The sequence below is a fragment of the Roseicyclus mahoneyensis genome (genome assembly GCF_003148775.1).
Taxonomy (GTDB): Bacteria; Pseudomonadota; Alphaproteobacteria; order Rhodobacterales; family Rhodobacteraceae; genus Roseicyclus; species Roseicyclus mahoneyensis.
Genome location: NZ_QGGW01000006.1, coordinates 1 through 54,608, shown reverse-complemented (window position 1 = coordinate 54,608; position 54,608 = coordinate 1). Strand labels below are relative to the sequence as shown.

Below are 54,608 nucleotides of genomic sequence, written 5' to 3'. Positions count from 1 at the left end.
GAGACCGAACGCCTTGGCCGCGTCACGATGAACGGCCCCGCCTCGGGTCTCGAGATCGACCTGACGCTTGATGCCGACGGTCGCACCATCCGCTGCCCGGTCGATCTCTGACCGGGCGGTGCCCCCGCAACCCCTTTTGACCGATCCCGTTCCCATAACCCTGATTTGCAAAGGATCACTGCCATGTTCCGCAAAACCCTTACCGCCGCCGCCCTCGTCGCCACCACCGTCTTCGCCGGATTGCCGGCTGCCGCCAACGGCATGTTCAGCTTTACGGTGAATGCCTCCAACGCCCGGGAAGCCAACGCGATCCGCGCCGGTCTGACCCTCTACCAGATCCACCGCGGCGTGGAGAGCGGGGCCTTTGTCCATCAGGACGGCTCGCTCAACGGCGCGGCCATCCGGCAGGTAGCCGGGGGCGGCTCGATCGGTGTCATTCACCAAGACGGCAACGGCCATTCCGCCATGCTCGACCAGCAAGGGCACGGCCAGAGCCACGGCATCTTTCAGTATGGCAACGGCGCGAACGCCAATGTCGTGCAGTCCAGCAACGGTCAGTCAGGTCTGACCTTCCAGTTCGGCTTCGACTGAGCGTTGAAGCCGGAAAGGGCGCCCGGCCAAAGTCACAGGTCCCAAACCGGCCGGGCGCCCGACCCTATCTGTCCCCTCCCGAAAACTTGCCCCCCGGATGTCCCGCCGGGGGGTCTTTTTGTCTGTCGGTGACGGGTGCAAGCGGCTTGCGCTTCAGCCCAGCCCGTCCGGCCCGTCGCGCAAGATGACCGGCACGATCAGGTCTTCCTCGTCGGTCAGGTGTCGGTCGATCAGCCGTTCCAGATCCGTCAAACCGGTCAGAAGCCGTCCGGCGGCCACCCGCGGGTCAGGCCCGGCCGCGCCCCGGATCGCGGCATTTGCCTGATCGACAAAGCGCGCAAGTATGCCGTCCAGCGCATGATGATCCGTGTCCAGCAGGTCGAAGCCGCGTTCGATCCGTGCCTCACGGCTGCGCAGGATCGGGAAATAATGATGGTCTTCGATCTGGTGATGGCCGTGCAACTGGTTGACGAACAGTCCGCCGAACCGCCCGATCCCTTGCGCAAAAACGCGCGGGTCTTGTGTGCCGTCAAGGAAGCCCTGTGTGTCCGACGTCATGCGTGCCATCAATTGCCGGAACATCATGTGCCGCTCCAGCCAGAAGCTGACCAGTCCGTGAAAGCCGGGATCGGTCTGCCAGCCCTCGCGCGGATAGTCGCGCAACAGAACCCTCAGCGCCTCGGGCAGGCCGGACCTTGTGTCGAGCAAAAGATCGGTCACGCGGGCTGCGCCGGTCAGCCCATGCCGCGCAGCGTCTGGATCGTCGCGTCGACCGAGCCGCCGTTACGATCAAGGATCGCGCCGATTTCCGCGCGTTCCGAGATGACCAGCGATACGCCTTCGATCAGCATGTCGATGAAAAGTGCGCTTCCCGACCTGTCCCAGACCCGGAAACGGACCTCGAACGGGGCTGTTCCGCGCAGGTTCACGGTCGAGATGACCTCGACGAAACGCCCTTGGTCCTGTGCACCGCCGACGTTCACCGTGCCGCCGATGAATTCGCGGAAACGACGCCCGTATTTGCGGGCCATATAGCCTCGGAAGGCATCGCCGAAGGCGGAAATCTGTCCCGGGCTGGCCGAACGCGCGGCCGGGCCAAGCACGGATTGCGCGATCGTGGGCATGTCGGCGTAACGGCCCATCATGGTGTCAAAGTCGCTGATCATGGCCGATTCCGACCGGCCCGAATTGATGATCCGCGTGATCTCGGTGGCGACCTGTTCCACAAGCCCCGTCGCCAATGCGGGCGTCAGCGCGACAGCACCGCGCGGCACGAAAAGCGCCGTCAGTGCGACAGTGCCGGCGGTCAGGAAAGTTCTGCGGGAAGGACGAGGATCAAGGAGCATAGGCATTAATATAGGGGTCCGAGTAGGGATCTGAATAGGGGTCGCCGATATTGTTGCCTGCTGCCGCACCCGGATCAAAGCTCAACACCGGGCCGCCAAGCTCGAACCGGCGGTTCTGCAGATAAAGAGAGCGCAGCTGTGCATAGCTGTCGGCGCTTTCGTACAGAATGCTCTCGAACGTGCCATCAAGCTCGTAGCGGTCGCCGAAGCGGTCAAGCACCTCTGCCACGGTGACATAGCGGCTTTCCGGGGCGGGCAGGAGGTGGCGCACAGGATTGGTGGCTATATCGACAACGAGGCCAACGGTGTCGCGGGTGGTAGACGGGCCAAAGACCGGCAACATCACGAAATCGCCCTCGGGCGCGCCATAGATATGCAGCGTCTCGCCGAAATCGGTTTCGCGCGCGTCAAGGCCGATGGCGGTGGCGGGATCTAGGATGCCGCCCAGCCCAATGGTGGAATTCACCACGAAGCGCAGGGTATTGTGCGTGGCCTGACCCAGCCGGAACTGCAAGATGTTGTTCAGCACGTAGGAGGGCTGCGCAAGGTTCGAGGCGACATTGTCCACCCCTTGACGCACGGGGTCCGGCACGGTCGACCCGTAGCCCCGCGATGCAGGTCCGACCAAAGACTGATCGAGCGCAAGGTTGAACCGGTGCACGGCTCTGTTTTGCGCCTCATCCGCGTCGACGATGCTGTCGCCGGGCGGCAGGGCTGCCGGCCCGCACGCGGCCAGCCCGACGCACAGCGCAAGTCCGGTCAAGCCTGCCGCGAGGCGATTGAATAGGGCGCTGGGCAAGGGCAGTATCCCGGTCGGTCAAAGATGTATTAGCGTATAGCTAGCTGCCCGGGCCCCAAATGAAAGGGAGTGAATCACAACCTAGGCAGAGGGGTGTGGCTTTTGTTAAACGGTCAGGGATAGGGACGTGTCAAGGGCACCGCCCCCGGAAATCCCCGAACGAGGATGGCAGGCGACATGACGCGCAAGACAACAGCCCCTGACGACCTGACCCGGTTCAGGCGGCGCAATGCGTGGCTATTATGGTCGATTGCGGGGTTCAGCATGGTGGTGAACCTGCTGATGTTGACCGGGCCGATCTACATGCTGCAGGTCTACGACCGCGTTTTGGGGTCGGGGTCCGAGGAAACCTTGGTCGCTCTGACTGTGCTGATTGCGTTCTTGTTCCTGATGATGGGCGTCATCGATTTTGCCCGCGCTCGTGTCGCCGCCCGCTACGGGGCCCGGCTGCAAGAGGGTCTGGACGCACGCGTCTTCCGCGCCGCATTGGCCCGGGCGCAGCACAGCGGCCAGCAACAAGGCGGCTTGCAGGATCTGGCGGCTGTGCAGCGGCTGACCGCTTCGCCGGTGTTCATGGCGATCTTCGACGTGCCCTGGACGCCTCTGTTTCTGGGTGCGATCTTTCTGTTTCACCCTTGGCTGGGATGGCTTGCCACGGCTGGCGCTGTGGTCTTGATCCTCATCACGATGGCCAACCGTATCCTCAGCCGTGCGCCCATAGAACGGACCGGCGCTGCCTCGCAACGAGCTGATCACATGGCCGGTGAAATGCAGTCGGAGGCTGAGTTGATCCGCGCGCTTGGCATGGGCGATGCCGCCTTTGCGCGGTGGCGACGTCAACGCGCCATCGCCCTGGGCGAGGGGATGCGCGCCTCGGATCTGGTTGGCGGTTTCACCACTGTGACCAAGACGCTGCGGCTGTTCTTGCAATCGGCGATCCTGGGCCTTGGGGCCTATCTGGTGTTGCAGGCTCAAATGACGGCGGGCGCGATGATTGCCGCCTCGATCCTGATGGGCCGGGCGCTGGCACCGGTTGAACTGGCGATCGGCCAATGGAGCACCATCGCCGAGGCGGGCCAGGCCTGGACGCGGCTGCGGATGCTTCTGACCGAGGTGCCCGAGGCCGCGCCGCGCATGCCTCTGCCGCGCCCCCGCGCCCGGTTGGAGGTAAGCCAGCTGGCCGTCGCCCCGCCCGGTGCGCGTGTGCCGACCCTGCGCGGTGTCAGTTTCCGGATCGAGCCGGGACAGGCCGTGGGTGTCATCGGTCCCTCCGGCTCGGGCAAGTCGACGCTGGCGCGCGCCATCACCTCGGTCTGGCTGCCTGCGGCGGGGCAGATCCGGCTGGATGGGGCGACGCTCGATCAATACGAGCCCGATGCGCTTGGCCGGGTGATCGGATACCTGCCGCAATCGGTGACCCTGTTCGATGGCACCATTGCCGAGAACATCGCCCGGCTGGATCCCGCGCCTAATACCGACAAGGTCGTGGCGGCCGCCCGCGCGGCGGCGGCCCATGATATGATCCTCGATCTGCCCGACGGCTACGAGACCCGCGTCTCCGGGCTTGGTGCGCGGCTGTCGGGTGGCCAGATCCAGCGCATCGGTCTGGCCCGGGCGCTGTATGACGATCCGGTCCTTCTGGTGTTGGACGAGCCGAATTCCGCGCTGGACAACGACGGCTCCATCGCACTGAACGCTGCGATCAAGGCAATCAAGGCCGATGGGCGCGCGGTGCTGATCATGGCGCACAGGCCCGCCGCGATCCGCGAATGCGAACAGCTTCTGGTGCTGTCGGGCGGGCTGCCGTCGATGTTCGGACCCACGGCCGAGGTTCTGGCAAAGACCGTGACCAACTACACCGACATCAAAAGCGCCGGCGTGGCGCAGGGCGGTGTGGCATGAGCGATCCGTCGCGCGCTTGGTCCGTCCGGGCCCCGCTGCTGATCGGATCTCTCGCGCTTGCCATCTTGATCGCGGGTTTCGGCGTCTGGTCCGTGACCAGCCAGCTGGCGGGGGCTGTCGTAGCCTCGGGCCGCATCGAGGTGGAGCGGAACAGGCAGGCGATCCAGCATCCCGACGGCGGGCGCGTCGCCGAGGTCATGGTCGGCGAAGGCGACCGGATCATGGCGGGCGACATTGTCTTGCGTCTGGAACCCGGGCTCTTGACGCGCGATCTGGCCGTCGCGCGCGGCCAGTTCTTCGAGGTGCGCGTGCGCCGCGCAAGGCTGGAGGCCGAGCGCGATGGCGCGGCGGAGATCGCCTTTCCCGCCGATGTGATCGCGGAGGCCGCGATTGACGCCGATCTGGCCGATCTCCTGGCAGGGCAGACCAACCTCTTCGAGGCGCGCGCCGAAAGCCTGTCGGCCGAGGCGGCGCGGCTCGAGGGGCGCGTGACCCAGATCGAGGCGCAGATCGACGCGCTCGAGGCGCAAGAACGCGCGCTGACCGAACAGCTGGAGCTGGTCGAGGCCGATCTGGCGCGCCAGCAGGACCTGCTGGATCGGGGCCTGATCCAGGTCGATCCAATCTTGCGTCTGCGGCGCGACGCGGCGCAGCTGCGCGGATCTTTGGGCGAACTGGAGGCGCGCAAGGCCGAGGCGGCCGAGCGCGTGATCGAGACCGAGCTTACGATCCTGCAGCTTTTCAGCATGCGCCGCGAGGAGGCCATCGCCGAATTGCGCGAGATCCGCGTGAACGAAGAGGAGTTGCGCCAGCGCGTCGCCGATTTGGAACGGCGCTTTGCCGATCTGGACCTTCGCGCGCCGGTCGCGGGGCGCATCATCGGGCTTGCGGTGTTCGGCCCGCAGGCGGTCGTGCGCGCGGCAGATCCCGTGGCCTTTCTGGTACCCGAGGGGCGGCCGCTGATCATAACCGCGCGGGTGCCCGCGATTTCGGTGGACGAAGTCTTCGTGGGGCAGGTGGTGACGCTGCGCTTTCCCGCCTTCGACCTGCGCAACATTCCCGACCTCACCGGAACGGTCGCGCAAGTCTCGGCCGATGCCTTCACCGACGAGGCGACCGGCGTCAGCTTCTACCGCGCCGAGATCGTTCTTGGCGAAGGCCAGATTGCGTTGTTGGGCGACCGTCAACTGGTGCCCGGCATGCCGGTGGAGGCCTTCATCCGCACGCAAGACCGCACACCGCTGGCCTATCTGGTCGAGCCACTGCGCGTCTATTTCGCCCGCGCCTTCCGCGAAAGTTAGGCCGGGCGACACCGCTGCCCCTTTCCCTCCGCCAAGAGCCCCGTTAGCGTCGCGACAAATCGGACAACGGGTGGGAGACCAAAAATCATGGCTGGACAGATCGAGGCGCGGCTGGCGGAACTGGGCATTGAACTGGCGGGACCACCGCCTGCGCCTGCGGCGAATTACGTGCCCTATGTGATCGCGGGCGACATGGTCTTTGTCTCGGGCCAGATCCCGATGACCGCGGCAGGCCTTGAGACCCTGATCAAGGGCAAGGTCGGCGCCGATATCGACATTCCCGCCGCAGCCGCAGCCGCGCGTCAATGTGCGCTGAACCTTCTGGCGCAGGTCAAAGCGGCCTGTGGCGGCGATCTGGACCGGCTGGTGCGGGTGGTCAAGCTGACCGGCTTCGTCAACTCTACCCCCGAATTCGGCGACCAGCCCAAGGTGGTCAATGGCGCCTCCGACCTGCTGGTCGAGGTTCTGGGCGACAAGGGGCGGCACAGCCGGTCGGCGGTCAGCGCGGGCTCGCTGCCTTTTGGCTGCGCGGTCGAGGTCGAGGGCATCTTTCAGATCACCCCGGCCTGAGGTCTTCCCATGCCTGCCTTGCCCGCAGCGTTCACCACGCACCCCGTCGCGCACCGTGCCCTGCATGACGCGGGTGCGGGCGTGATCGAGAACAGTCCGGCTGCGATAGACCGCGCGGTACGGGCGGGCTACGGCATCGAGATCGACCTGCAGCTCAGCGCCGATGGCGTGCCGATGGTGTTTCATGACGGCACGCTTGACCGGCTGACGGCGGCGCGCGGCCCGGTTCGCGACCGGACGGCGCGCGAGTTGGGCGACATCCGCCTGAACGGCTCCGAGGACCGCATCCCGACGCTGGCGCAGGTGCTCGACCGGATCGGTGGTTCGGTGCCGTTGCTGATCGAGCTGAAAGACCAGTCGGGCGGCATGAGCGAGGCCGATACCGCGCTGGAGGAAGCGACGGCAAAGGTTCTGGCGGATTACACCGGCGATGTCGCGGTCATGTCCTTCAACCCTCACATGATGGCCGCGATGCAACGGCTGGCCCCTGATCTGCCGCGCGGGCTGACGACCTGCGGCTATGTCCCGTCGCAATGGCCAAGGCTCTTGCCCGAGGCCTGCGCCGCGCTGCGCGCGATCAGCGCCTTCGACGCGGTGGGCGCGGGTTTCATCAGCCATGACTGGACCGATCTGGCCAACCCGCGCGTGGCCGAGCTCAAGGCGCAGGGTGTCCCCGTCTTGTGCTGGACGGTGAAATCCCACGAAGTCGATGCCGAGGCCCGCAAGATCGCCGACAACGTCACTTTCGAAGGTTACCTGCCGCAGGTCCGCCCCGCGCACGATTGACGCAGGCCGCGCTGGCCCCATGTCACGCCAGAGGCACGCATACGTCGGAGAGCGGGAGATGGACGGCAGCATTCCCATCGAGATCGAGGTTTTGTCCAGCCTGACGCAGGTCGAGGCCGTCGATTGGGATGCCTGCGCCTGCCCCGAGGCGGGGGATGGCGGGCGGCCGTTTGATCCCTTCACCACGCACCGCTTCCTGTCGGCGCTGGAACGCTCCCGGTCGGTCGGCACCGGCACCGGCTGGTCGCCGCGCCATCTGGTCGCCCGCGCCGAGGGGCAGGTGATCGCCGTGGCGCCCCTTTATGCCAAGGGGCACAGCCAAGGCGAATATATCTTCGATCACAACTGGGCGCAGGCCTATGAACGCGCCGGCGGACAATATTACCCCAAGCTGCAGATGGCGGTGCCCTTTACCCCCGCCACCGGGCGGCGGTTCCTGACCCGTCCCGGTTGGCGCGAGACGGGGATGGCGGCGCTGGTGCAGGGCGCTGTGCAACTGGCCGAGACCAATGACCTGAGTTCGCTCCACATCACCTTTTGCACCGAGGATGAGGCCGAGGCGGGCGAGCGCATGGGCCTGATGCCTCGCGCAAGCCAACAGTTCCATTGGGAAAACGACGGCTATACCGATTTCGACGGTTTCCTTGACACACTCAGTTCCCGCAAGCGCAAGAACATCCGCAAGGAACGCGCCGAGGCGCAGGGGTTCGGCGGCGAGATCGTCGCGTTGACCGGCGATCAGATCCGGCCCGAGCATTGGGATGCCTTTTGGGTGTTCTATCAGGATACCGGGGCGCGCAAATGGGGCCAGCCCTATCTGACACGGTCCTTCTTCGATCTGGCGCAGGATCGGCTGCGCGACGACATGCTTCTGGTGTTGGCGATCCGCGACGGGCGGCCCGTCGCGGGCGCGCTGAATTTCATCGGGCGCGACGTGCTTTATGGCCGCTACTGGGGCTGCACCGAACATCATCCCTGCCTGCACTTTGAATTGTGCTACTATCAGGCCATCGATTTCGCCATCGCCCATGGTCTTTCGCGTGTCGAGGCTGGCGCGCAGGGCATGCACAAGCTGGCGCGCGGCTACATGCCGGTGCAGACCCACTCGCTGCACTGGGTGCGGGACGGTGGCTTTGCGCGCGCGATCGAACATTATCTCGCGGCTGAACGTGCGGCGGTCGATGAAGAGATCGAGGTGATGACGGGTTACGGCCCATTCAAACGCACCCAGATGGAGGAACAGGATTGATGGACGCGCACAAGCTGGAGGGGACGGACCGCGATCAGGCGCTCGAGGCGCTGACGGGTCACGGATGGACACTGGTCGAGGGGCGCGACGCGATCACCAAACGCTTCGTCTTTGGCGATTTCAACGAAGCCTTCGGCTGGATGACGCGGGTGGCGCTGGTGGCCGAGCACATGAACCACCATCCCGAATGGTTCAACGTCTACAAAACGGTTGAGGTGACGCTGACCACGCATGACATGGGCGGGATCAGCAATCTCGACGTGGCGCTGGCGTCCAAGATGGACCGTTTCGCCGGATAGTGTGGGCGGAAAACCCGGGTTTTCCGCCCTGAAAAACGCGCGTTTTTCGCCCGCCTCAGATCTGCGACAGCAGCGTTTCGCCCGACGACAGGTCGCACACGCCCGGCCCGGCTTCGATGTTGAGCGACTTGACCACGCCATCCTCGGCATAAAGCGCGTAGCGGCGCGAGCGGTCGAAAAAGCCCGCAGGCTCGGCCGTCCAGTTCATGCCGATGGCCTTGGTGAATTCCGCGCCCGCGTCGCCAAGGAAGGTCAGCCCTGCCGCAGCCGCCCCGGTATCTTTGCCCCAAGCCGCCATCACGAAGGGATCGTTGACGGACACGCAGATGATCTCGTCCACGCCCTTGGCGTCGAATTCGCCCTTGGTGCGGATGAAGCTGGGCACATGGGCCGAGGTGCAGGTGCCGGTATAGGCGCCCGGCAGTCCGAAGATCACGACCTTGCGGCCCTTGAGCTTGTCGGCCATCTTGACCGGCTCGGGGCCTTTCTCGCCGAAGATCAACAGGGTGGCATCAGGCAGCGTGTCGCCAACGGAAATGGTCATGGGTGCGGTCCCTCTCGCTTGTTCAACCGTTCGTCCCGCATATAGGGTCCCCGCGACGGGCGGCCAACGCGAAAGGTGACGGGCATGGAAAAGATCGTGGTGGTTGGGGCCGGGCAGGCCGGTGCATCTTGCGTGGCCAAGCTGCGGTCAGAAGGGTTCACCGGGTCCATCACGTTGATCGGCGCGGAACACGCGCCGCCCTACCAGCGGCCACCGCTGTCCAAGGCGTATCTCATGGGCGAGATGGCGTTGGAACGGCTCTATCTGCGCCCCGAAAGCTATTACGCTGAAAATGGCGTCACCTTGATGCTGGACACGGCCGTCAGCGCAATCGACCGCGCGGCCTGCGTGGTGACCGCAGGGGGCAAGGCCGTGCCCTATGACCATCTGGTGCTGGCCACAGGATCGGTGCCGCGCAGTCTGCCCGCTGCCATCGGAGGCGAGTTGGCCGGTGTGCATGTGGTGCGGACGTTGCGCGATGTGGATGCGATGGGGCCGGGGATGCAGCCGGGCCGCCGCGCGCTGATCGTGGGGGGCGGCTATATCGGGCTGGAGGCTGCCGCCGTCGCGGCCAAACGTGGCATGGCGGTGACGCTGATCGAAATGGCCGACCGCATCTTGCAACGTGTCGCCGCCCCCGAAACCTCGGACTGGTTTCGCGCGCTGCATCGCGCGCATGGTGTCGTCATCCGGGAAGGCATCGGCCTGACGCGGCTGACCGGTGAAGGTCATGTGACCGGCGCGATCCTGTCGGACGGCTCGGAGCATGCCGTCGACATGGTGATCGCGGGCATCGGCATCACACCCGCGACCGCGCTGGCCGAGGCGGCGGGGCTGGAGGTGGCCAATGGCATCACACTCGACGATCGTGGCCGCACCAGCGACCCGGCGATCTGGGCCGCGGGCGATTGCGCGGTCTTTCCCTTTCGCGGCGCGATGATCCGGTTGGAATCCGTGCAGAACGCCATCGATCAGGCCGAGGCGGTGGCACGCAATATCATGGGGGCGGATGCCCCTTACGTGCCGCAGCCCTGGTTCTGGTCCGACCAGTACGATGTCAAGCTGCAGATCGCGGGGCTCAACACGGGGTATGATCGCGTTGTCATACGTGACGGCGGCACAGCGCGGTCGCATTGGTATTACGCGGGCGCTACGCTGCTGGCGGTGGATGCGATGAACGACCCGCGCGCCTACATGGTCGGCAAACGCCTGATCGAGATGGCCAGGTCGCCCGCGCCGGACGTGGTGGCGGATGCGGGGCAGGACCTCAAACCCCTGCTCAAGGCCTGAGCGGATGCGGATCATCGCCGGGCGGCTCCGGGGCAAGAAACTGGCCGAGGTGGGCGCGGGCGATGGGGCAGCCCATCTGCGCCCGACCACGGACCGGGTGCGCGAAAGCCTGTTCAACCTGCTGACCAGCGGCAAGCATGGCGACCCGGTCACGGGCAAGCGGGTGCTGGATCTGTTCGCGGGCACCGGCGCGCTGGGGCTTGAGGCGTTCAGCCGGGGTGCGGCCCATGTCACTTTCGTCGATGACGGGACCGCTGCGCGCGCGCTGTTGCGCGAGAATGTCGCGCTGTGTTCGGCGCAGGGCGCGACCAAGCTCTTTCATCGGGACGCCACCGCTATGGGCGCGGTGACGGGCGCGCCCTTCGACCTCGTGTTTCTCGACCCGCCCTATGGGCAGGGGCTGGGCGAACGGGCGCTTGTGTCGGCCATGGCCGGGGGCTGGCTTGCCCCCGGCGCGCTGGTCGTCTGGGAAGACAATGCACAGCCCCTTCCGCCCGCGGGCTTGGACCTGCTTGACCAGCGGCGTTACGGCGGCACGGTCATCACCGTTTTGCGCGCGGCGGAGCGTCAGTCCCGGTAGGCCCCCGGCGCGCTGCCCGCCTCGGCTGCAACAGCGGCGCGTGCGGCGGCGACAAGGGCGGCACCGGCAAGCCCCCGGCCATCGGCCTCGGCGATCCAGTCGTCGATGACGCCCGCGCCCAAGACTTCGATCTCTGCGGTCAACTCGGGCGACATCTCGGCGATGATGTTGCCGGCATCTTCCATTGCATTGCGCCCGTCGGCATCGCCGATGTCATGCGCGCGACCCGCCCAGGCGGAAGCCATGAGACCCGAGTTCGCATCGATCACGGCGCGCAGGTCATCGGGCAACCCCTCGTAGACATCGCGGTTCATCGCCCAGAGGAAATAGAGATTGTAGAGCGAATAATCGCCCGCCACGTCGGTGTGGCTGTCGGTCAGCTCGTCCAGACGGAGTGAGGGCGCCTGTTCCCATGTGATCACGCCGCCATCGACCACGCCGCGCGACAGCGCCTCGGGAAAGGCGGGAACGGGCATGCCGATGGGCGTCGCGCCAAGCCGTTCAAGCAGCAAGGTCGCCGCGCGCGATGGGCCGCGCAGGCGCAAGCCGTCGAAATCGGACAGCGTTTCGATCGGATCGCCCCGCAGGTGGACCAGGCCGCGCCCGTGCATGTGGACCGCGATCAGGTGCACATCGGCGAAATCGTCAAGCAGGTGGTCTTGGGTAAAGGCCCAGGCGGCGCGGCTGGCTTCCTCGGCGGATTTGGTGGTGATGAAGGGCAGTTCCAGCGCCTCGGCCTCGGGGAAGCGGCCGGGCTGGTATCCGGGGATGACCCAGCCGCCGTCGATCACGCCATCGCGGATCAGGTCGTATTGGTCGGTCGCTGACCCGCCCAGTTGCATGAAGGGGTAAATCTCGACTGCGATGCGGCCGCCCGATTGCTCCTCGATCGCGTCGGCCCAAGGCTGCATGAAATGCGTGGGGTTGGCCGAGGCGGGCGAGACGAAATGCTGGAACCGCAACGTCACCTCGGGCGCTTGCGCAAAGGCGGGAGCCATGCCGGAAAACGACAGCCCCAAAAGGGCGGCGGTCAGGGTCTTGCCAAAGGTCATTTTGGGGGCCTCCTCGGCTATGCAACGGTTGCCCGGGCTCATACCGGACCCGGACCGTTCATGTAAGGGCGCGACCTGACGCGGGCCAAGCGTCAGGGACAGGGGAATATGTTGTGGATGTCCCCGCGGGCCCCCCTCGATCTGGCGCTCGGGGCCTTGTTTACGGTTCCTCAACATGGGACAGTCCATAAAAATCGAGCAAAACACGAGAGATCCCGCAGGCCGCCATGCCCGACCAAGACGCAATCGCCCTTCTGTCCACGGTATTCGGGTTTTCGGAGTTTCGCCCCGGGCAGGCCGAAATCGTGGATGCCGTGGCGGCCGGGCGCAACGTTCTGGCGATCATGCCCACGGGGGGCGGCAAGAGCTTGTGTTTCCAGCTTCCCGCGCTAATGCGGCCGGGCGTCACCGTCGTCATCTCCCCGCTCATCGCCTTGATGCGCGATCAGGTGCGCGGCCTGCGCGAGGCGGGCGTGGTCGCGGGCGCACTGACCAGCGGCAACACGCCTGAGGAAACCGATGCGGTCTGGGCAGCGCTGGAGGATGGCAGCCTCAAGCTGCTCTATATCGCGCCGGAACGGCTGGCTTCCTCGGGCGCGGAACGGATGCTCCGGCGCGCGGGCGTGTCGCTGATCGCGGTCGACGAGGCGCATTGCGTCAGCCAATGGGGCCATGATTTCCGCCCCGACTACCTGCGGATCGGGGAATTGCGGCGCTCGCTGAACGTGCCGCTTGCGGCCTTCACCGCGACGGCTGATGCCGAGACGCAGACCGAAATCGTCGCGCGCCTGTTCGACGGCGTGCCGCCCGAAAGCTTTCTGCGCGGGTTCGACCGGCCGAACCTCGCCCTCGCCTTCGAGGTCAAGCAAAACCCGCGTGCGCAGATCCTGGGCTTTGCGAGCGCTCGCAAGGGGCAATCGGGCATCGTCTATTGCGGCACGCGGGCCAAGACCGAGGTGTTGGCGCAAGCCCTGCGCGAGGCGGGGCACAGCGCCTGCCACTACCACGGCGGGATGGAAGCCGAGGATCGTCGCATCGTCGAGGGGCGTTTCGCCACCGAGGACGGGCTGATCGTGGTGGCCACCATCGCGTTCGGCATGGGTGTCGACAAACCCGATATCCGCTGGGTCGCGCATGCCGATCTGCCCAAATCAATCGAGGGATATTATCAGGAAATCGGCCGCGCGGGCCGGGACGGCGCGCCCGCCGATACGATAACTTTGTATGGTCCCGACGATATCCGGTTTCGTCGGTCCCAGATTGATGAAGGCCTCGCGCCGCCCGAGCGGAAAGAGGCCGATCATGCGCGTCTGAACGCGCTTCTGGGGCTGGCCGAGGCGCTGGGCTGTCGGCGGCAGGTGCTGCTGGGCTATTTTGGGGAAACCGCCGCGCCGTGTGGCAATTGCGATCTGTGCGCCACCCCTCCTGATGTGTTCGACGCCACGACCCCGGTGCGCAAGGCGCTGTCGGCCATGTTGCGCACGGGCGAATGGTTCGGCGCGGGGCATCTGATCGACGTGCTGATGGGCGCACAGACCGACAAGATCCGGGAACGCGGTCATGATCAGTTGCCGACCTACGGGATCGGCACCGAGTTCGACAAGCGCGGTTGGCAGGCCGTGTTCCGGCAGATGGCGGCCCATGACCTCGTGCGGCCCGACCCCGCCCGCCACGGCGCGCTGCGCATGACCGAGGCCGCGCGGCCCATCTTGCGCGGTGAGGCGGGCATCACCTTGCGCCGCGACACGATCGCCAAGGCCCCGCGCAGCCCGCAGGTCAAGATGCTGGTGAGCGAGGAGGACGCGCCGCTGCGGTCCGCACTCAAGGCCAAGCGCCGCGCGCTGGCCGAGGGGGCGCGCGTGCCCGCCTATGTCATCTTCACCGACAAGACGCTGATCGAGATGGCGGAAACCCGGCCCGTAACGCTGGATGCGATGGCGCGGATCGGCGGCGTGGGCGCAACCAAGCTGGAGAAATACGGCGCGGCCTTCCTGTCGGTCATCACCGGCGAAACGCCCGAGGATCTGCACCCGGCCCGGCGCAAGCTGGCCGGGCGCGATGCGGGCACCCTTTACGACCGACTGCTCGCCGTGCAGGCGGATCTGGCGCGCGGCGCGGATGGGACCGACAAGCCGATGACCTGTTCTTCGTCACAACTGGCGAAACTGGCCGAGGTCAAGCCGTCGGACCTGTCGGGCCTTGCCCGCCTGCTGGGCGAGCGGCACGCCGAACGCTTCGGCGATGCGTTTCTCGAGGTACTGCGCGAAGCCTCGTGACCGTTGCAGTCATTCGGCGGCGCGTATCTGGGCGGGCGGTTCTTCGCCGTCGGGCAGCCCTTCGCGCGAGAGCAGGACAGCGACCGGTCTCAGGCCCGGCACATGGCTGGATACGATCATCACCGCGACCATGATCGGCACCGACAGGAACATCCCCGCGATGCCCCAGACCGCTCCCCAGAACGCCAGCGACACGATGATGCCAAAGGTCGACAGCCGCAGTGTGCGCCCCATAAGCCAAGGGTCGATGATGTTGCCGTTCACGAACTGGATCAGGCTGACCGCGACGAAAAACGCCATGGTCGGTCCCGGTTCGCCGATCTGCACATAGGCCACCAGCGTCGCAAGAACCGTCGCCACGATCGAGCCGACATTGGGAATATAGTTCAGGATGAAGGTCAGAACCCCGATCGCCACTGCCAGTTCGAGGTTGAAGGCATAGGCGACGGCATAGACCATGGCCCCGGTGACAGCGCTGACCACGGTCTTGACCAGCAGGTAATAATTCACCCGGTGCATGATCGTGCCGATAATCCGCTGCGCCTGCGCCGCCCGCGCCGTATCGCCGCCCATCAGGCTGGTCAGCTTGACCTCGAACCACAGCCGTTCGGCAAAGAGAAAGCCCACGAACAAGATCACCAGCACGGTGCCCTGCATCAGCCCCCCGGCCTGCCCGGCGACCGTGCGCAGGTAGCCCGACACATTGACGCTGCCCATCGCGTTCTGGATCGCGCTTTCCACATCGGGCCCCATCCACGCGAAAAGATCGGCCACGGCCGCGGGAACCCGTTCCGTATAGAGCAGGGTCGTCGACAGCACTGTGTTCACCTGCGACAGCACCAACGAGCTGAGCATGAACAGACCGGTGGAAATCAGCACCAGCGCCACAAGGCTGGCCAACCAGTTGGGGATGCGCAGCGGGCCGATCTTGAGCCGCGAGATATAGGCGATGGCATCGCTCGTCAGGCTGAACAAGATGATGGCGACCGCCAGCGACGTGAGCATGAACCGCGCCTGCACCAGCATGAACAGCAAAACGGCGCCCGCAATGATGATCAGCGCACCGGTCTGGATGCGCTGGGGCGTGCCGGCATCCGTCATGGTTTCAGCCGTCTTGCCGATCTGGTGTCTGTCTGCCACGGGCGTGTCGCATCCTGTTTCGTTGGCGCAGTGTGGGTCGGCTGGCCGGTAATCTCAAGATGTCGAGTTGCACCCTTGGCGGTTGCCCCTGTGCTTGGGGCGCGCTACCTGACGCGCATCTAGCAGCGTATAGGACATTGCCCATGCTGAGCGTCATTTCTCCCGCCAAACGCCTCGATTGGGCCGACCGCGCCGTGGAGATGACCGAACCGGCGTTCACGGCCGATGCCGCTGCGCTGGCCCGTGTCGCGCGCAGGCTGAGCGCGGCGGAGCTTGGAAAGCTGATGGATATCTCGCCCGCGCTTGCCAAGCTCAATGCCGAGCGGTTCCGTGACTTCGAGACGGATGGCGCCGAGGCGCGCCCTGCCGCGTTTGCCTTTGCCGGTGACACCTATCTGGGGCTTGAGGCCGCAAGCCTTGACGCGGAGGATCTGCGTTTTGCGCAAGACCGGCTGCGCATCCTGTCCGGGCTTTATGGCCTGCTGCGACCGCTTGACGCGATCAAGGCCTACAGGTTGGAAATGGGCAGCCGCCTCAGGACCGCCAAAGGCGAGACGCTCTATGCATGGTGGGGCGACCGGCTGGCGCGCGCCCTGAACGACGAGGCGGCGCGGCTTGGCACCGGCACGTTGATCAACTGCGCATCGGTCGAATACTTCTCTGCGGTGGATCTGGGCGCGCTGGAACTCGAGGTCATCACCCCGCAGTTCCTGGAGGACAAGCCGGGCGGTCCCAAGATCGTCAGCTTCTTCGCCAAGCGCGCGCGCGGCGCCATGGCGCGCTTCATCATCGAACGGCGGCTGACCGATCCCGCGGCGATCCTTGACTTCGACGCGGGCGGCTACGCCCATGCGCCAGAGCTGAGCGCACCGGGCAAACCCGCTTTTCTGCGCCGCGCAGAGGCGGCCGAGAAAGCGGCCTAGCGCGCGCCTGGCGGTCCCAACAGGGCCGAGGTGGCGATCATTGCGAACAAGACAAAGGTCAGGAAAAGCAAGGTGCTGCGATCCGACCGATCCTCGGGCGCGCGCAGCCAGCGCCCCACTTGAGTGATGAACTGGCCCGGGCCGGGAAAGGCGTTGCCTGTCTCCTCCATCGCGCGGCGGCGCAGCATGAAGAGGGTGCGATACATCAAGATCGCCCATGCCAAGAACACGAGGCTCTGTAGGATTAGCTGGATGGTCTGGCCGGTGCTCATGGATCGTCCTTTCGTCGCAACCTCGTAACGCACCATATCGCCGAGCCGCCGAAAAAGGCAGTGCCGATGATCGCGATTTCCAGCGAGGCGATGCCACCAATCCCGTTGAAGGCATAGGCGCCCACCAGCAGGGCCAGCCCGGCAAGGCTGATGGCCAGCCGCAGCTTGATCTCGCTGCGGGAGGGACCGAATTTGTTCATGACCGGGCGCCCTGCGGCGTCAGGCTCAGGCCGTCACGGCCAACCACGGTTGTTCCGTCAAAGACAGGCGCGGTGGCGGCCAGCCAATCGGCCTCGGTGATGCCCGGATCATCCGCGGGAATCAGATGATGCAGGACCAGCGTTTTCACATCAGCCGCAGCGGCGATGCGGGCGGCATCCGCGGCCTCGGTATGGGAGCGTGTGATATGCGCCTTGAGCCGGGTGCCGTTGCCGGTCCGCGCCACCAGCCTGTCGACGCCCCGTTCCAGCATGGCCTCGTGCACGAGCACATCCGAACCGCGCGCAAAATCGGCCAGCGGCGGGAAATATGCAGTGTCCGACGAGAAGGTCACCGACCAGCCGGGGCTGTCAAAACGCAAGGCGAAGCAGTCGGTGACCGGAGGGTGATCGACGCGCAGTGCGGTTACGTTCAAGCCGTCAACGGGAAGGCTGCCTTCGGAGTATTCATGGATCTGCACAAGACGGCGCAGGTCGGGGCGACCTTCATCCTCGATCCTGAGGTCGATGTCGAAACGCAGCGACGCAAGGAACCCGTCCCAGACGGTCTGCGTTCCAACCGGGCCAAAGACCTGCACACCTGTCGCCAGCCCCGTGGTCCAGGCAGTGTGCAGCAACGGGCCAAGTTCCAGGACATGGTCCGAGTGCAGATGTGTGAGGAAGACGAGGTCGAGCGTTTTCAGATCGACACCGGCTTCCACCAGCCCTTTCGAGACGCCAAGCCCGCAATCGACCACGCAGCGCCGCCCTCCGATCTCGAGCAGACAGGAGGTTGGCATCGGGCCGCCGGGCCGGATCGCGGGCCCACCTTTCGTGCCGAGCAGGACGAGCCTGTCCTCTATCGCCATCGCATTCCCTCCCTCTTCGCGCGCCGTCGGTCGACGGTCACTTCTTGCCCGGCGTGCCGTCGAATTTCTTCTCCAGCGTGGTCCAGCAGTCGATGTAGTCGTCCTGCAACGGCGCCTCGCGGGCGGCGAAATCTGTCAGGTGCTGGGGAAAGCGCGTCTCGAACATGAAGGACATGGTGTTGTCGAGCTTGTGCGGCGCAAGTTCTGCGTTCGACGCCCGCTCGAAGGCGTCGCGGTCGGGGCCGTGCGGCAGCATCATGTTGTGCAGGCTCATCCCTCCCGGCACGAAGCCCTGCGGTTTCGCGTCATACTGGCCGTAGATGTTGCCCATCAGCTCGGACATGATGTTGCGGTGATACCACGGCGGGCGGAAGGTGTTTTCGGCCACCAGCCAGCGTTCGCGGAACAGCACGAAGTCGATGTTGGCGGTGCCCGGCTGGCCCGAAGGCGCGGTCAGCACGGTGAAGATCGAGGGGTCGGGGTGGTCGAACAGGATCGCGCCGACCGGGCAATAGGTGGTCAGGTCGTATTTGCAGGGCGCGTAATTGCCGTGCCATGCGACGACATCCAGCGGCGAATGCCCGATCTCGGTGCGGTGGAACTGCCCGCACCATTTGACCGTGACGGTGGAGGGCACCTCGCGGTCTTCGAAGGCGGCGACGGGCGTCTTGAAATCGCGGCGGTTGGCCATGCAGTTGGCCCCGATGGGCCCGCGGCCCGGAAGCTCGAACTTTTGGCCGTAATTCTCGCAGACAAAGCCCCGCGCGGGGCCGTCGATCACCTCGACCCGGTAGAGCAATCCGCGCGGGATGATCGCGATTTCCTGCGGGGCAAGGTCAAGGATGCCAAGTTCGGTCAGGAAGCGCAGGCGGCCTTCCTGCGGGACGACCAGCAATTCGCTGTCGGCGGAATAGAAATAGTCGTCGGCCATGGATGCGGTGACGAGGTAGATGTGGCTGGCCATGCCGATCTGGGTGTTGACGTCGCCTGCCGTGGTCATCGTGCGCATGCCGGTAAGCCAGGTGAGGGTCTGGTCCGAATGTGGCACCGGGTCCCAGCGGTACTGGCCGAGACTGATGACATCGGGGTCGATATGCGGCGCGGTCTTCCAGTAGGGCAGCTCGATCTTGGTATAGCGGCGCGAGTGTTTTACCGAAGGCCGGATGCGGTAGCACCACGTCCGTTCCGGTGTCGCGGCGGTAAAGGCCGTGCCCGAGAGCTGTTCGCCGTAAAGTCCATAGGTGCATTTTTGCGGGCTGTTCATGCCCTGCGGCAGGGCGCCCGGCAACGCCTCGGTTTCGAAATCATTGCTGAAGCCGGGCATGTAGCCCGCGTTTGGACCAGTCAGGCCAGGGGCCTGGATCATCGGGCGGGGGGTGCTTTGGTCGGTCATGCCACGGGCCTCCGGATCGGGTGGGCGTGACATGCCACAGGGTCGTTGCAATTACAACGTTGACGGTTCCGACAGCCCTAATGCAAAGCGCCGCGCCCCATCAGTGCGCGGCGCAAAACAGCATGTCTCTGGCGTCAGATCCCGATGAAGGGCTGTGCGATCCGGGGCAGGAGGCCGTTGAACTTGAGCCGGCCATCAGTGGCGATCAGGCAGATGCAATCCGCACCCGGTTCTGCGATCGGGGTATGGTCCACCGCCTCATCGGCGATCTCGATATCGCCGCGGGCAAAGACGCCATCCTCGTCGCGAAACGCGCCTTGCAGCACCAAGGTCATCTCGAGGCCTCGGTGGCTGTGCTGCGGCATGGCCTGGCCGGCCGGAATGTAAATCAGACGCGCCGTCGCCTCACCATCCGTGCAAACGACAGATTGGCGTGCCCCCATGCCGAGACTGCGCCATTTCACGGCACCCTCGTCGCCGCCGACCATCTGTTGCAACGGGGCGGGAAAGATCCCGCGCGATGCGGTCAGCCGAGGGCTGGGTTTCATCCCGGCGATCCGCGCCATGGTTTGTTCCAAACTATCATCGGCGACATCGGCGCTCTGCAGATCTTCCAGAATTGCGCCGCCCACAGCCTCGAAACCGGCAAGGCGGACGCGCGCCTCGTCGCTCAGAGAAACATGGGTCGCAACCACAAGATCGAACGGCCGGGACAGCACGCCTGCGGCATAGCCCATCAAAAGGTCATCTGAAATCGTATGGCGAATGGTCTGCATTCGTCGCCTCTCTAACTCATTGCGTGGCGCAACCGTTCCAGCGCCAACCTAATCCGTGACTTGATGGTGCCAAGGGGCAGGCCGGTTTCGGCTGCGATTTCACTATGTGTGAGGTCGCCGAAATAGGCCCTTTCGATCAGCAGCCGCTGTTTCTCGGGAAGTGTGCGGATCGCCTCCGCAAGCTTGGTCGTCTCTTGCTGCAGGGCCAGGACATCGGCCTGGTCCGGCGCGTCTTCAGGGCCCCAGGGAAGATCCTCGGGTTCGGAGCGGGCGTAGCGGCGCAAGAGGTCGATCTTGCGGTTGCGCGCGATGGTGAAGATCCATGTCGACACGGCTGCGCGCGACGGATCGTAGAGATGCGCCTTGTGCCAAAGCGTGGCCATGACGTCTTGCATGCATTCCTCGGCCAGTGCGGCGTCGGCGCCCGATTTCATCAAGAAAGCCTTCACCCGAGGGGCGAAATGCCGAAAGACCGCCGCAAAGGCGGCCTGATCGCGCGCCTGCGCGATGGCCGCGACGCGCGCGGCCCATTCCAGCTCCGTCTCGTTCTGTGCCGTCACTGTCGTTGCGTGCCTTTCCAGCCAACGCGTCGCGTCCTGCACCCCTACGGCACTTTGCCATATGGTGACGGGGCGTTCAGCGTGGTCGTTGGGCATCAACATAACTGGATTACGCGGCCTGCCCTAGACCGGATCAAAAAGAATTTCTCTGATCCGGCGAAGGCTTGCCTGCGTAACGCCCAAGACGCGCACGCAACGACCCGAAGGGACAGCCAAACATGCCATTCGACCAGCCGGCCCCCGCGCCGAAACGCATTGCCGTAATCGGCGCAGGGATATCGGGGATGGCGGCGGCCTATCATCTGGCGGACACACACAAGATCACCCTCTTCGAGGCCGAGGGCCGTTTGGGTGGGCACGCGCGCACGATCGTGGCAGGCAAGCGGGGCGACCAGCCGGTCGATACCGGCTTCATCGTGTTCAACCATGTGAACTACCCCCATCTGACGCGGCTGTTTGCGGAGCTCGACGTGCCGGTGGCGAAATCGGACATGAGCTTCGCGGCCTCGATCGGCGGCGGGCAAATCGAATACGGTCTGCGCAGCCTTAGCGCGCTGTTTGCGCAGAAATCCAACCTTGCACGTCCGGGTTTCCTGCGCATGGTCCGCGACCTGATGCGATTCAACGCGCAGGCCGAAGTCCTGGCCACCGATGCCACGATCACGATCGGCGCCTTGATGGACGAGATGCGGATGGGCCGCTGGTTCCGCGACTATTACCTGACACCGATTTCCGGCGCGATCTGGTCGACGCCCAAGGAAGAGATCATGGATTTCCCCGCGCAGGCGCTGGTGCGGTTCTTTCGCAACCACCACCTCTTGCAGGCCTCGGGGCAGCACCAGTGGTGGACGGTGCGGGGCGGGTCCATCGAATACGTCAAGCGGCTGGAGGCCGCGATGCGCGCCAAGGGTGTCGAGATCAGGCTTTCCGCGCCCATCGCAGCGGTCAAGCGCGGTGCGGCGGGCGTCGAAATCCAGCGCGAGGGCCATTGGGAGCAGTTCGACGAGGTCGTCTTTGCCACCCATTCCGATGACAGCCTGCGCATGTTGGCGGACCCGACCCCCGCAGAGGCCGCGGCGCTTGGTGCTGTGCGCTACCAACCCAACACCGCAGTCCTGCACGCCGATCCGCGCGCCATGCCCAAAAGGCGCGTGACGTGGTCGTCGTGGAACTACACCGAGCGTCCGGGGTTCGAGGGCGGGCCGATCGATCTGACCTACTGGATGAACTGCCTGCAGCCGATCCCCGAGGATGATCCCCTGTTCGTCACGCTCAACAGCCGTGCGCCGATCGACACCCGTTTGATCTATGACACGGCTGAATTCCGTCATCCGGTCTATGATCTTCCGGCGCTGGCGGCCCAAGGCACGATCCGCGCGATGAACGGCGACAACAACACATGGTTCTGTGGGGCGTGGATGAAGAACGGGTTTCACGAGGACGGTTACGGCAGCGCGATGGACGTGGTCGAAGGCATGGCCGCGCGCGACGGGGCGGCTGTTGCCGCATGAGCGCGGTCGATCATATCGCGGGCTCGACCTTTCACGGGCGGCGGGGCGCGGTGGAAAACGCCTTCACCTATTCCATCGACTACGTGATGCTGGATGCCGAGGTGGCACGCCCGCGCGCGCCATGGCTGTTCGGGCGCAACCGGACGGGGCTGACCGCGCTGCACGATCGCGACCATGGCGGGCCGCCCAAGCAGGGGCGCGGCGCGCCCTGGGCGCGTGAGGTTCTGGCGGCGCATGGACTGGAGAGTTTCACGGGCGGAAAGCTGATGCTGCTGGCCCAACCCCGGATGCTGGGACATGTGTTCAATCCCGTCTCCTTCTGGCTGGCCCATGACAGCAAGGGCCTCATGCGCGCCGTCATCGCCGAGGTCACGAACACCTTTGGCGACCGGCATTCGTATCTGTGCGCCCGCGACGACCGGCAACCGATCACGCGCGAAGATGTGCTGAGCGCACAAAAGCTCATGCATGTCTCGCCCTTCCAGCCCATCGCGGGGGGCTACACCTTCCGCTTCGACATCCGCGACGACAGGGTTGGCATCTGGATCGACTATTCCACCGGGAACGAGGGCGTTTTGGCGACTCTCACCGGCAAGCGCAAGCCGCTGACCACGGGAGGTGTCCTGCGTTCGGCCTTTCGTCGCCCGCTTGGGGCACGGCGGGTGCTGGCGCTGATCCATTGGCAGGCGCTCAAGCTTTGGTGGAAGGGCGCGTCCTATCGCGCACGCCCCGAACCGCCGGAGCGAGAAATCTCCTGAGCATGGCACCTGCCCCGTCCAGACTGGGCTACGCGGTGTTTGCCGCCATGCTGGCGGCCGCTGGCCTGCCCATCTACATCCATGCTCCCAAGGTCTATGTCGACAGCTACGGGGTAGGTCTGACCGCACTGGCGGGCGTGTTGTTCGCGCTGCGCCTCTTCGACGTGGTCCAGGACCCTGTGCTGGGATGGCTGGCGCAGCGGTTGCGCGGCCATCGCGCGCTGGCTGTCATCGGCGGGGTCGCGGTGCTGGCGGGCTCGATGCTGGGGCTGTTCGCCATGGCCCCGCCCATCGCGCCGATCTGGTGGTTCGCGCTGATGATGACGGGGCTGTTCTCGGCCTTCTCATTCCTGACGATCTGCATGTATGCACAAGGGGTTGCAGCGGCGCCCATGCTGGGGCCGCAGGGCTATCTGAACCTTGCGGCATGGCGTGAAACCGGGGCGCTGCTGGGGGTTTGTGTCGCCGCCGTGGCGCCCACCGCGCTGGATGCAACGGGCGATCCCTATGGCAATTTCGCGCTGGGCTTTGCCGGGCTTTGCGGGATCGCGCTCTGGCTCATGCGGGGCCAGTGGAGCGGCTCGAGGGTGGCCACCGAAGAGAACGGCTTTCGAACCGTGCTGTCGGACCCGATCGCGCGGCGTCTGCTGATTGTAGCCCTGATGAATGCCGCGCCGGTTGCTGTCTCATCGACCCTGTTCCTGTTCTACGTCGAAAGCGTGCTCGCCGCACCGGGGTGGGAGGGTCCGCTGCTCCTCCTGTTCTTCCTTGCGGCTGCCGTCAGCGCGCCGGTCTGGACACGCCTTGCCGCGCAGTTCGGCGCGCGGGCGATGCTGATTTCGGCCATGGTGCTTGCCATCGCGTCCTTCTCGCTCGTGCTCACGCTTGGGCAGGGCGATACGATGGGCTTTGCGCTGATCTGCCTCGCCTCGGGCGCGGCGCTTGGGGCTGATTTCGCGCTTTTACCCGCGCTTTTTGCCCGGCGGATGGAACAGATCGCGCCCGAGGCGGCGGCGGGCTTTGGCCTTTGGGCTTTCGTGTCGAAACTGACGCTGGCCTTTGCCGCCGTGGTGCTGTTGCCTGCGTTGGAGGCGGCAGGCTTTCGGTCGGGCGCGGACAATCCGCAAGGCGCGCTGGATCTTCTGACCTATCTTTATGCCTTGGTGCCTTGCGTTCTGAAACTGGGGGCGATCGCGGTGCTGGCGACCACGCCGCTGCCCGAGGGTGGGCGGCAAACGAAGATCTGAAAGGAGACGACATGCGCGAGTGGAGCAAGAAACGCTATTGGCTGGTGGGCGCGTCCGAGGGGCTGGGGCGTGCGCTGGCCTTCAAGATGAGCCGGGCCGGAGCGGAGCTCATCCTGTCGGCGCGGTCTGGCGAGCGGCTGCGCGAACTTGCCGAGGAACTGCCGGGGCGCGCCCGCGTCGTTCCCATGGATATCTCCGACCGCGACAGCGTCCGTGAAGCATGGGCCGAGGTGGGTGAGATCGACGGCATGGTTTTTCTTGCCGGCGTCTACACGCCGATGTCGGCAAAGGACTGGGACGCCGAGGCGGTCGAGACCATGTTCGACATCAACCTGACCGGTGCCGCCCGCGTGCTGGGCCATGTGGTGCCCGCGTTCGTCGCGCGCGACACGGGGCATATCGTGCTGACCGGCAGCCTGTCGGGCTTTCGCGGCCTGCCCGGAGCGATCGGCTATTCGGCGTCCAAGGCGGGGCTCAGTTCACTGGCCGAATCGCTCGACGGTGATCTGAAGAACACGCGCGTCGAGGTGCAACTGGTGAACCCCGGCTTCATCAAGACGCGCCTGACCGACAAGAACGACTTCAAGATGCCTTCCATCATGGAGCCGGAGGCGGCCGCCGATATCTTTTTCGAGCACATGACGGCAGGCGGTTTTGCGCGCAGCTTCCCGACGCTGTTCAGTCTGGTGTTCCGCCTCAGCGTGTTCTTGCCCCATGGGCTGTACCGTCGACTGTTTTTCTGACCACGGCGGTTTGCGTCAGATCAACGACGGTCTGCGCGCAAGCCCATGATATGGTCGGGCACGAAACGCGACGCGAACAGGAGGGCAAGCGCATGGAGATATCGGCAAGTCAGGTGGCGCAAGTGATCTTGATGGGTCATGAGCTGGAGCGCGCCGAGGTCGAACTTCGCGCCTTCATCGAGGGCATGGATGAGGATGAACAGGCCGAACTGACGGCGATCTACTGGATCGGTCGCGGCAGTTTCGAGCCCGAGGATTGGGATGAGGCGGTCGATACCGCCCGCGCCGAGGCGACGACACCGACCGCCGATTACCTGCTGGGCAGCCCGCATTTCGCCGACCACCTGGAGGCGGGGGCCGAGGCGCTGGGTCTCGACATTGCCGATGAGGAAGAAGACCTGCTGTGACCGCGCGGGCGGGTCATGTCGGGATTTGCATATTTGGGGAAAGGTGAAGGGGCAAACGTTCGCCCCTAGTATTCCGTGCGCGCATGCACCCGGTCGGATGCGTCCAGAAGCGGTGTGGCGTTGAAACCCGACAGGATCTGCGCATCGGGCAGCACCATCACCCGATGGATCGAGCAATTCCGGATCGGCACCAGCAGGTGCGCCATCCGCGCAATATCAAGATCGAGCAGGTGGCGCGCCATCATGCCGATGACCCCGCCCGAGGTGACGCACAGCACCCGGCGGCCGGGGCGGGCGGCAATGGTCAGCATCTCGGCCACGCGGCTCTCGAAGCTGGCATAGCTTTCGTTTCCCTGTATCTCGGCGCGCTGCCAAGCCTGCATCACATCGGTGATATGGCCCACGAAATTCTCAGGCGTTGCCTGCGTGGTGCCGTTTCGGACGGCATGCGCGCGGGTCAGGTTGAAATAATCCAGCTCGTTGAGCCGTGCGTCGACCTCGGGCTCCGCCCCCATGTCGCCCATCGCGGCCAGCGTCTCGCGGTGGCGCCGCAGCGATCCGGTCAGCACCCGGTCGAAGGGCGCGTCATGGTTGCGCAACCACTCGCCCAACCAGCGTGCCTGTTGGTGGCCGAGGTCCGACAGGCGGTCATAGCCATGCTCATCTTGTGCCGCGGAATTGGCTTGCCCGTGGCGCACCAGAACCAGTTCGCCCATGATGTTTCCCCTTCGCCTGTGTCGTGGGGGTGATCGGCGATCGGGGCGCGGATCGCAAGGCCCGGCTGGACGCCCGCGCTGCGGCGTGGTTGAAAAGGGGCATGAGCAGAACTCCCGTCAATCCCGCCCGTTTCCTGTCCGATCTTCATGCGCTGCGCGCCTTCGGGGGCGATAGCGCCACCAAGGGCGTGCGCCGCCGCGCCTTGTCCGAGGCCGATATCGCCGCGCGAGACTGGCTGGCCCGACGCATTGCCGAGGCAGGGCTGGAGCCACGATTCGACGCGCTGGGCAACCTGTTCGGTCTGGCCGAGGGGCGGTCGTTGCTGATCGGTTCGCATTCCGACACCCAGCCCGAGGGCGGCTGGCTGGATGGCGCGCTCGGTGTCATCGCCGCGCTCGAGATTGCGCGGGCAGCGCGCGAGACGGGCGGGCCCGCGATTTCGGTTGCGAACTTTCAAGACGAAGAGGGGCGCTTTGGCGCGCTGACCGGCAGTTCGGTCTGGGCGGGCAAGCTGTCGATGGAGGATGCCGACAAGCTGGTCGCCACCGATGGAACAGCCTTTGTCGCGGCGCGGGCGGCCCTTGGTGACCGCGTGTGCGATGCCGTCGATCCAGGCCGCTTCACGGGCTTTCTGGAAATGCACATCGAGCAGGGTCCGACCCTGCACATGTCGGGCGAGGCGGTGGGGGTCGTCACCGGCATCGTCGGTCTGCGGCAGGTGCAGGTCACCGTGCGCGGCCAGCAAAACCACGCGGGCACCACGCCGATGGCGCATCGCCGCGACGCCTTCACCGTGGCGGCCCGGATCGCAACGGCGCTGCCCGAGCGGTTCGCCAATATCGTCACGCCGCAATCGGTCTGGACCATCGGGCATATCGTACTGCACCCCGGCGCATCTTCGGTGGTGCCGGGGCGGGCGGAGTTCTCGTTGCAATGGCGCGATATCGACTCGGACCGGCTGGACCGGATGGAGGCGGCGATCATGGGCCTGCTGTCAGACATGGCGGCCGAGACAGGATGTGAAGTCACCCCGGAGCGGTTGCGCCATGACCTTGCGCCCATGCCCATGGATGCGGGGATGCAGGCCGCGCTGTCACAGGCCGCCGAGGCGGTCGCACCGGGACGCTGGCGGGCGATGCCGTCGGGCGCGCTGCATGATGCGTCGAACCTTGCCGCGCTGATGCCGGTGGGGATGCTTTTCGTGCCGTCCATCGGCGGGATTTCCCATGATTTCGCCGAGGATACCGACGAGGCCGATCTGGTCACGGGTCTGCAGGTTCTGGCCGAGGCGGCGGCGCGGTTGGCCTGAGCGCGTCAGCCCCAGCTGACATCACCCAGAAAGATGTAGCCTGCGCCATAGATCGTCTTGATCAGGCGGGGGTTCTTGGGGTCCTCGCCCAGCTTGGTGCGCAGCCGCGAGATGCGGACATCCATCGCCCGGTCGAAACTTTCGCCGGCCGCACCGCCCAGACTCTCTTGCATCTGTTGGCGTGAGATCAGGCGTTTGGGTGCGTCGAGAAACAGGCGCAAGACCTCGCCTTCGGCATGGGAGAAGCTCGTCTCGTTGCCCTCAGCGTCGACCAGAACATAACGGTCGAAATGCGCCGTCCAGCCGTTGAAGCGCGCGGTCTCGAGGCTTTGGCCGGAAGGTTGGCGCGAGCGCAGGCGGGCGCGGATGCGGGCCACGACCTCTGCCGGGTCGAAGGGTTTGATGATGTAGTCATCGGCCCCAAGTTCCAGTCCGGTCACCCGGTCCTGCACCTGCGCGCGGCCCGAGATGATGATGATCGCCGCCCCCGATTCCAGCGCCAGCCGGTGCACCAGCGCCAGCCCGTCGCGGTCGGGCAGGCCCAGATCGACAAGGCAGACATCGGGGGTGGAGCGCGCCAGCGCGGCTTCGAAATCGGCGGCGCGGCCATAGGTGGCGGTGCGGAACCCGGCCTCGGACAGGGTCTCCGACAAGAGCGCGCGGATCTGCGGTTCATCGTCGAGGATAGCGACAAGGGGTTGGGTCATGCCGCGGCCTCCTGCGCGAAAAGGGCCTGAAGCGTGCCGGCTGAGACGGGTTTTTGCAGCACCGGCCAGCGCTGCGCGCCCGCTGTGCGGCGTGTGTCGCCCTCGGGCAGAGAGGTCATCAACGCCAGTTTCAGCCCCGGTTGCCCTTGCGCGATCCGCGTCAGCAGGTCGACACCGTCGCCCGCGCCCAGACGGATATCGGACAGCACCCAGTCGATGCCGGGGATATCCGCCAGCGCCAGCGCTTCCTCTGCGCTTGCGGCTTCCATCACCTGATGGCCAAGCGCTGTCAGCGCGTCGCGCACATGGGCGCGGATGTCGGGTGTGTCCTCGACCAGTAGGACCAGTTGGGGGCGGGCCTCGGCCTCGGCCGGGCGCAGCGGCATGCGCAGCGTGACCGAGGCCCCGCACTCCGGCCCGTTCTCCAGCCGCACCTGACCGCCTGCCAGCTTTGTCAGGTCGTAGACCATCGACAGGCCAAGGCCCGAACCGGCGTCGCCCTTCGTGGTGAAGAACGGGTCAAGCGCACGCTCCAGCGCCATTTCGCTGAAACCCGGTCCGGTATCGGTGACGGTGATGTCGAGCCATGTGTCCTGCACCGCGCTCAAGCGCACAGTGATCTGTCCCGGCGCCGCGCCGATCGCGTCGCGGGCATTGAGCACAAGGTTGAGGAGGCTGTCCTGAAGGCTTCCGGCATCAAGCATCAGCACGGGGTGCGCCACCCGTTTGTCGAGCGTCAGGGCGATCCCGGGCGGAAGGGCCGCCCCGGCGAGTGGGGCCAGCGTCGCAAGGAAATCGTCCAGAACAGTCGGTGCCTCGCGGGTCTCATGCGGGCCTGACATGCGCGCGATCTTGTTCAGCAGGTCGCCGCCGCGCCGCGCCGCCGCCTTGGTCGCCCCGGTCAGTTCGCGCGCACCGGATGGCAAAGACATCCGTTCCAGCCGCCCCTGCAGCCCGAGGATGATGGTCAGCAGATTGGCGAAATCATGCGCAAGCCCGCTGGTCAGTTGGGCGGCCAGTTCCCGCTTGCCGGTCTGTGCCAGCGCGGCCTTGGCCTGCGTTTCCTCGGTCAGATCGGTGGACAAAAGGTAGACGCCCGTGATCGGTTCGCCGGGCCCCGACTGGTCGGGAGTAAAGGCGGTGCGGATGCGCCGCCCGCTGTCGTCCTCGGTGAACTCCAGCACGCTTGCCTCGCCCGCCAGCGCGCGGGCCAGTTGCGGCCGCAGCCGGGCGGCGGTGTGCGCCCCCAGCGCCTGTTCGAAGCTCAGCCCCACGATATCGCTTTGCCGCCCCGGCAGCAGCGAGGACAGGCGGCGGTTGGTGTAGGTATAGACCCCGTCACGGTCGACGCGGGCAATATGGGCGGGGGTCATTTCCGTGGTAAGGCGGATGCGCGCCTCCATCTCGGTCAGTTCGGCCTTGGCTTCCTCGAGCTGGGCGATGGTGGCCTCCAACGCGCGGTTGGTGGCGGCCAGATCTTCGGTATGGGTCAGGACCTGATCGGTCAGTTCCTCGGACCGGGCGCGCAGCAATTCCTCTTGCCGCTTGATCGCGGTGATGTCGGTGTAGACCGTGACCCAGCCGCCTTCGGGCAGGGGCGAGCCTTCGACGCTGATCATCCGGCCATTGGCGCGGCGGCGTTCCATGTAGTGGGGCTGAAAGGCGCGGGCCTGATCGACGCGGGTCTCGATGAAGCTTTCGATATCGTCGATTTCGCCGTATTCGCCGGTCTCGACCAGATAGCGGATCGTATCGCGGAACGGTGCGCCAGGGGTCACCAGCCGTTCGGGCAGGCCGAACATGGTCTGGAAGGGGCGGTTGCACACGGCAAGCCTCAGATCGGCGTCATAGATCGACAGCGCCTGCTGGATCAGGTTCAGCCCTGCGCGCGTCAGATGATCCGTGCCCGTGCGTGGCGGCATCCTCGGGTATCCTCCGCCGTCATCGCTGACCCCGGAACCCGGTTCCGTCAAGCATCGCGGTGCGGCTGTTACAATTCGAAAGGTTTGCGCAAAACTGGGGCAAAACTTGACCCACTTCCATGATGTGTCACGGTGGCATTGTTTCACATGCGTCGTGAACGCCGGGAAGAGGAGCCCGGCGAGGGGAGGGTTTGCTTTGGTTGCCACAGATACACCGACAGGTGTTCCGCAGTCCGTGCCCGCGCTTTTGGCGCGCAATGTCGCGGCGATGGGATCGAAACCCGCCTACCGAGAAAAGGAATTCGGCATCTGGCAAAGCTGGAGCTGGGCCGAGGCGGCGCAGGAGATCGACGCCATCGCGCTTGGCCTTCTGGCGCTGGGTGTGGCCCGGGGCGATCACGTGGCCATCATCGGGCGCAACCGCCCCGCGCTTTACTGGTCGATGGTGGCCGCGCAGAAGGTCGGCGCGGTGCCCGTGCCCTTGTATCAGGACGCCGTGGCCGAAGAGATGGCCTATGTGCTGGAGCATTGTTTCGCCCGGTTCGTGATCTGTGGCGATCAAGAACAGGTCGACAAAGTGCTCGAGGTGCAGGAGCGCGTGCCGCAGATCGAACACATCATCTATCAAGATGCACGCGGTCTACGGAAATACGACCACACGAAACTGCATTCGCTGGCCAGCGTGCAGGCCGAAGGTCGCGCCGCGCAGGAGCGGTTGGGCCGTGAACTTGCCGCACGCACGGCGGAACTGGATTTCGATGCGACCTGCGTGATGCTTTACACCTCGGGCACGACCGGCAAGCCCAAGGGCGTGGTCTTGTCGAACCGCAACATCATCATGACCGCCAAGGCGTCGAGCGAGTTCGACCGCCTGCGCGCCGATGACGAGGTGCTGGCCTATCTGCCGATGGCGTGGGTGGGCGATTTCATCTTTTCCATCGGGCAGGCCTATTGGACCGGCTTTTGCGTCAACTGCCCCGAATCGGCCGAAACCCTGCTGATCGACCTGCGAGAGATCGGGCCGACCTATTATTTCGCGCCGCCCCGCGTGTTCGAGACGCTTCTGACCTCGGTGATGATCCGGATGGAGGATGCGGGCACGCTGAAACGGCGGCTGTTCCAGTATTTCCTGAACCACGCCAAGGTGGTCGGGCCGAAGATGCTGGATGGCAAGCCCGTGGGGATGCTGGACCGGCTGACCTACCAGTTGGGCAATCTGCTGATCATCGGGCCGCTCAAGAACACGCTGGGGATGAGCCGCATCCGTGTCGGCTATACCGCCGGTGAGGCGATCGGGCCCGAGATCTTCGATTTCTATCGGGCGCTGGGGATCAACCTCAAACAGCTTTATGGCCAGACCGAAGCCTCGGTCTTCATCACCCAGCAACCCGACCACGAGGTGCGGCCCGACACCGTCGGTGTGCCGTCCCCCGGGGTGGAGATCCGCATCGCCGAAAATGGCGAGGTCTACTACCGCAGCCCCGGCGTCTTCGTGGAGTATTACAAGAACTCTGAGGCCACCGCCTCGACCAAGGATGCCGAGGGCTGGGTGGCCACCGGCGACGCGGGCTTCATCGAGGAAGGCACCGGGCATCTGCGCATCATCGACCGGGCCAAGGACGTGGGCAAGATGGCCGACGGGCGGCTGTTTGCGCCCAAATACGTCGAGAACAAGCTCAAGTTCTTCCCCAACATTCTGGAAGCGGTGGTCTTCGGCAACGGGCGGCAGATGTGCACCGCCTTCATCAACATCGATCTGACGGCGGTGGGAAACTGGGCCGAGCGCAACAACATCGCTTATGGCTCCTATCAGGAACTGGCGGGCCATCCGCGCGTGCTCGACATGATCCAGTCCCATGTGGAGGAGGTAAACCGCTCCGTCTCGGTCGATGACATGCTGTCGGGCTGTCAGGTCCACCGCTTCTTGATCTTGCACAAGGAACTGGACGCCGATGACGGAGAGCTGACGCGCACCAGAAAGGTCCGCCGCCGCATCATCGAGGAGAAATTCGCCGATCTGATCGAGGCGATGTATGGCGGCAAGCGTGAGCAATACACCGAAACCGAGGTGACCTACGAGGACGGGCGCAAGGGCCGCATCAGCGCCACGTTGCAGATCCGCGACGCGGCGACCGTGGGCGGCACGCAAGATCGTCGGGTGGCCGCCGAATGACCGCGCTTGCCGCCTTCTTGTTCCTTCTGGGCTTTGCCGCAAGCTGGGTCGCGGGTCGCTACGTCGCCAAGGGCGCAACCGCGGTGCAAGGCGGGGCAATCGGCATCTGCGGGGTCGCGGCGCTGGTCGTGGGGCTGCCCGAGCTTTGGGAAAACCACCTGATCTGGGCGTTGGTCGCGCTTTTGATCTACGGGCTGATCGGCGCGCTGATCTTTCGGTCGGGGCAAGGCGCACGGGAAAGGGCCAGGTAAATGCTTGATGCCAAGTCGAAATCCTTCACGACTGCGGACGGCCGCACGATCGGACCCGTGGTGATGGAGATGCGCAACATCACGCTGCGTTTCGGCGGCGTGGTGGCGATCAAGGACATCAGCTTCGACATTCGCGAGGGCGAGATCCGGGCGATCATCGGGCCGAACGGGGCGGGCAAGTCGAGCATGCTCAACGTCATCAGCGGGTTCTACAACCCGCAAGAGGGCGAGGTGATCTATCGCGGGGCGAAACGCCCGCCGATGCGGCCCTATCAGGTGGCCCGTCAGGGCATTGCGCGCACCTTTCAGAATATTGCGCTCTTCGACGGGATGAGCGTGCTCGACAACATCATGACGGGGCGGCTGAACCACATGAAGGCCAGCATCTTCGATCAGGCCTTCTGGTGGGGACGTGCGCAGCGCGAAGAGGTGGAAAATCGCCGCAAGGCAGAGGAAGTCATTGATTTCCTTCAGATACAGAACATCCGCAAGACGCCCGTGGGCCGGCTTCCCTATGGTCTGAAAAAGCGGGTGGAACTGGCCCGCGCGCTGGTGGCCGAGCCTTCGATCCTTCTGCTCGACGAGCCGATGGCGGGCATGAACGTCGAGGAAAAGGAGGACATGAGCCGCTTCATCCTCGACGTGAACGACGAATTTGGCACCACCATCGTGCTGATCGAACACGACATGGGCGTGGTCATGGATCTGTCCGACCGCGTGGTGGTGATGGATTACGGCCGCAAGATCGGCGACGGCACCCCCGACGAGGTGCGCCGCAATCAGGAGGTCATCGACGCCTATCTGGGGGTGGCCCATGACTGATCTGGACCGCCACAGCCCGTACACAGCCCGTACACCGCGCGTACATACGCCGAGCCAGGGAGGCCGCGCATGCCCGACCAACTGATTTTCGCGATGGAGGTCACGCTCAACGGCCTTCTGAACGGGGTGATGTATGCGCTTGTCGCGCTTGGCTTCGTGCTGATCTTCAAGGCGTCAGGCATCTTCAACTACGCGCAGGGCGTCATGGCGCTGTTCGCGGCGATGACGCTGGTGGGCATCCAGCAAGGCCGTGTGCCCTTTGGCCACCTGATCAACGAGATCTTCGGCACGAACATCCACTACTTCGGGTGGGAGGTTCCGGCGCTGGCCGCCATCGCGCTGACGGTTCTGGTGATGATCGGCTTCGCGCTTTTGGTGCAGCGGTTCGTGTTCAAGCATCTGGTGGGCCAAGAACCGATCATCTTGTTCATGGCGACCATCGGGCTTGCGTATTTCCTTGAAGGTGTGTCGGACCTGATGTGGGGGTCCGAGATCCGCAATCTCGATGTGGGTCTGCCGCAGGGCATCAACGACGTGATCGACGCGGCGACCTTCGATCTGTTCGGCTACGGGTTCTTCATCGACAACCTCGACATCTCCGCGGCCATCGTCGCGGGCATCCTTGTCGCGGTGCTGATCGCCTATGCCCAATACACCAAGAACGGCCGCGCGATGCGGGCGGTGGCCGATGACCATCAGGCCGCGCTGAGCGTCGGCATCCAGCTCAATTATGTCTGGGTGCTGGTCTGGTCGCTGGCAGGCATCGTGGCGCTGGTCGCGGGCATCATGTGGGGGTCGAAATCCGGGGTGCAGTTCAGCCTGTCGCTGATCGCGCTCAAGGCGCTGCCTGTGCTGATGCTGGGCGGTTTCACCTCGATCCCCGGCGCCATCATCGGCGGGCTGATCATCGGTGTGGGCGAGGCGCTGTTCGAATTCGCCATCGGCCCGATGATCGGCGGCGCGACGGAAAACTGGTTCGCCTATGTCCTTGCCCTCGTCTTTCTCGTGTTCCGGCCGCAGGGCCTGTTCGGCGAGAAGATCATCGAAAGGGTGTGACCGGGGCCATGTGGTTGACCTTGAAAATAGATGCTGACGTGCGGACTGTTTCGGGGCAGTCTTCCGCCATGCGGGGGCCCGGACGGGGAGGTTCGGAGCGCCGCGCCCTCGGGAGGATGGACGGCGATGGCACTGGACGAGTTGCAGCAACCCAATATCGGTACGCCGGATTTCGCGCGCGGCAAGGCCTCGGGCGGGCGCAAGATCTGCGCGATCCTCGCGACCGTGGGCTTTGGCCTGTTCTGGATCGCGGGGTTATTCGTTGTGGCGAGCCTTGTGAACGGTGCGGCCCTGCACTGGAGCATGCCGTTGCTTTGCGCGGTGGGGCTTGCCGTGGGCATCTACGGGCGCCGCAGGGTCGAGTGCGGCTGAGGCCGCAAGTCACTGACGCAGCACAGGACGGAATTTGCAGCGCATCGCAGGGTCACGCGCCCGGCGGTGTTTTTTGGCATGTGAAGGGGAAGGGGGACCGCGATGTTCTATCGTGAAGCCGGCGACTACAAGACGTCCTACGCCGCGGACAGCCAGACCTTTCCGATCGCCTTTGACCGCTTCCGCTACTATGCCGTGCTGCTGATCGGGGTGGGCATCATCCCCTTCATTCTCAACGATTACTGGGCCAACGCCATTCTGATCCCGTTCCTGATCTATGCCATCGCGGCGATTGGGCTGAACATCCTGACGGGGTATTGCGGGCAGGTAAGCCTTGGCACGGGCGGGTTCATGGCGGTGGGGGCCTTCACCTCCTACAAGCTGATGACGGCGTTCCCGTGGATGGACATGGTCACGATCACGCTCTTGTCGGGGGCGATGACGGCCGTTGTCGGGCTGGCCTTTGGCTTGCCGAGCCTGCGGATCAAGGGCTTCTACCTTGCGGTGGCAACGCTGGCGGCGCAGTTCTTTCTGGTCTGGCTCTTCAACAAGGTGCCGTGGTTCTACAACTATTCCGCCTCGGGGCAGATCAACGCGCCCGAACGGTTCTTGTTCGGGCAGGCCCTGACCGGGCCGAATGCGGATTCCTGGGTGAAATACCTGTTCTGCTTTGCCTTCGTCTTTGTGCTGGCTTGGGTCGCGCGCAACCTGACGCGGGGTGCGATGGGGCGGCAGTGGATGGCCATCCGCGACATGGATATCGCCGCCGAGATCATCGGGGTGAACCCGCTCAAGGCCAAGCTGACGGCCTTTGCCGTGTCGTCCTTTTATGTCGGGATCGCGGGCGCGCTTTTGTTCACGGTCTATCTTGGCGCGGCCGAGGTGGGCGAGGCCTACGGCATCCAGAAGTCGTTCCTGGTCTTGTTCATGATCATCATCGGCGGTCTTGGCAGCCTGTTCGGCAGCTTTGCCGGCGCGGCCTTCATGGTGCTTTTGCCGGTCGCGCTCAAGGTGCTGCTGGTCGACACGATGGGCTGGAACACCGCGCTTGCCACGCATTTCCAGTTCGTCATCGTGGGCGGCCTGATCATGGTCTTCCTGATCGCGGAACCGCACGGGCTGGCGCGTCTATGGGCGCTGGCGAAAGAGAAATTGCGTTTGTGGCCCTTCCCCCATTGAGGGGGGCTTGATCGCGCCGCGGGGCGAGGAGGCCCCGACGGCGCAACAGAAAGAACCCCGGAGACAACGGGGCGAGACGAGACTGAACGAACCAAAACGTATAGGGAGGACTACCTCGATGAAATCATTGCTTACCATGGTGGCAGCCGGAGCCTTGGCCGCAGGGCCGGCACTTGCCGACCTTATGATCCCCGATCTGTCCTATCGGACCGGGCCCTTTGCGGCGGGTGGCATCCCGTTCTCGGATGGCTATCAGGACTATTTTGCGCTTCTCAACGCACGCGACGGTGGCATCGGCGGCGTGCCGGTGCGGGTGGTGGAATGCGAGACCGCCTACAACACCGAGCGCGGCGTGGAATGCTACGAGGCGACGCGCGGCGACAACCCGCTGGTCTACCAGCCGCTGTCGACCGGCATCACCTACCAGCTGATCCCGCGCGCCACGGCTGATGGCATTCCGCTGCACACGATGGGCTATGGCCGCACATCCGCCGTGAACGGCGAGGTGTTCAGCCATGTCTTCAACTATCCCGCGAACTACTGGGACGCGGCATCGGTGATGATCAACGTTTTGCTGGAGGAGAACGATGGCTCGCTCGAGGGCAAGTCGATCACGCTTCTCTACCACAACTCCGCCTATGGTCGGGAGCCGATCCGCACGCTGGAGACGCTGGCGGCCCAGCATGGCTTTACCCTGAACCTGCTGGCGGTCGACAGCCCCGGTCAGGAACAGGGCAACCAGTGGCTGACGATCCGCCGCGAGCGGCCGGATTACGTTCTGTTCTGGGGCTGGGGCGTGATGAACCAGGTCGCCATTCAGGAAGCGATCAACATTCGCTACCCGCTGGAGAATTTCATCGGCAACTGGTGGGCGGGCGCCGATCATGACGTGGCTTCGGCCGGTCAGGCGGCGGCGGGCTACCGCGCGCTGAACATGAACCGTCTGGGCGACATGCCGGTCTTTGCCGAGATCCAGAGCCATGTGATCGACGCAGGGCTTGCGGCGGGTGACGGCACGAATCTCGGGTCGGTGCTGTACACGCGCGGCATGTATGCGGCGATGCTGGCGGCCGAGGCGATCCGGACCGCGCAGGAAATCCATGGTGTGGCCGACATCACGCCCGCAATGATGCGCGACGGGATGGAAGCGCTGGAGCTGACCAATGCGCGGATGGAAGAACTGGGCATGCCGGGCATCGGGCCCGAGTTTGCCGTGTCCTGCGCCGATCATGGCGGCACAGGCATGGCGATCATGACGCAGTGGAACGGGACCGAATGGGTCACGCTGAGCGAGTTCATCGCGCCTGACGACAGTGTCACGCAGCCGTTGGTGATGGAGGATTCGCTGGCCTATGCCGCCGAGGCCGGGATCGAGCCGCGCAACTGCACTGACAGCTGATCAAGGACCCCCGGCGGCGGCGCGGTCCGTCGCCGCCGGGATCTGCATATTTTTGGAAAGATGAAGGTGGGGCCGCGGCCCGTTAACCTTAACCGCAGGTGACCGTGCCAAGGCAGGCGCGCGACAGGGAGAGCGGCACGATGTTGGACCAGCCGAAAGAGACGCATGGCGATGGCGTGGCGCCGCAGTTGCAGGGTCATGAGACGCTGCTGGAGGTCACCAACATCGAGGTGATCTACAACCATGTGATCCTTGTCCTGAAGGGTGTCAGCCTGAAGGTGCCGAAGGGCGGGATCACCGCGCTTCTGGGCGGCAATGGTGCGGGCAAGACCACGACGCTGAAGGCGATTTCCAACCTGCTCCATTCCGAACGCGGCGAGGTGACGAAGGGCACGATCCTCTATCGCGGCGAGCGGGTGCAGGATCTGACGCCGTCCGATCTGGTGCAACGCGGCGTGATCCAGGTGATGGAAGGCCGGCATTGCTTCGAGCATCTGACCGTCGAGGAAAACCTGCTGACCGGCAGCTATACGCGCAAGGACGGCAAGGGCGCGATCATGGCTGATCTGGAGATGGTCTATGAGTATTTCCCGCGGCTCAAGGAGCGGCGGACGAGCCAGGCCGGGTATACCAGCGGTGGCGAGCAGCAGATGACCGCCATCGGGCGCGCGCTGATGAGCCGGCCCGAGACGATTTTGCTGGACGAGCCGTCGATGGGGCTGGCGCCGCAGTTGGTGGAACAGATCTTCGACATCGTAAAGCGGCTGAACGAGGAGCAGGGGGTGACCTTCCTATTGGCCGAGCAGAACACCAACGTGGCGCTGCGCTTTGCCCATTACGGCTACATCCTCGAATCGGGGCGGGTGGTGATGGACGGTCCTGCCGCGGACCTGCGCGAGAACCCGGACGTCAAGGAATTCTACCTCGGCATGTCCGATGAGGGCCGCAAGAGTTTCCGCGACGTGCGCAGCTACCGTCGCCGCAAGAGGTGGTTGAGTTGATGTTGGACGAGAACCCCAAGTATTTCGATGCGCTGGAGACCCGAAGCGCAGATGCGCGTGATGCCGAGCAGCTGGTGCGGCTGAACGCGCAGCTGGCGTCGAACGGGATGGCGGCTGTGCCGTCGCTGGACGATCTGCGGAGCCTGCCGGTGCTGCGAAAGGCGGATCTGGTCGCGCGGCAGGCCGAGGCGCCGCCGTTCGGCGGCTTGCCGGTCACCAATCTGGCCCATGTGTTCCAGTCGCCCGGCCCGATCTACGAGCCGGGCGGCGTCAGCCATGACTGGTGGCGGATGGGCCGTTTCCTGCATGCGGCGGGCATCGGGCCGGGCGATGTGGTGCAGAATTGTTTCGGCTATCACCTGACGCCAGCGGGCATGATTTTCGAGAGCGGGGCGCGCGCGGTAGGGGCCGCGGTGCTGCCCGCGGGCGTGGGCCAGACCGAGTTGCAGGTGCGCGCGGCCAAGGATGTGGGCTGCACCGCCTATGCGGGCACGCCCGATTACCTCAAGGTGATTCTCGACAAGGCCGACGAGATGGGCGTGCGGCTTGCCTTTGCGCGCGCGGCGGTGGGGGGGGGTGCGCTGTTTCCGTCGCTGCGCGCCGAATATGCGGATCGCGGGATCGCCTGTCTGCAATGCTACGCCACGGCAGATCTGGGCAATATCGCCTATGAAAGCCCCGCGATGGAGGGAATGATTGTTGACGAGGGCGTGATCGTGGAAATCGTGCGCCCCGGCACCGGGGACCCGGTGCCGCCCGGCGAGGTGGGCGAGGTCGTGGTGACGACCCTGAACCCCGATTACCCGCTGATCCGCTTTGCCACCGGCGATCTGTCGGCGGTGTTGCCGGGGCTAAGCCCCTGCGGGCGGACCAACCTGCGCATCAAGGGCTGGATGGGGCGGGCCGATCAGACCACCAAGATCAAGGGCATGTTCGTGCGCCCCGAACAGGTGGCTGAATTCGTGGGGCGGCATGCGGGCGTCCACAAGGCACGCGTCATCGCCACACGCGAGGGCGAGATGGACGTGATGACCGTTCAGGTCGAGGCCGAGGGGCTTGAGGCGGGCGCGCTGGCCGACAGCGCGGCGTCGGTGCTGAAGCTGCGCGGCCGGGTCGAGATCGTGGCGCCGGGCAGCCTGCCCAATGACGGCAAGGTCATCGACGATCAGCGCAAGTATGACTGACCCTCTATCCCATGTTATCGGTTAACAGCGCAGGGGCGTGCTAGGCATCGGGCCGTCACGAGACCAACCCCGGAGACTGCCCCGATGCGCGCCCTCTTGCCCCTTGTTCTTGCCGTAGTCACGGCGCCCGCTGCGCTGGCCGATACCGCCTATCTGATCGCCAACAGCCGCTACGACAACGGTCAGAACCTGCGGCAGGCCAGCGATATCGCGGCCCTCGAACGCCCGCTGACCGAGGCGGGCTTCGAGGTCATCGTGGTGGAAAACGGCCCCATCGAGGCAATGCGCGCGGGACTGTCAGCGCTGGTGGCAGCCGGAGAAACCGACCGGGTGCTGATCGCTGTCGCGGGGCATGTGGTGCGTTCGCAGGGCGGCACATGGGTCTTGGGCCGCGATGCCGATACCCCTGATCTGGGGGCCGTCGGCGGGCAGGGCGTGTCGCTCGACGTGCTGATGGAGGTTGCGGGCCGTGCGCCCGGCCGGGCGATGGTGTTGATCGGGACGGAGGCACGGCAATTCCCGCTGGGGGCAGGGCTTGCCCCCGGGCTGGGGCCGATCGACGCGCCGCAAGGCGTCAGCGTGATCTCGGGCGCGCCCGATGACGTGGCGGATTTTGCCCGCCGCTTTGTGTTGAGGCCCGGTGCGGATCTTGCGGCCGCTGTTGCGGCGTCACGGAACCTGCGCGGCCATGGGTTCTTGTCGTCGAGCGTGCCGTTTCTGGACGTGGCATCGGGCGCCGTCGCGCCGCCCGTCGGGCCATCGGTCGAGGAAACGGCGCTGTGGAATGCGGTGCGCGAGTTGAACACGGCGGGTGCGCTGCGCGCCTATCTGACGCAATATCCCGACGGTGCCTATGTGGCCGAGGCGCAGGCGGCGCTCGCCGGGCTGGCCGTCATGCCGGTTGATCCGCAGGCCGAAGCCGAAGCCGTTGAAACCGCCTTGCAGTTGAGCCGCGCCGCGCGCCAGCAGATTCAGCGCGACCTGTCGCTTCTGGGGCACGACACACGCGGGATCGACGGCATCTTCGGGCCCGGCACGCGGCGCGCGATCCGCGACTGGCAGGGGGCGACGAGGCAGCCCGTCACGGGATTTCTGACCGGCAGTCAGATCGGCGTGCTGCGCACCGCGGCCGCGCAACGTGCGGCGGAGCTGGAGGAAGAAACCCGCCGCCAGCGCGAGGCCGAGGAACTGGCCGACCGCGCCTTGTGGCAGGCCATCGGGCAGGGTAGCGACGAGGCTGGGCTCCGCCGCTATCTCGACCGCTTTCCGCGCGGGCTTTATGCCGATGTGGCGCGGGCGCGGCTCGATGATATCGAGGCGGCTCGTCGTCTGGAGGCCGAAGCCGAGGAACGCGCGGCCTGGGACGGGGTGCGCCAGCAAGACACGGTGGCCGCCTATCGGGGCTACATTGATACGTGGCCGCGTGGCCTGTTCGTTGACGCCGCGCGTGCAAGAATCGCCGAGATCGAATCGGGCTTGAGCCCGGCGGCGCAGGCGCAGGCCGAGGCCGCGGAGGCGGCGCTGAACCTTGCGCAGCCGATGCGCGTTCTGGTCGAACAGCGGTTGGCGGCGGTGGGTCTCGATCCCGGGCGGCAGGATGGCGTGTTCGATCGCCAGACGCGCATCGCGATCCGGTCCTATCAAGATGGCCGGGGGCTGCCGGTCACGGGGTATCTGGACCAGTTGACCGTGGTGCGCCTGCTGGCCGAGGCGATCGGCGGACGGTTGTTCGACTGACCGCCGGACCACGCAGCGCCCGCGCAACGAAAAAGGCCGCCCCAAGGGGCGGCCCGTTTCGGATTGATCCGTGTTGCGCGGTCTCAGCCCTGACGGGCCTTGTACCGACGCTGGGTCTTGTTGATCACGTAGACCCGGCCCTTGCGGCGCACGACGCGGCAGTCGCGATGGCGCTCTTTGAGCGAGCGGAGCGAGTTCTTGACCTTCATGGCCTGTCCCCTCAGTCGCGGCGCGGCGATGCGCCTTGGGTTGCTGTATGGCCCCGAAGGACCGGTTAAAACGTTCCCCGTTTCCGAGGTGGTGGGCGGTACTGGGATCGAACCAGTGACCCCTACGATGTCAACGTAGTGCTCTACCGCTGAGCTAACCGCCCGAAATCCCCGTCATACGCTGCGCCAATGTCTAAAGCCCAAAGGCCCCGGCGGTGGACGCATCGCTTGGGTGTGCGGTCTATAGAAGGATTGATTGGGTGGTTCAAGGGCTTTTGGCTTGGCGAAAAAACCCGCTATATCTTGCTCCGACAGACTTTGATCGGAGCGCGCATGCACCCGCCCTATCGCCTTGACCGTCCGCGCCGGATTCTGACGCCGGTGGTGGTGGCCTCGCCCCATTCCGGGCGGCACTACCCGGCGGAGTTCTTGCGCGCAACGGTTCTGGACGAGCGTGCGATCCGGTCGTCCGAGGATGCCTTCATGGATATTCTCGTGGAAGGGGCGCCCGTCTTGGGTGCGCCGGTGATCGCGGCGGAATATCCGCGCGCATGGCTCGATCTGAACCGCAGCCCGGAAGAGTTGGACCCGGGCGTGGTCGAAGGCGTGGGCCGGGTGGTGCAGACGCCGCGCATCTCGTCGGGGCTGGGGGTGATTCCCCGCGTCGTGGCCAATGGCCGGACCATCTATCGCGGCAAGCTGGCCCGGACCGAGGCCGAGGCCCGGATCGAACAGGTCTGGCGGCCCTATCATGCGGCGCTGGAGGGATTGCTGGCGCAAGCGCAGGCCGAGTTCGGCGAGGCGGTCTTGCTCGATTTCCATTCGATGCCGCATGAGGCGCTGGACAGCGTGGCGCGGCCCGGCCAGCGTCGGCCGGACGTGGTGCTGGGCGACCGCTTCGGGGCCTCGGCGGCGGGCGAGATCCTCGATGCCCTGGAGGACGGGTTCCTGTCCGAGGGGCTGTGCGTGATCCGCAACGCGCCTTTTGCGGGCGCCTTTGTGACGCAGCATTACGGGCGTCCTGCGCGACGGCGGCACGCGGTGCAGGTGGAGATCGACCGGTCGCTTTACATGAACGAACGGATGGTGCGCCCGAACGCGAATTTCGAGGCGGTCCAGCGGCTGATCACAAGCGTGATCGACCGGGTGATCGTCTCGCGCCCCGGCCGGGTGCCGCTGGCAGCGGAATAACTTGGCCGCGCCGCAGGCGCGCCGACAAGAGCGGAAAACGAGGTTTTCCGGCGCAATCCCCCCGAGTGGATCTTGTGGAGGCGGTGCCGGGGGCGCTGCCCCCGTCGCCCCCTGGGCGACTCCCCCGGGATATTTCTGAAACAGAGAAGAGGTCAGCGGAGCGCGCGGCCCTTGAGGATCGCATCCTCGCCGAAGCGTTTGCGGATCGCGTCGGTGGCGCGTTCGGCACCGACGCGGCGGGACGCCTGAGGGTCAAGAAGGTCGCCTTCGCGGTCGGCCGCCTCGGCCGGGATCAGGTCGGACAGGCCCACGCCAATCAGCCGGTAAGGCTTGGGGTGGTCGGTCTGGTCGTAAAGTGCGCGGGCGTTGCGGTAGATGCGGTCGGCGATCTGGGTGCCGTCGGGCAGCGACAGGCGACGGGTCAAGAGCTTGAAATCGGCGCGCTTGAGTTTCAGCGTGACGGTGCGGCCCGCCAGCCCCTTGGCCTTGGCGCGGTCGGCGACCTTTTCGGACAGGCGCCAGATATGGCCGTCGAGAAGGCCCTCGTCGGCGATATCGCCGGAGAATGTGGTTTCGTTCGAGATGGATTTCACCGCGCGGTCGCGGGCGACGCGGCGGTCATCTTGCCCGCGCGCGAGGTGCCAGAGCCGGTCTCCCATGGTGCCGAAGCGGGCCTGCAGGTCGGCGCGGTCCCAGCGGCGGAGGTCGGCGAAGCTGCGGATGCCGATCTTGTCGAGGCTGGCCTGACCGGCAGCCCCGATGCCCCAGATCATCCGCACCGGTTTGTCGCGCAGGAAATCCATCGTCTCGACCCGGCCGATCACGGAAAAGCCGCGCGGCTTGTCGAGGTCGGAGGCGAGTTTGGCGAGGAACTTGTTGTGCGACAGGCCGATGGAGCCGGTGATGCCAAGTTCAAGCTGCATGCGTTTCACAAGGCCCGCCAGCAAGACAGCCGGGGGGCGCCCGTGCAGCCGCGCAGTGCCGGTGAGGTCAAGGAAGGCCTCGTCGAGCGACAGCGGCTCGATGGCGGGGGTCAGATCCTCCATCATGGCGCGGATCTGGCGGGAGACTTGCGCGTAGACATCCATCCGGCCCCGGACCACCACTGCCTCGGGGCAGAGTTTCAAGGCCTGGAACATCGGCATGGCCGAGCGCACGCCCTTGATGCGGGCGATGTAGCAGGCGGTGGACACCACGCCGCGCCGCCCGCCGCCGATGATGACGGGTTTGTCGCGGAGGTCTGGGTTGTCGCGTTTCTCGACGCTTGCGTAGAAGGCGTCGCAATCCATGTGGGCGATGGAGAGATCCCACAACTCGGCATGCGACGTGATGCGCGGACTGCCGCAGGCCGGGCAGCGGCGGGCATGATCGAACTGGGTCAGGCAATCGCGGCACAGGGCGGGCATGGGCCCACGATACGCCCATCGGGCCCGCCACGGAAGGTGGCGCGGGGGAGCGTGGGTGGGGATTTCCCCCGGACAGGGCCCGCATTTTTGCCTAGCCTTGGCGCGGGCTACCCCGCATATCTTGAGCCATGAAGCCTGAAGACCAACAAACGAGGATCTTTATGGAAGACGTGATTGCCGACCTGGTGGGCGGGAACCTTGTGGTTCTGTTGCTGGCCCTCTTCATTATCCTGTGCATTTTCCTTGCGATCCGGATCGTGCCGCAGTCCGAACAGCATGTGGTCGAACGGTTTGGACGGCTGAAGGTGGTCCTTGGGCCGGGGATGAACTTCATCGTGCCTTTCCTCGACAAGGTGGCGCACCGGGTGTCGATCCTGGAGCGGCAACTTCCCACCGCCAGCCAGGACGCCATCACTACGGACAACGTGTTGGTGCAGGTCGAGACCAGCGTGTTCTACCGCATCCTCGAGCCGGAGAAGACCGTTTACCGGATCCGTGACGTGGATGCCGCGATTGCGACGACAGTGGCGGGGATCGTGCGGGCCGAGATCGGCAAGATGGAACTGGATGAGGTGCAATCGAACCGCGCCACGCTGATCGCTACGATCAAGCATAGCGTCGAGGATGCCGTGGATGACTGGGGCATTCAGGTGACCCGGGCCGAGATCCTCGATGTGAACCTCGATCAGGCGACGCGCGAGGCGATGTTGCAGCAGTTGAATGCCGAACGCGAACGGCGGGCCGCCGTGACCCGGGCCGAAGGTCTCAAGCGCGCGGTCGAACTGCAGGCGGACGGGGAACTATACGCCGCCCGCCAGCAGGCCGAAGCGCGGCGCGTGTCCGCCGATGCCGAGGCCTATGCAACGGGCGTTGTGGCCGAGGCCATCGCCAAGGGCGGGCTTGAGGCGGTGCAATACAACATCGCGCTGGAACAGGTGAAGGCGCTGGGCACCATGGCGGCGGGGCAAGGGACGCAGACGGTGATTGTTCCGGCGGATGCGGCCGATGCCTTTGGCAAGGCGTTCCAGATGTTGCGGGGCCGGGTATGATGTGGGCCGCCTGGTGGATCTGGGGGGCTGCCGCCGTCGTTCTGGCGGTGGCAGAGGTGCTGATCCCCGGTTTCGTGCTGCTGGGTTTTGCACTGGGCGCGGCGGTTGTGGCGCTGATCTTGCTGGTGGGCGGGCCGCTGGCGGTTTGGCTGGGCGGATCGATCCCAATGCTGTTGCTGGTCTTCGCCGTGGTCTCGCTTCTGTCGTGGCTGGCGCTCCGGCGTTGGGTCGGGGTCTATCGCGGGCAGGTCAAGCGCTTCGATCACGACATCAATGACGGCTGATCTCTCGGCTTATGCCGGGTTGAGCCGCCGGGTCGCGGGGCTTGGACCCGAGGGTGAGATCGGGTTTGACCCGGGATGTTTTCCCGACGGACTGCACGAACGTCAGGACTTTGGCGAACTGGTCATCGACAGCGGGCTGAAGCGGTCCATCGCCTGGCTGGGCGAGGGACCGGATCTGCCGTTCGAGATCCTCGATCAGGTACACAGCACGGATTGGTATGCCGAGCCGGAAGGATGGCGGCGGATCGGTTTGTGGCTGATGCACCTTTTGCTGTCGGGCCGCGATTGGGCCGGGCTGACGCTGACGCACGCCGAAAGCCGCATCGCCGAGATTTATGTCGCGCTGGACCGGCCCCGGCCGGCGAGCAGCTTTGTCGATTGGGCCGCGCCAGTTCAGGTGGCGCATGTCATACACATGCCTCGGCCTGTGGCGCGCCACGCTTTTGCCGATCCGCCCAAGGCTGACCCGCCCCGGATCGATGACCTGCGCGACCGGCCGATGATCCGCCACGGCTGGCGCGATCAGGCCGCGCGCCATCGCGGCCGGGCGGAGGAGGCCGATCAGGTGATCTTGTCCCTGACGCTGGAGGGGACGGTGGCGCTGGCCGAGCTTTGGCTCGATTTCGCGGCCCCCGGCGAGGCGCGCGACGAGATCAACATCGAAAGCCCGCTTGCGGGATTTGGCGCGACGCAACCCGGCAGCATCGAGGCGCGGTTCTGGAAACCCGGCAGTTTCGCCTTTTATTGCGACCGGCTGGACGATTTGCGCCTGCCCGATCGCGCCTAAGGCCCCGCGATCCGGAAACCGAGCGGCTTTTTCAGCGCGTCGCCCTTGGTCAGCCAGGCCAGCGAGAAGGCCAGCACACCGGCCGTCTCGACCCAGAAGATGTAGTTCAGCGCGCGCATCTGGTCCTTTAAGGGCAGGACAAGATAGGCGAGCGCGCCAAGGATCGCAGCGATCAGCACCACACCGCAGGCGTAGTAGGTCAGGTGTTCGAGGCTCATGGCCGCGCGGCCGTCGGGGCGCCGCTTGCCGCCCATGGGAAACAGGACGAGGCAGAAATAGGCGAGTGCGGCAAAAAACACGCCCGCGCAAGCAAAGTGGAGCGGACCGGTGATGAAATGGAGGCCCGTGACAAGCGTCGGGTCGGGCAGGGCACCGGCACAGGGGGCTGTGGTCTCGCCCGTCATGCAATGGGCAAAGGCCGGGTCGGCCCCCGCCGGGAACAGCGCCACGCCAAGCGCCGCCAGCCCCGCGATGATCGAAGTGGCCCGGTCGCCAAGCGGGAAACGGTCGGGTTTCGCCCGGTAGCCGCGATAGCTGAGCAAGAAGATCCCGATGGCCACCATGCAGCCGACAAAGACGTCGCCCATGGCGGTGTAGTAGAATTCCGAGATCGAGGGCTGCATCCGCCCCGCCCCCGTCAGGCCGTAGACATAAAGTGTGACGGGGAGGATCAGCCCGAGAAAGCCTATCCCCTGCCGCACGGCGAGGAAATGCAGGTCCAGGCGCGGATCGTTGTCTTGCAGCATGGCCATTGCCCCCGGCGCGGTTCGCCGGACAAGCCTAGCACGAAAAGCCGCCCGATGCGCTCAGGGCAATTCGGACAGGATCGCGTGCGCTGCGCGCGCCGGATCATCCGCCTGCCAGACGGGGCGACCGACCACGATGTGATCTGCGCCTGCCGCGATGGCGGCGGCGGGGGTGGCGATGCGTTTCTGGTCGCCCACGTCGCTGCCCATGGGCCGCACGCCGGGGGTGACGATCAGTCGGCCCGCCGATTGCGGCAGGGCGCGGATCATCGCGGCTTCATGCGGGGAAGCGATGACGCCATCGGCCCCTGCTTCGAAGGCGCGGGCGGCGCGGGCCGCCACGATCTCGGCCATGTCGCCCGGCACAATCAGGTTGGCATCCAGATCGGCGCGGTCGTTGGAGGTGAGGATCGTCACGGCAAGGATCTTGAGGTCTGTCCCCGAAGCCCCCTGTTTCGCGGCAGAAACCACCTGCGGGTCGCCGTGCACGGTCAGGAAATCGAGGTCGAAGCCCGCGATTCCCCGCACCGCGGCTTCGACCGTCGCGCCGATATCGAAGAACTTCATGTCGAGGAAGATCCGCTTTCCATGGTCGTGTTTCAGCTCATTGGCCAACGCGAGGCCACCGCCTGTCAGCATGCCCAGCCCGATCTTGTAGAACCCCACGGCGTCGCCGAGGCGTTCGGCAACGCGCAACCCGTCCAGCGCGTTCGCGACGTCGAGGGCAACGATCAAGCGGTCGTCGGATGGGATTGGCATGGCGGCGGGCCTTTCGGGTCGGAATTTTTCCGTTCCTAGGCGGCCCGGAGGGGCATGTCCATCAGGTCGGGGGGCGCCGGCACTCAGGGAGGCGCCCCCCTCGGCGGTCAGGAACACACGCGACCGCCCACGCATGTGTGGCAGAAACTAAAGATTCCGCCAACGGGAATGTTGCCGCAATTTCCCCTCCGGACGGTCCATTGCGACTTGCGCGACACGCCATCGCTTCCCACATCGCATACCGAGGCCCATGGGTCGCCATGCTGCAGGTGCGGGTGGTGGCCAGACGGGCGCTTGGACAAGGAGAAAGACCATGAACTTGGAGAAGTTCACCGATCGCGCACGCGGGTTCTTGCAGGCCGCCCAGACGATCGCCAGCCGCGAGGATCATCAGAAACTCGCGCCCGAGCATCTGCTCAAGGCCCTGTTGGATGATGACCAAGGCATGGCGTCCGCGCTGATCAAGCGTGCGGGCGGGGCGCCCGAGCGTGTGCGCGAGGCCGTCGAGCTGTCGCTGTCCCGCCTGCCCAAGGTGACCGGCGACGCGGGCCAGATCTATGTCGACAAGCAGACAGCCAAGGTGTTGGACGAGGCCGAAAAGCTCTCGAAAAAGGCGGGCGACAGTTTCGTGGCCGTCGAACGCATGCTGACAGCACTTGCCGTGGTGCAAAGCCCCGCGCGCGAGGCGCTGGAGGCGGGTGCCGTCAACGCGCAATCCCTGAACGCCGCGATCAACGATCTGCGCAAGGGCCGCACGGCGGATAGCGCCGGGGCTGAGGACAGCTACGAGGCGCTCAAGAAATACGCCCGCGATCTGACCGAGGCCGCGCGGGAGGGCAAGATCGACCCGATCATCGGCCGCGACGAGGAAATCCGCCGCGCGATGCAGGTGTTGAGCCGCCGGACCAAGAACAACCCGGTTCTGATCGGGGAACCCGGCGTGGGCAAGACCGCCATCGCCGAGGGGCTGGCGCTGCGCATCGTGAACGGCGACGTGCCTGAGAGCCTGCGCAACAAGACGCTGATGGCGCTCGACATGGGCGCGCTGATCGCGGGGGCGAAATATCGGGGTGAATTCGAGGAACGGCTGAAGGCCGTGCTGGGCGAGATCACGGCCGCCGCCGGTGAGATCATCTTGTTCATCGACGAGATGCATACGCTTGTGGGCGCGGGCAAATCCGATGGGGCGATGGATGCGGCCAACCTGATCAAGCCCGCGCTGGCGCGGGGCGAATTGCACTGCATCGGTGCGACGACCTTGGATGAATACCGAAAGTATGTGGAAAAGGACGCGGCGCTGGCCCGCCGGTTCCAGCCATTGGTGGTGGAGGAGCCGACGGTAGAGGACACCATCAGCATCCTGCGCGGCATCAAGGAAAAATATGAGCTGCACCATGGTGTGCGGATTTCGGACGCCGCGCTGGTGGCCGCCGCAACGCTGAGCCATCGCTACATCACCGACCGCTTCTTGCCCGACAAGGCCATCGACCTGATGGATGAGGCCGCCAGCCGCCTGCGGATGGAAGTCGACAGCAAGCCCGAGGAACTCGATGCGCTGGATCGTCAGATCCTGCAGATGCAGATCGAGGCCGAGGCGCTGAAGAAGGAGGATGATCAGGCCAGCCGCGATCGGTTGGACAAGCTGGAACGCGAACTGGGCGACCTGCAACAGCAATCCGCCGAGATGACGGCGAAATGGCAGGCCGAACGGGACAAGCTCGATCAGGCCCGCACGCTCAAGGAACGGCTGGACCATGCGCGCGCCGAACTGGATCAGGCCAAGCGGGCCGGTGATCTGGCACGCGCGGGGGAGCTTTCCTATGGCGTGATCCCGCAGCTTGAAAAAGACCTGATCGCCGCCGAGGCACAGGACGACGACGTGATGGTCGAAGAGGCCGTGCGCCCCGAACAGATCGCGGGCGTGGTGGAACGCTGGACCGGCATTCCGATGTCCAAGATGCTGGAAGGCGAGCGGGAGAAACTCCTCAAGATGGAGGAGGAGCTGGGCAAACGTGTGATCGGCCAGATGCAGGCGGTGCAGGCCGTCAGCCGCGCCGTGCGGCGCGCGCGTGCGGGCCTGCAGGACGAAAACCGGCCGCTCGGGTCGTTCCTGTTCCTCGGGCCGACGGGTGTCGGCAAGACCGAGTTGACCAAGACGCTGGCCGAATACCTGTTTGACGACGATCAGGCGATGGTGCGCATCGACATGAGCGAATTCATGGAGAAACACGCCGTGTCCCGCCTGATCGGCGCTCCGCCGGGCTATGTCGGCTATGACGAGGGCGGCGTGCTGACAGAGGCCGTGCGCCGCCGCCCCTATCAGGTGATCTTGTTCGACGAGGTCGAGAAGGCGCATCCGGAGGTGTTCAACGTGCTCTTGCAGGTGCTGGATGACGGCATCTTGACCGACGGGCAGGGGCGGCGTGTGGATTTCAAGCAGACGTTGATCGTGCTGACCTCGAACCTCGGGTCTCAGGCGCTGAGCACCTTGCCAGACGGATCGGATGCGGCGCAGGCCAAGCGGGACGTGATGGATGCCGTGCGCGCCCATTTCCGGCCCGAGTTCCTGAACCGGCTGGACGACATGATCGTCTTCGACCGGCTGACGCGGGCGGACATGGGCGGGATCGTCACAATCCAGCTCAAGCGGCTGGAGAACCGGTTGGCGCAGCGGAAGATCACGCTCGATCTGGATGCGGGCGCACGGCAGTGGCTGGCAGATGAGGGCTATGACCCGGTGTTCGGGGCGCGGCCGCTCAAGCGGGTGATCCAGCGCGCGCTTCAAGATCAACTGGCCGAGATGATCTTGTCGGGCGATGTCAGCGACGGAGCCGTGATCCATGTGAGCGCCGGCGCGGACGGGTTGATCGTGGGCGACCGCGTGGCGCCCTCGAAGCGGCCCAAGCCTGAGGATGCCGTGGTGCACTGAGGCGCGGTCGACACAACATGACACCGATGCCCCCGGCGTCTGGTCGGGGGCATCTTTTTGGCTGACACCCCATGATTTGAAAAAACTATCGAGGCGGAAGTTTCGATAGGATTGATGCCAGATCGGTCGGGCCCATCTGACCTGCATGTCATCACCAATCAGGAGATCATCAGATGCCCCGGATCGACGAACAGACACCGTCCTGCGCCACTTCGACCGAACGGCTGGGCATGTGGCTCAAATCTGATGTCACCTTCACCCTTCCCGGCTGGGCGCTTGCCCTTGGCGGGGCAGGTGCGCTGGTGCTGGTTCTTGTCGCGCTGGACTGAGGGGATTGCCGTGAGACGTGCCGTTCTTCTTGCCGCCGTGCTGACGCTTCCGGCAAGCGTCGTTCTGGCCGAGATCACGCCGATCGGGGACCTGCGCCGCAACATGCACGCGACAGTGGAAGGCATTGTGGAGCGCGTCACGGACGAGGATGAATTTCGGCTGGCCGATGCAAGCGGGCAGATCCGGGTCTATATCGGCCCGAACCCCCTGCCGGTACGTGTGGGTGACAGCATCCGCGTCGCGGGCTTCGTCGATGACGACCTGCGCATGGAGCTTTACGCTGAGACCATCACGCTGGCCGATGGCCGAGTGGTCGATCTGCCGCGTCGTGACTGAATTGGCGTAAAAACAATAACGCCCCCGCGCTGCAAGGCCGGGGGCGTTGTCTTCGGGGCCGTGCAGGATCAGTGCGGAAGAAGAACGCGGTCTATGATGTGCACAACGCCATTGGAGGCAAAGACATTTGGCGTGGTCACGCGGGTGTTTCGGTTCAGGTGGACGCCGCCGCCGGTGGCATTGACGTTGATGAACCCGCCCTGGAGCGTCGGAACGCGACCGCGCTGGCCCAAGAGCGCTTCGGCCGGATAATAGCTGCCCGAGACATGATAGGTCAGCACGTCGGTCAACGCGTCGGTGTCGGCCAGCAGCCCGTCGAGCACCCCATGGGGCAGGGCGGCGAAGGCGGCATTTGTGGGGGCAAAGACAGTGAGCGAGCCGCGCGCCGAAAGCGCATCGACAAGGCCTGCCGCCTGCACGGCAGTCACGAGCGTCGAAAGATCAGGGGTGGCTGCGGCCAGTTCGACGATGGTGCTGGAGCCGGTCACGGCGCTGGCGGGCGCAAGACCCATCGTTGCGGCCCCGGCAAGGCCGACGGCAGAGGTTGTCAGGAAACGGCGGCGGTCCATATGAATTCTCCCTTTTGATGGATTGTTGCGGATGTTGCAAAAACGGTCAGGCCCGGACGATGTCCGGGCCTGCTTTTTTCCGTGGCTTACATCGGCGGCAGGATGACCGCGTCGATGACATGGATCACGCCGTTCGACGCTGCGATATCCGCGGTCACGACGTTCGCCTCGTTCACGGTCACGCCACCCGTCGTGCCGATGGTGATGTCGGAACCCTGCACGGTCGCGGCGGTCATGCCGTCCGAAAGGTCGGTCGACATCACGGCGCCCGGGACGACGTGATAGGTGAGAATTGCCACCAGCTGGTCGAGGTTCTCGGGGAGCAGCAGGCTTTCGACGGTGCCTTCGGGCAGGGCCGCGAAGGCGTCATCGGTCGGAGCGAAGACGGTGAACGGGCCTTCGCCCGACAGCGTTTCCACAAGGCCGGCGGCCTCGACGGCTGCGACGAGCGTGGTGAAGCTGCCTGCGCCGACGGCGGTTTCGACGATGTTCATGTCCTGCGCGAACGCGGGTGCGGACAGGGCCGTGGTCGCTGCCAGTGCGATAAGGGTCTTGCGCATGTCGTAGTCTCCTAGGTTGGTGGGTGCCGGAGAAACATGTCTCCGTCGCATCGACAGGTGGCCGGGCCCGGAATGCTTTCAAGTGAAGCGGGTTTTTGCCGGGCGGCTTGACCGGCGGGGCCGCGCGCCTAAGCCCGGGATGCCCGCGGTTTCCAATCAAATCGCCGTGAAATCATGTGAGACAGTGTGACCGGCGGGGCGGGTTTTGTTTCAACCCGCGGTCCGGCGGCAAACAGTTTCGTGAGACCCGATGTCCGGGGTTGGGGTTTGCTCCATATGCGGGGCATGCTGTCCGGAATGCATAAAGGAGAAACGCCATGGCCCGCCGCTACACTTCTGACCTGACATGGGATGATGTCACCCCCCGGTCGGTCTACCTGAACCGCCGCCAGATCATGGCGGGGGGCGCGGGCCTGTTGGGCGCGGGCCTGATCGGCGGTAGGGCACAGGCGCAAGGCACGCTGACGCCCAACACCTTCGAAGAGATCACGTCCTACAACAACTTCTACGAATTCGGCACGCGCAAGGAAGATCCTGCGCGCAATGCCCATATGTTGACGACCTCGCCCTGGGAAATCGTGATCGACGGCATGGTCGACAATCCCGGCACTTACTCCTTCGAGCAGGTTGTCGAGGACATGACGATCGAGGAACGGATCTACCGCTTTCGCTGCGTCGAGGCATGGTCGATGGTCATCCCGTGGAACGGCTTCGAGCTGGCCGATCTGCTGGAGCGTGTCGGCGTGCAGGATGGCGCGCGCTACGTCGCCTTTGAAACGGCGCTGCGCCCCGACGAGATGCCGGGTGTGCGCGTGCCGGTGCTGGACTGGCCCTATCGCGAGGGTCTGCGGCTTGACGAGGCGATGCACCCGCTGACGATCATGGCGACCGGCCTTTATGGCGAGCCGATGCCGAACCAGAACGGTGCGCCGATCCGGTTGGTGGTGCCGTGGAAGTACGGCTTCAAGTCCATCAAGTCGATTGTGCGGATCACAGTGACGGCCGATGAGCCGGTTGCGACGTGGAATGCGACGCAGCCTCGGGAATATGGCTTCTACAGCAATGTGAACCCGAATGTGGATCATCCCCGCTGGTCGCAGGCCAACGAGCGGGTGATCGGCGGTGGGCTGCTCGCCCGGCGCCAGCCGACGCTCATGTTCAACGGATACGAGGATGAGGTCGCATCGCTCTATGAGGGCATGGATCTGGCGGAGTTCTTCTGAGCGTGACGGATGCCGCCGACAGGACAGGGCCCGCCCCGGTGATGCAGCACGTGAACGGTGCGTTGCGTCGCGTGCCGCCGTCCCTGTTGTATGTGGGCGGTGCGGCATGGGGCGGGTGGCTGTTCTGGCTGGCGGCAACGGGCGGGCTTGGGGTGGAACCAATCGAGGCGCTGGAACACCGTTACGGCAAGCTGGCGCTGCAACTGATCGTGGCCGGGTTGGCCGTGACGCCGCTGCGGCAGTGGGCGGGGCTGAACCTGATCCCGTTTCGTCGCGCGATAGGTGTTTTGGCCTTTGGCTATGTCCTCGCGCATTTTCTGGTCTGGGCAGTTCTGGATGTGCAGACCCTTTCGGCGATCTGGGCCGATATCGTGAAGCGGCCCTATGTGACCATCGGCATGGTGGGGTTTGCGACGCTGATCCCCTTGGCGCTGACATCCAACAACCGGGCCATTCGGCGGTTGGGCCCGGTGCGATGGCGACATCTGCACAAGCTGGCATATCCCGCTGCGGTGCTTGGAGCGGTGCATTACGTCTGGCTGGCCAAGGGGCTTCAGTTCGAGCCACTGTTCTATCTCGGCGCCATCCTCGGACTTCTTGCCCTGCGACTTGTGCCGCGGAAGGTGCGAGTCGCAGGCTGAATCGTGTGACCGGGGTGACGTACCACCAGATCTGGGGATAGGTCTGTAGATAACCACAAGACGCGCTGGATGGCCCCACCCGAGTCGGCTTGGGGTATCGTCCGGAGCAGGCGAAAAGGGCCTGATGCGAGAATTTTCAGGTGGTCAACCCATTGAAAAAAATGACATTTTACGGATCAACGCAAAAAATGTCATCTAACTGATAAAAAGCTCTTGCGGCCACCGTGCCCCAACCGTAAATACCCCTTCACCGGCGGCGCTGAGGTGCTGACGGGACGCCGGACGGGACTGGGGCTGAGGTTTTGGACCCGCGAGGCGAAGAAAAAAACTGAGACACATGAGGCAGGTTGCGCTCAAAGGAAAGAGCGCTACCGGTTTG

The 54,608-nt window shown here is 65.2% G+C and carries 58 protein-coding genes and 1 tRNA gene (1 of these 59 running past the window's edge); 37 read left to right on the top strand and 22 right to left on the bottom strand.

All coding sequences use genetic code 11. The features are described 5' to 3' along the window. On the top strand, window positions 1-111 hold the 3' portion of the coding sequence (csgH, locus tag C7455_RS12730; protein WP_146199997.1) for a curli-like amyloid fiber formation chaperone CsgH. It extends 261 nt beyond the left edge of the window; the window shows 111 of its 372 coding nt (coding positions 262-372); its start codon lies beyond the left edge, outside the window; it ends in the stop codon at window positions 109-111. 72 nt (window positions 112-183) lie between these two features. Next, entirely contained in the window at window positions 184-591 is a 408-nt protein-coding gene (locus tag C7455_RS12725; RefSeq protein WP_109668805.1) for a curlin, read from the top strand. A gap of 153 nt (window positions 592-744) precedes the next feature. On the opposite strand, the gene C7455_RS12720 is transcribed toward C7455_RS12725, so the two are convergent. The 3 genes from C7455_RS12720 to C7455_RS12710 all read right to left on the bottom strand — a co-directional run bounded on the left by C7455_RS12720 (window position 745) and on the right by C7455_RS12710 (window position 2,700). Further along, the gene (locus C7455_RS12720; protein ID WP_109668803.1) at window positions 745-1,311 is read right to left on the bottom strand and encodes a hemerythrin domain-containing protein; all 567 of its coding nucleotides are present in this window, start codon (window positions 1,309-1,311) and stop codon (window positions 745-747) included. A 14-nt stretch (window positions 1,312-1,325) separates the two neighbouring features. Beyond that, entirely contained in the window at window positions 1,326-1,865 is a 540-nt protein-coding gene (locus C7455_RS12715) for an MlaC/ttg2D family ABC transporter substrate-binding protein (RefSeq protein WP_245904322.1), read from the bottom strand. 61 nt (window positions 1,866-1,926) lie between these two features. Then, complete coding sequence (locus C7455_RS12710) at window positions 1,927-2,700, bottom strand: MlaA family lipoprotein (RefSeq protein ID WP_245904321.1); 774 nt, start codon at window positions 2,698-2,700, stop codon at window positions 1,927-1,929. Window positions 2,701-2,913: 213 nt separating this feature from the next. On the opposite strand from C7455_RS12710, the gene C7455_RS12705 reads away from it, so the two are divergent. The 6 genes from C7455_RS12705 to C7455_RS12680 all read left to right on the top strand — a co-directional run bounded on the left by C7455_RS12705 (window position 2,914) and on the right by C7455_RS12680 (window position 8,843). After that, on the top strand, window positions 2,914-4,638 hold the full coding sequence (locus C7455_RS12705; protein WP_109669159.1) for a type I secretion system permease/ATPase: 1,725 nt from the start codon (window positions 2,914-2,916) through the stop codon (window positions 4,636-4,638). Then, window positions 4,635-5,939 carry an HlyD family type I secretion periplasmic adaptor subunit gene (locus C7455_RS12700; protein ID WP_109668797.1) on the top strand — a complete coding sequence of 435 codons (1,305 nt, stop codon included), beginning with the start codon at window positions 4,635-4,637 and terminating at the stop codon, window positions 5,937-5,939. Before C7455_RS12705 ends, C7455_RS12700 begins: the two co-directional genes overlap by 4 nt. A gap of 87 nt (window positions 5,940-6,026) precedes the next feature. Beyond that, entirely contained in the window at window positions 6,027-6,509 is a 483-nt protein-coding gene (locus tag C7455_RS12695) for a RidA family protein (protein ID WP_109668795.1), read from the top strand. A 9-nt stretch (window positions 6,510-6,518) separates the two neighbouring features. Continuing rightward, complete coding sequence (locus C7455_RS12690) at window positions 6,519-7,295, top strand: glycerophosphodiester phosphodiesterase family protein (RefSeq protein ID WP_109668793.1); 777 nt, start codon at window positions 6,519-6,521, stop codon at window positions 7,293-7,295. Between the two features lie 58 nt (window positions 7,296-7,353). Continuing rightward, on the top strand, window positions 7,354-8,544 hold the full coding sequence (locus C7455_RS12685) for a GNAT family N-acetyltransferase (protein WP_109668791.1): 1,191 nt from the start codon (window positions 7,354-7,356) through the stop codon (window positions 8,542-8,544). Beyond that, window positions 8,544-8,843, top strand: a complete 300-nt coding sequence (locus C7455_RS12680; protein WP_109668789.1) for a 4a-hydroxytetrahydrobiopterin dehydratase — start codon at window positions 8,544-8,546, stop codon at window positions 8,841-8,843. Before C7455_RS12685 ends, C7455_RS12680 begins: the two co-directional genes overlap by 1 nt. A 55-nt stretch (window positions 8,844-8,898) precedes the next feature. Here C7455_RS12680 and C7455_RS12675 read toward each other — a convergent pair whose 3' ends face one another. After that, window positions 8,899-9,387, bottom strand: a complete 489-nt coding sequence (locus C7455_RS12675) for a peroxiredoxin (protein ID WP_109668787.1) — start codon at window positions 9,385-9,387, stop codon at window positions 8,899-8,901. 84 nt (window positions 9,388-9,471) lie between these two features. Between C7455_RS12675 and C7455_RS12670 the strand changes: the two genes are divergently transcribed. Further along, complete coding sequence (locus C7455_RS12670) at window positions 9,472-10,677, top strand: NAD(P)/FAD-dependent oxidoreductase (RefSeq protein ID WP_109668785.1); 1,206 nt, start codon at window positions 9,472-9,474, stop codon at window positions 10,675-10,677. Between the two features lie 4 nt (window positions 10,678-10,681). Then, complete coding sequence (gene rsmD / locus C7455_RS12665) at window positions 10,682-11,257, top strand: 16S rRNA (guanine(966)-N(2))-methyltransferase RsmD (protein ID WP_109668783.1); 576 nt, start codon at window positions 10,682-10,684, stop codon at window positions 11,255-11,257. Here rsmD and C7455_RS12660 read toward each other — a convergent pair. Then, window positions 11,245-12,309 carry a TRAP transporter substrate-binding protein gene (locus tag C7455_RS12660; protein WP_109669157.1) on the bottom strand — a complete coding sequence of 355 codons (1,065 nt, stop codon included), beginning with the start codon at window positions 12,307-12,309 and terminating at the stop codon, window positions 11,245-11,247. The genes rsmD and C7455_RS12660 overlap by 13 nt on opposite strands. Window positions 12,310-12,536: 227 nt before the next feature. Between C7455_RS12660 and recQ the strand changes: the two genes are divergently transcribed. Then, window positions 12,537-14,585: a DNA helicase RecQ gene (recQ, locus tag C7455_RS12655; protein ID WP_109668782.1), complete on the top strand. Its 2,049-nt coding sequence runs from the start codon at window positions 12,537-12,539 to the stop codon at window positions 14,583-14,585. Between the two features lie 9 nt (window positions 14,586-14,594). On the opposite strand, the gene C7455_RS12650 is transcribed toward recQ, so the two are convergent. Next, entirely contained in the window at window positions 14,595-15,686 is a 1,092-nt protein-coding gene (locus C7455_RS12650; RefSeq protein WP_109669155.1) for an AI-2E family transporter, read from the bottom strand. 182 nt (window positions 15,687-15,868) lie between these two features. Here C7455_RS12650 and yaaA point away from each other — a divergent pair, with 182 nt between their 5' ends. Then, entirely contained in the window at window positions 15,869-16,648 is a 780-nt protein-coding gene (gene yaaA / locus C7455_RS12645) for a peroxide stress protein YaaA (protein WP_109668780.1), read from the top strand. Here the strand turns inward: yaaA and C7455_RS12640 are convergent. From C7455_RS12640 to C7455_RS12615, 6 genes are all read right to left on the bottom strand, one after another. Further along, complete coding sequence (locus C7455_RS12640; RefSeq protein WP_109668778.1) at window positions 16,645-16,920, bottom strand: hypothetical protein; 276 nt, start codon at window positions 16,918-16,920, stop codon at window positions 16,645-16,647. The two genes, yaaA and C7455_RS12640, sit on opposite strands and share 4 nt — an antisense overlap. Then, the gene (locus C7455_RS12635) at window positions 16,917-17,120 is read right to left on the bottom strand and encodes a hypothetical protein (RefSeq protein WP_109668776.1); all 204 of its coding nucleotides are present in this window, start codon (window positions 17,118-17,120) and stop codon (window positions 16,917-16,919) included. Before C7455_RS12635 ends, C7455_RS12640 begins: the two co-directional genes overlap by 4 nt. Continuing rightward, window positions 17,117-17,986, bottom strand: a complete 870-nt coding sequence (locus tag C7455_RS12630) for an MBL fold metallo-hydrolase (protein WP_109668774.1) — start codon at window positions 17,984-17,986, stop codon at window positions 17,117-17,119. Before C7455_RS12630 ends, C7455_RS12635 begins: the two co-directional genes overlap by 4 nt. Before the next feature lie 37 nt (window positions 17,987-18,023). Next, on the bottom strand, window positions 18,024-19,412 hold the full coding sequence (gene hmgA / locus C7455_RS12625; protein ID WP_425450644.1) for a homogentisate 1,2-dioxygenase: 1,389 nt from the start codon (window positions 19,410-19,412) through the stop codon (window positions 18,024-18,026). 101 nt (window positions 19,413-19,513) lie between these two features. Then, entirely contained in the window at window positions 19,514-20,155 is a 642-nt protein-coding gene (locus C7455_RS12620) for a ChrR family anti-sigma-E factor (RefSeq protein ID WP_109668770.1), read from the bottom strand. Window positions 20,156-20,166: 11 nt separating this feature from the next. Continuing rightward, window positions 20,167-20,817, bottom strand: a complete 651-nt coding sequence (locus C7455_RS12615) for a sigma-70 family RNA polymerase sigma factor (protein ID WP_109668768.1) — start codon at window positions 20,815-20,817, stop codon at window positions 20,167-20,169. A gap of 116 nt (window positions 20,818-20,933) precedes the next feature. Here C7455_RS12615 and C7455_RS12610 point away from each other — a divergent pair, with 116 nt between their 5' ends. The 5 genes from C7455_RS12610 to C7455_RS12590 all read left to right on the top strand — a co-directional run bounded on the left by C7455_RS12610 (window position 20,934) and on the right by C7455_RS12590 (window position 25,381). Further along, window positions 20,934-22,226, top strand: coding sequence for an NAD(P)/FAD-dependent oxidoreductase (locus C7455_RS12610; protein ID WP_109668766.1), 1,293 nt, complete (start codon window positions 20,934-20,936; stop codon window positions 22,224-22,226). After that, the gene (locus C7455_RS12605) at window positions 22,223-22,984 is read left to right on the top strand and encodes a DUF1365 domain-containing protein (RefSeq protein WP_109668765.1); all 762 of its coding nucleotides are present in this window, start codon (window positions 22,223-22,225) and stop codon (window positions 22,982-22,984) included. Before C7455_RS12610 ends, C7455_RS12605 begins: the two co-directional genes overlap by 4 nt. Window positions 22,985-22,986: 2 nt before the next feature. Next, window positions 22,987-24,231 carry an MFS transporter gene (locus C7455_RS12600; RefSeq protein ID WP_109668763.1) on the top strand — a complete coding sequence of 415 codons (1,245 nt, stop codon included), beginning with the start codon at window positions 22,987-22,989 and terminating at the stop codon, window positions 24,229-24,231. 11 nt (window positions 24,232-24,242) lie between these two features. Further along, a complete protein-coding gene (locus C7455_RS12595) occupies window positions 24,243-24,974 on the top strand; it encodes an SDR family NAD(P)-dependent oxidoreductase (protein ID WP_109668761.1) in 732 nt (243 codons plus the stop codon). A 92-nt stretch (window positions 24,975-25,066) separates the two neighbouring features. Further along, a complete protein-coding gene (locus C7455_RS12590) occupies window positions 25,067-25,381 on the top strand; it encodes a DUF3775 domain-containing protein (RefSeq protein ID WP_109669153.1) in 315 nt (104 codons plus the stop codon). Window positions 25,382-25,446: 65 nt separating this feature from the next. Here C7455_RS12590 and C7455_RS12585 read toward each other — a convergent pair whose 3' ends face one another. Further along, a complete protein-coding gene (locus C7455_RS12585) occupies window positions 25,447-26,097 on the bottom strand; it encodes a histidine phosphatase family protein (protein ID WP_109668759.1) in 651 nt (216 codons plus the stop codon). Window positions 26,098-26,198: 101 nt separating this feature from the next. On the opposite strand from C7455_RS12585, the gene C7455_RS12580 reads away from it, so the two are divergent. Next, a complete protein-coding gene (locus tag C7455_RS12580) occupies window positions 26,199-27,407 on the top strand; it encodes a hydantoinase/carbamoylase family amidase (protein WP_109669151.1) in 1,209 nt (402 codons plus the stop codon). A gap of 5 nt (window positions 27,408-27,412) precedes the next feature. Here the strand turns inward: C7455_RS12580 and C7455_RS12575 are convergent, their stop codons facing one another. Then, window positions 27,413-28,114, bottom strand: coding sequence for a response regulator transcription factor (locus tag C7455_RS12575; protein ID WP_109668758.1), 702 nt, complete (start codon window positions 28,112-28,114; stop codon window positions 27,413-27,415). Continuing rightward, window positions 28,111-30,036, bottom strand: a complete 1,926-nt coding sequence (locus C7455_RS12570) for a PAS-domain containing protein (protein WP_109668756.1) — start codon at window positions 30,034-30,036, stop codon at window positions 28,111-28,113. The genes C7455_RS12575 and C7455_RS12570 overlap by 4 nt, the downstream gene beginning before the upstream one ends. 196 nt (window positions 30,037-30,232) lie before the next feature. Here C7455_RS12570 and C7455_RS12565 point away from each other — a divergent pair, with 196 nt between their 5' ends. The 10 genes from C7455_RS12565 to C7455_RS12520 all read left to right on the top strand — a co-directional run bounded on the left by C7455_RS12565 (window position 30,233) and on the right by C7455_RS12520 (window position 41,210). Beyond that, complete coding sequence (locus tag C7455_RS12565) at window positions 30,233-32,209, top strand: AMP-binding protein (RefSeq protein ID WP_281269413.1); 1,977 nt, start codon at window positions 30,233-30,235, stop codon at window positions 32,207-32,209. Beyond that, complete coding sequence (locus tag C7455_RS12560) at window positions 32,206-32,460, top strand: hypothetical protein (protein ID WP_109668753.1); 255 nt, start codon at window positions 32,206-32,208, stop codon at window positions 32,458-32,460. Before C7455_RS12565 ends, C7455_RS12560 begins: the two co-directional genes overlap by 4 nt. After that, window positions 32,461-33,282, top strand: coding sequence for an ABC transporter ATP-binding protein (locus C7455_RS12555; protein ID WP_109668751.1), 822 nt, complete (start codon window positions 32,461-32,463; stop codon window positions 33,280-33,282). 69 nt (window positions 33,283-33,351) lie between these two features. Then, window positions 33,352-34,338, top strand: a complete 987-nt coding sequence (locus C7455_RS12550) for a branched-chain amino acid ABC transporter permease (RefSeq protein WP_109668749.1) — start codon at window positions 33,352-33,354, stop codon at window positions 34,336-34,338. Window positions 34,339-34,464: 126 nt separating this feature from the next. After that, window positions 34,465-34,710 carry a hypothetical protein gene (locus tag C7455_RS12545; protein WP_109668747.1) on the top strand — a complete coding sequence of 82 codons (246 nt, stop codon included), beginning with the start codon at window positions 34,465-34,467 and terminating at the stop codon, window positions 34,708-34,710. 102 nt (window positions 34,711-34,812) lie between these two features. Further along, complete coding sequence (locus C7455_RS12540; protein ID WP_109668745.1) at window positions 34,813-35,889, top strand: branched-chain amino acid ABC transporter permease; 1,077 nt, start codon at window positions 34,813-34,815, stop codon at window positions 35,887-35,889. Window positions 35,890-36,007: 118 nt separating this feature from the next. Then, the gene (locus C7455_RS12535) at window positions 36,008-37,288 is read left to right on the top strand and encodes an ABC transporter substrate-binding protein (RefSeq protein ID WP_109668744.1); all 1,281 of its coding nucleotides are present in this window, start codon (window positions 36,008-36,010) and stop codon (window positions 37,286-37,288) included. Between the two features lie 140 nt (window positions 37,289-37,428). After that, window positions 37,429-38,289 (top strand): ABC transporter ATP-binding protein, encoded by an 861-nt coding sequence (locus C7455_RS12530; protein WP_109668742.1) that lies wholly within the window; start codon window positions 37,429-37,431, stop codon window positions 38,287-38,289. Next, complete coding sequence (locus C7455_RS12525; protein ID WP_109668740.1) at window positions 38,289-39,473, top strand: phenylacetate--CoA ligase family protein; 1,185 nt, start codon at window positions 38,289-38,291, stop codon at window positions 39,471-39,473. The genes C7455_RS12530 and C7455_RS12525 overlap by 1 nt, the downstream gene beginning before the upstream one ends. Window positions 39,474-39,557: 84 nt before the next feature. Then, window positions 39,558-41,210, top strand: coding sequence for a peptidoglycan-binding protein (locus C7455_RS12520; RefSeq protein WP_109668738.1), 1,653 nt, complete (start codon window positions 39,558-39,560; stop codon window positions 41,208-41,210). Window positions 41,211-41,293: 83 nt separating this feature from the next. Here C7455_RS12520 and ykgO read toward each other — a convergent pair whose 3' ends face one another. Next, complete coding sequence (gene ykgO, locus C7455_RS12515) at window positions 41,294-41,419, bottom strand: type B 50S ribosomal protein L36 (RefSeq protein WP_109668736.1); 126 nt, start codon at window positions 41,417-41,419, stop codon at window positions 41,294-41,296. 89 nt (window positions 41,420-41,508) lie between these two features. Continuing rightward, a tRNA-Val gene (locus C7455_RS12510) sits at window positions 41,509-41,583 on the bottom strand. Window positions 41,584-41,752: 169 nt separating this feature from the next. Here C7455_RS12510 and C7455_RS12505 point away from each other — a divergent pair. Continuing rightward, window positions 41,753-42,610 carry an N-formylglutamate amidohydrolase gene (locus C7455_RS12505; protein WP_109669148.1) on the top strand — a complete coding sequence of 286 codons (858 nt, stop codon included), beginning with the start codon at window positions 41,753-41,755 and terminating at the stop codon, window positions 42,608-42,610. Window positions 42,611-42,762: 152 nt separating this feature from the next. On the opposite strand, the gene C7455_RS12500 is transcribed toward C7455_RS12505, so the two are convergent. Then, window positions 42,763-44,016 (bottom strand): DNA polymerase IV, encoded by a 1,254-nt coding sequence (locus C7455_RS12500; protein WP_109668734.1) that lies wholly within the window; start codon window positions 44,014-44,016, stop codon window positions 42,763-42,765. 161 nt (window positions 44,017-44,177) lie between these two features. Between C7455_RS12500 and C7455_RS12495 the strand changes: the two genes are divergently transcribed. From C7455_RS12495 to C7455_RS12485, 3 genes are read left to right on the top strand one after another with little or no spacing between them, the layout of a single operon-like run. Beyond that, the gene (locus C7455_RS12495; protein ID WP_109668732.1) at window positions 44,178-45,065 is read left to right on the top strand and encodes an SPFH domain-containing protein; all 888 of its coding nucleotides are present in this window, start codon (window positions 44,178-44,180) and stop codon (window positions 45,063-45,065) included. After that, window positions 45,062-45,349: an NfeD family protein gene (locus C7455_RS12490; RefSeq protein ID WP_109668730.1), complete on the top strand. Its 288-nt coding sequence runs from the start codon at window positions 45,062-45,064 to the stop codon at window positions 45,347-45,349. Before C7455_RS12495 ends, C7455_RS12490 begins: the two co-directional genes overlap by 4 nt. Continuing rightward, a complete protein-coding gene (locus C7455_RS12485; RefSeq protein ID WP_109668728.1) occupies window positions 45,339-46,136 on the top strand; it encodes a hypothetical protein in 798 nt (265 codons plus the stop codon). Before C7455_RS12490 ends, C7455_RS12485 begins: the two co-directional genes overlap by 11 nt. Here the strand turns inward: C7455_RS12485 and C7455_RS12480 are convergent. Together C7455_RS12480 and pyrF are read right to left on the bottom strand one after the other, a co-directional pair. Beyond that, window positions 46,133-46,882, bottom strand: coding sequence for a hypothetical protein (locus C7455_RS12480; RefSeq protein WP_170119074.1), 750 nt, complete (start codon window positions 46,880-46,882; stop codon window positions 46,133-46,135). The two genes, C7455_RS12485 and C7455_RS12480, sit on opposite strands and share 4 nt — an antisense overlap. Before the next feature lie 60 nt (window positions 46,883-46,942). After that, window positions 46,943-47,641: an orotidine-5'-phosphate decarboxylase gene (gene pyrF / locus C7455_RS12475; RefSeq protein WP_109668724.1), complete on the bottom strand. Its 699-nt coding sequence runs from the start codon at window positions 47,639-47,641 to the stop codon at window positions 46,943-46,945. 313 nt (window positions 47,642-47,954) lie between these two features. On the opposite strand from pyrF, the gene clpB reads away from it, so the two are divergent. The 3 genes from clpB to C7455_RS12465 all read left to right on the top strand — a co-directional run bounded on the left by clpB (window position 47,955) and on the right by C7455_RS12465 (window position 51,236). Next, window positions 47,955-50,570 carry an ATP-dependent chaperone ClpB gene (clpB, locus tag C7455_RS12470; RefSeq protein ID WP_109668722.1) on the top strand — a complete coding sequence of 872 codons (2,616 nt, stop codon included), beginning with the start codon at window positions 47,955-47,957 and terminating at the stop codon, window positions 50,568-50,570. Window positions 50,571-50,743: 173 nt separating this feature from the next. Continuing rightward, window positions 50,744-50,899: a hypothetical protein gene (locus C7455_RS20160; RefSeq protein WP_170119073.1), complete on the top strand. Its 156-nt coding sequence runs from the start codon at window positions 50,744-50,746 to the stop codon at window positions 50,897-50,899. Window positions 50,900-50,909: 10 nt separating this feature from the next. Further along, on the top strand, window positions 50,910-51,236 hold the full coding sequence (locus tag C7455_RS12465; protein ID WP_109668720.1) for a hypothetical protein: 327 nt from the start codon (window positions 50,910-50,912) through the stop codon (window positions 51,234-51,236). A gap of 68 nt (window positions 51,237-51,304) precedes the next feature. Here C7455_RS12465 and C7455_RS12460 read toward each other — a convergent pair whose 3' ends face one another. Both C7455_RS12460 and C7455_RS12455 read right to left on the bottom strand, forming a co-directional pair. Then, a complete protein-coding gene (locus tag C7455_RS12460) occupies window positions 51,305-51,805 on the bottom strand; it encodes a fasciclin domain-containing protein (RefSeq protein ID WP_109668719.1) in 501 nt (166 codons plus the stop codon). Between the two features lie 86 nt (window positions 51,806-51,891). Then, window positions 51,892-52,365, bottom strand: coding sequence for a fasciclin domain-containing protein (locus C7455_RS12455; RefSeq protein ID WP_109668717.1), 474 nt, complete (start codon window positions 52,363-52,365; stop codon window positions 51,892-51,894). Between the two features lie 317 nt (window positions 52,366-52,682). On the opposite strand from C7455_RS12455, the gene msrP reads away from it, so the two are divergent. After that, the gene (gene msrP, locus C7455_RS12450; RefSeq protein ID WP_109668715.1) at window positions 52,683-53,588 is read left to right on the top strand and encodes a protein-methionine-sulfoxide reductase catalytic subunit MsrP; all 906 of its coding nucleotides are present in this window, start codon (window positions 52,683-52,685) and stop codon (window positions 53,586-53,588) included. A 41-nt stretch (window positions 53,589-53,629) separates the two neighbouring features. Continuing rightward, the gene (msrQ, locus tag C7455_RS12445) at window positions 53,630-54,229 is read left to right on the top strand and encodes a protein-methionine-sulfoxide reductase heme-binding subunit MsrQ (protein WP_109668713.1); all 600 of its coding nucleotides are present in this window, start codon (window positions 53,630-53,632) and stop codon (window positions 54,227-54,229) included. Window positions 54,230-54,608 lie beyond the last annotated feature (379 nt).

Excerpts from the sequence above, each read along its gene's own strand:
- C7455_RS12675 (WP_109668787.1), bottom strand. The coding sequence starts at position 9,387 with ATGACCATTTCCGTTGGCGACACGCTGCCTGATGCCACCCTGTTGATC.
- C7455_RS12480 (WP_170119074.1), bottom strand. The coding sequence starts at position 46,882 with ATGCTGCAAGACAACGATCCGCGCCTGGACCTGCATTTCCTCGCCGTG.
- C7455_RS12570 (WP_109668756.1), bottom strand. The coding sequence starts at position 30,036 with ATGCCGCCACGCACGGGCACGGATCATCTGACGCGCGCAGGGCTGAAC.
- C7455_RS12550 (WP_109668749.1), top strand. The coding sequence starts at position 33,352 with ATGCCCGACCAACTGATTTTCGCGATGGAGGTCACGCTCAACGGCCTT.
- C7455_RS12590 (WP_109669153.1), top strand. The coding sequence starts at position 25,067 with ATGGAGATATCGGCAAGTCAGGTGGCGCAAGTGATCTTGATGGGTCAT.
- C7455_RS12620 (WP_109668770.1), bottom strand. The coding sequence starts at position 20,155 with ATGCAGACCATTCGCCATACGATTTCAGATGACCTTTTGATGGGCTAT.
- C7455_RS12690 (WP_109668793.1), top strand. The coding sequence starts at position 6,519 with ATGCCTGCCTTGCCCGCAGCGTTCACCACGCACCCCGTCGCGCACCGT.
- C7455_RS12725 (WP_109668805.1), top strand. The coding sequence starts at position 184 with ATGTTCCGCAAAACCCTTACCGCCGCCGCCCTCGTCGCCACCACCGTC.
- C7455_RS12555 (WP_109668751.1), top strand. The coding sequence starts at position 32,461 with ATGCTTGATGCCAAGTCGAAATCCTTCACGACTGCGGACGGCCGCACG.
- C7455_RS12485 (WP_109668728.1), top strand. The coding sequence starts at position 45,339 with ATGACGGCTGATCTCTCGGCTTATGCCGGGTTGAGCCGCCGGGTCGCG.
- C7455_RS12705 (WP_109669159.1), top strand. The coding sequence starts at position 2,914 with ATGACGCGCAAGACAACAGCCCCTGACGACCTGACCCGGTTCAGGCGG.
- C7455_RS12595 (WP_109668761.1), top strand. The coding sequence starts at position 24,243 with ATGCGCGAGTGGAGCAAGAAACGCTATTGGCTGGTGGGCGCGTCCGAG.
- C7455_RS12460 (WP_109668719.1), bottom strand. The coding sequence starts at position 51,805 with ATGGACCGCCGCCGTTTCCTGACAACCTCTGCCGTCGGCCTTGCCGGG.
- C7455_RS12685 (WP_109668791.1), top strand. The coding sequence starts at position 7,354 with ATGGACGGCAGCATTCCCATCGAGATCGAGGTTTTGTCCAGCCTGACG.
- pyrF (WP_109668724.1), bottom strand. The coding sequence starts at position 47,641 with ATGCCAATCCCATCCGACGACCGCTTGATCGTTGCCCTCGACGTCGCG.
- C7455_RS12455 (WP_109668717.1), bottom strand. The coding sequence starts at position 52,365 with ATGCGCAAGACCCTTATCGCACTGGCAGCGACCACGGCCCTGTCCGCA.
- C7455_RS12585 (WP_109668759.1), bottom strand. The coding sequence starts at position 26,097 with ATGGGCGAACTGGTTCTGGTGCGCCACGGGCAAGCCAATTCCGCGGCA.
- ykgO (WP_109668736.1), bottom strand. The coding sequence starts at position 41,419 with ATGAAGGTCAAGAACTCGCTCCGCTCGCTCAAAGAGCGCCATCGCGAC.
- C7455_RS12670 (WP_109668785.1), top strand. The coding sequence starts at position 9,472 with ATGGAAAAGATCGTGGTGGTTGGGGCCGGGCAGGCCGGTGCATCTTGC.
- C7455_RS12500 (WP_109668734.1), bottom strand. The coding sequence starts at position 44,016 with ATGCCCGCCCTGTGCCGCGATTGCCTGACCCAGTTCGATCATGCCCGC.
- C7455_RS12540 (WP_109668745.1), top strand. The coding sequence starts at position 34,813 with ATGTTCTATCGTGAAGCCGGCGACTACAAGACGTCCTACGCCGCGGAC.
- C7455_RS12650 (WP_109669155.1), bottom strand. The coding sequence starts at position 15,686 with ATGACGGATGCCGGCACGCCCCAGCGCATCCAGACCGGTGCGCTGATC.
- hmgA (WP_425450644.1), bottom strand. The coding sequence starts at position 19,412 with ATGTCACGCCCACCCGATCCGGAGGCCCGTGGCATGACCGACCAAAGC.
- C7455_RS12545 (WP_109668747.1), top strand. The coding sequence starts at position 34,465 with ATGGCACTGGACGAGTTGCAGCAACCCAATATCGGTACGCCGGATTTC.
- msrP (WP_109668715.1), top strand. The coding sequence starts at position 52,683 with ATGGCCCGCCGCTACACTTCTGACCTGACATGGGATGATGTCACCCCC.
- C7455_RS12700 (WP_109668797.1), top strand. The coding sequence starts at position 4,635 with ATGAGCGATCCGTCGCGCGCTTGGTCCGTCCGGGCCCCGCTGCTGATC.
- C7455_RS12680 (WP_109668789.1), top strand. The coding sequence starts at position 8,544 with ATGGACGCGCACAAGCTGGAGGGGACGGACCGCGATCAGGCGCTCGAG.
- C7455_RS12600 (WP_109668763.1), top strand. The coding sequence starts at position 22,987 with ATGGCACCTGCCCCGTCCAGACTGGGCTACGCGGTGTTTGCCGCCATG.
- C7455_RS12640 (WP_109668778.1), bottom strand. The coding sequence starts at position 16,920 with ATGAGCACCGGCCAGACCATCCAGCTAATCCTACAGAGCCTCGTGTTC.
- C7455_RS12695 (WP_109668795.1), top strand. The coding sequence starts at position 6,027 with ATGGCTGGACAGATCGAGGCGCGGCTGGCGGAACTGGGCATTGAACTG.
- C7455_RS12630 (WP_109668774.1), bottom strand. The coding sequence starts at position 17,986 with ATGGCGATAGAGGACAGGCTCGTCCTGCTCGGCACGAAAGGTGGGCCC.
- yaaA (WP_109668780.1), top strand. The coding sequence starts at position 15,869 with ATGCTGAGCGTCATTTCTCCCGCCAAACGCCTCGATTGGGCCGACCGC.
- C7455_RS12660 (WP_109669157.1), bottom strand. The coding sequence starts at position 12,309 with ATGACCTTTGGCAAGACCCTGACCGCCGCCCTTTTGGGGCTGTCGTTT.
- C7455_RS12580 (WP_109669151.1), top strand. The coding sequence starts at position 26,199 with ATGAGCAGAACTCCCGTCAATCCCGCCCGTTTCCTGTCCGATCTTCAT.
- C7455_RS12520 (WP_109668738.1), top strand. The coding sequence starts at position 39,558 with ATGCGCGCCCTCTTGCCCCTTGTTCTTGCCGTAGTCACGGCGCCCGCT.
- C7455_RS12615 (WP_109668768.1), bottom strand. The coding sequence starts at position 20,817 with ATGTTGATGCCCAACGACCACGCTGAACGCCCCGTCACCATATGGCAA.
- C7455_RS12635 (WP_109668776.1), bottom strand. The coding sequence starts at position 17,120 with ATGAACAAATTCGGTCCCTCCCGCAGCGAGATCAAGCTGCGGCTGGCC.
- C7455_RS12560 (WP_109668753.1), top strand. The coding sequence starts at position 32,206 with ATGACCGCGCTTGCCGCCTTCTTGTTCCTTCTGGGCTTTGCCGCAAGC.
- C7455_RS12505 (WP_109669148.1), top strand. The coding sequence starts at position 41,753 with ATGCACCCGCCCTATCGCCTTGACCGTCCGCGCCGGATTCTGACGCCG.
- C7455_RS12525 (WP_109668740.1), top strand. The coding sequence starts at position 38,289 with ATGTTGGACGAGAACCCCAAGTATTTCGATGCGCTGGAGACCCGAAGC.
- C7455_RS12605 (WP_109668765.1), top strand. The coding sequence starts at position 22,223 with ATGAGCGCGGTCGATCATATCGCGGGCTCGACCTTTCACGGGCGGCGG.
- msrQ (WP_109668713.1), top strand. The coding sequence starts at position 53,630 with ATGCAGCACGTGAACGGTGCGTTGCGTCGCGTGCCGCCGTCCCTGTTG.
- C7455_RS12575 (WP_109668758.1), bottom strand. The coding sequence starts at position 28,114 with ATGACCCAACCCCTTGTCGCTATCCTCGACGATGAACCGCAGATCCGC.
- recQ (WP_109668782.1), top strand. The coding sequence starts at position 12,537 with ATGCCCGACCAAGACGCAATCGCCCTTCTGTCCACGGTATTCGGGTTT.
- C7455_RS12535 (WP_109668744.1), top strand. The coding sequence starts at position 36,008 with ATGAAATCATTGCTTACCATGGTGGCAGCCGGAGCCTTGGCCGCAGGG.
- C7455_RS12610 (WP_109668766.1), top strand. The coding sequence starts at position 20,934 with ATGCCATTCGACCAGCCGGCCCCCGCGCCGAAACGCATTGCCGTAATC.
- C7455_RS12495 (WP_109668732.1), top strand. The coding sequence starts at position 44,178 with ATGGAAGACGTGATTGCCGACCTGGTGGGCGGGAACCTTGTGGTTCTG.
- C7455_RS12530 (WP_109668742.1), top strand. The coding sequence starts at position 37,429 with ATGTTGGACCAGCCGAAAGAGACGCATGGCGATGGCGTGGCGCCGCAG.
- clpB (WP_109668722.1), top strand. The coding sequence starts at position 47,955 with ATGAACTTGGAGAAGTTCACCGATCGCGCACGCGGGTTCTTGCAGGCC.
- C7455_RS12490 (WP_109668730.1), top strand. The coding sequence starts at position 45,062 with ATGATGTGGGCCGCCTGGTGGATCTGGGGGGCTGCCGCCGTCGTTCTG.
- C7455_RS20160 (WP_170119073.1), top strand. The coding sequence starts at position 50,744 with ATGCCCCGGATCGACGAACAGACACCGTCCTGCGCCACTTCGACCGAA.
- rsmD (WP_109668783.1), top strand. The coding sequence starts at position 10,682 with ATGCGGATCATCGCCGGGCGGCTCCGGGGCAAGAAACTGGCCGAGGTG.